The sequence below is a fragment of the Gemmatimonadota bacterium genome (assembly GCA_041390125.1).
Taxonomy (GTDB): Bacteria; Gemmatimonadota; Gemmatimonadetes; order Longimicrobiales; family Gaopeijiaceae; genus JAGQIF01.
In genome coordinates this window covers 1-40,607 of sequence record JAWKQN010000027.1, presented here as the reverse complement: position 1 = coordinate 40,607, position 40,607 = coordinate 1, and the positions used below count along the sequence as shown (strand labels likewise).

At 71.1% G+C, this 40,607-nt stretch carries 37 protein-coding genes; 20 read left to right on the top strand and 17 right to left on the bottom strand.

What is annotated here, in order from left to right; all coding sequences use genetic code 11:
• On the top strand, window positions 1-1,127 hold a 1,127-nt coding region (locus tag R3E98_20730), incomplete at its 5' end, for a DASS family sodium-coupled anion symporter (protein MEZ4425833.1).
• Between the two features lie 16 nt (window positions 1,128-1,143).
• Here the strand turns inward: R3E98_20730 and R3E98_20725 are convergent.
• Complete coding sequence (locus tag R3E98_20725; protein ID MEZ4425832.1) at window positions 1,144-1,749, bottom strand: inorganic pyrophosphatase; 606 nt, start codon at window positions 1,747-1,749, stop codon at window positions 1,144-1,146.
• Window positions 1,750-1,885: 136 nt separating this feature from the next.
• Here R3E98_20725 and R3E98_20720 point away from each other — a divergent pair, with 136 nt between their 5' ends.
• Both R3E98_20720 and R3E98_20715 read left to right on the top strand, forming a co-directional pair.
• Window positions 1,886-3,553 (top strand): sodium-dependent transporter, encoded by a 1,668-nt coding sequence (locus R3E98_20720; protein ID MEZ4425831.1) that lies wholly within the window; start codon window positions 1,886-1,888, stop codon window positions 3,551-3,553.
• Window positions 3,550-3,678 carry a hypothetical protein gene (locus R3E98_20715; protein MEZ4425830.1) on the top strand — a complete coding sequence of 43 codons (129 nt, stop codon included), beginning with the start codon at window positions 3,550-3,552 and terminating at the stop codon, window positions 3,676-3,678. Before R3E98_20720 ends, R3E98_20715 begins: the two co-directional genes overlap by 4 nt.
• A 71-nt stretch (window positions 3,679-3,749) precedes the next feature.
• Here the strand turns inward: R3E98_20715 and R3E98_20710 are convergent, their stop codons facing one another.
• Window positions 3,750-4,136, bottom strand: a complete 387-nt coding sequence (locus R3E98_20710; protein ID MEZ4425829.1) for a Rid family detoxifying hydrolase — start codon at window positions 4,134-4,136, stop codon at window positions 3,750-3,752.
• A gap of 120 nt (window positions 4,137-4,256) precedes the next feature.
• On the opposite strand from R3E98_20710, the gene R3E98_20705 reads away from it, so the two are divergent.
• The 4 genes from R3E98_20705 to R3E98_20690 all read left to right on the top strand — a co-directional run bounded on the left by R3E98_20705 (window position 4,257) and on the right by R3E98_20690 (window position 8,089).
• A complete protein-coding gene (locus R3E98_20705; GenBank protein ID MEZ4425828.1) occupies window positions 4,257-5,474 on the top strand; it encodes an endonuclease/exonuclease/phosphatase family protein in 1,218 nt (405 codons plus the stop codon).
• A gap of 352 nt (window positions 5,475-5,826) precedes the next feature.
• Window positions 5,827-6,306: a hypothetical protein gene (locus tag R3E98_20700; protein MEZ4425827.1), complete on the top strand. Its 480-nt coding sequence runs from the start codon at window positions 5,827-5,829 to the stop codon at window positions 6,304-6,306.
• 83 nt (window positions 6,307-6,389) lie between these two features.
• The gene (locus tag R3E98_20695) at window positions 6,390-7,157 is read left to right on the top strand and encodes a hypothetical protein (GenBank protein ID MEZ4425826.1); all 768 of its coding nucleotides are present in this window, start codon (window positions 6,390-6,392) and stop codon (window positions 7,155-7,157) included.
• A 458-nt stretch (window positions 7,158-7,615) separates the two neighbouring features.
• Window positions 7,616-8,089, top strand: coding sequence for a CBS domain-containing protein (locus R3E98_20690; protein MEZ4425825.1), 474 nt, complete (start codon window positions 7,616-7,618; stop codon window positions 8,087-8,089).
• A 76-nt stretch (window positions 8,090-8,165) separates the two neighbouring features.
• On the opposite strand, the gene R3E98_20685 is transcribed toward R3E98_20690, so the two are convergent.
• From R3E98_20685 to R3E98_20670, 4 genes are all read right to left on the bottom strand, one after another.
• Window positions 8,166-10,415, bottom strand: coding sequence for a transferrin receptor-like dimerization domain-containing protein (locus R3E98_20685; GenBank protein ID MEZ4425824.1), 2,250 nt, complete (start codon window positions 10,413-10,415; stop codon window positions 8,166-8,168).
• A gap of 88 nt (window positions 10,416-10,503) precedes the next feature.
• Window positions 10,504-10,980, bottom strand: a complete 477-nt coding sequence (locus R3E98_20680) for a MotA/TolQ/ExbB proton channel family protein (GenBank protein ID MEZ4425823.1) — start codon at window positions 10,978-10,980, stop codon at window positions 10,504-10,506.
• Window positions 10,977-11,768: a hypothetical protein gene (locus R3E98_20675; protein MEZ4425822.1), complete on the bottom strand. Its 792-nt coding sequence runs from the start codon at window positions 11,766-11,768 to the stop codon at window positions 10,977-10,979. The genes R3E98_20680 and R3E98_20675 overlap by 4 nt, the downstream gene beginning before the upstream one ends.
• A complete protein-coding gene (locus tag R3E98_20670; GenBank protein ID MEZ4425821.1) occupies window positions 11,755-12,108 on the bottom strand; it encodes a helix-turn-helix transcriptional regulator in 354 nt (117 codons plus the stop codon). The genes R3E98_20675 and R3E98_20670 overlap by 14 nt, the downstream gene beginning before the upstream one ends.
• 213 nt (window positions 12,109-12,321) lie before the next feature.
• Between R3E98_20670 and R3E98_20665 the strand changes: the two genes are divergently transcribed.
• Window positions 12,322-12,714 (top strand): VOC family protein, encoded by a 393-nt coding sequence (locus R3E98_20665; protein ID MEZ4425820.1) that lies wholly within the window; start codon window positions 12,322-12,324, stop codon window positions 12,712-12,714.
• A 45-nt stretch (window positions 12,715-12,759) separates the two neighbouring features.
• Here the strand turns inward: R3E98_20665 and R3E98_20660 are convergent, their stop codons facing one another.
• From R3E98_20660 to R3E98_20650, 3 genes are read right to left on the bottom strand one after another with little or no spacing between them, the layout of a single operon-like run.
• Entirely contained in the window at window positions 12,760-15,423 is a 2,664-nt protein-coding gene (locus tag R3E98_20660) for a TonB-dependent receptor (GenBank protein MEZ4425819.1), read from the bottom strand.
• Window positions 15,424-15,460: 37 nt separating this feature from the next.
• Window positions 15,461-16,423, bottom strand: coding sequence for a FecR domain-containing protein (locus R3E98_20655; protein ID MEZ4425818.1), 963 nt, complete (start codon window positions 16,421-16,423; stop codon window positions 15,461-15,463).
• On the bottom strand, window positions 16,416-16,985 hold the full coding sequence (locus R3E98_20650; protein ID MEZ4425817.1) for a sigma-70 family RNA polymerase sigma factor: 570 nt from the start codon (window positions 16,983-16,985) through the stop codon (window positions 16,416-16,418). The genes R3E98_20655 and R3E98_20650 overlap by 8 nt, the downstream gene beginning before the upstream one ends.
• A gap of 242 nt (window positions 16,986-17,227) precedes the next feature.
• Here R3E98_20650 and R3E98_20645 point away from each other — a divergent pair, with 242 nt between their 5' ends.
• Window positions 17,228-18,196: a TAXI family TRAP transporter solute-binding subunit gene (locus R3E98_20645; protein ID MEZ4425816.1), complete on the top strand. Its 969-nt coding sequence runs from the start codon at window positions 17,228-17,230 to the stop codon at window positions 18,194-18,196.
• Between the two features lie 10 nt (window positions 18,197-18,206).
• Here R3E98_20645 and R3E98_20640 read toward each other — a convergent pair whose 3' ends face one another.
• Window positions 18,207-19,406 carry a CoA transferase gene (locus tag R3E98_20640; GenBank protein ID MEZ4425815.1) on the bottom strand — a complete coding sequence of 400 codons (1,200 nt, stop codon included), beginning with the start codon at window positions 19,404-19,406 and terminating at the stop codon, window positions 18,207-18,209.
• A 194-nt stretch (window positions 19,407-19,600) separates the two neighbouring features.
• Between R3E98_20640 and R3E98_20635 the strand changes: the two genes are divergently transcribed.
• The 6 genes from R3E98_20635 (at window position 19,601) to R3E98_20610 (ending at window position 24,361) form a co-directional block, all read left to right on the top strand.
• Entirely contained in the window at window positions 19,601-20,236 is a 636-nt protein-coding gene (locus R3E98_20635) for a hypothetical protein (GenBank protein MEZ4425814.1), read from the top strand.
• Window positions 20,229-20,603: a transcriptional regulator gene (locus R3E98_20630; GenBank protein ID MEZ4425813.1), complete on the top strand. Its 375-nt coding sequence runs from the start codon at window positions 20,229-20,231 to the stop codon at window positions 20,601-20,603. Before R3E98_20635 ends, R3E98_20630 begins: the two co-directional genes overlap by 8 nt.
• A 37-nt stretch (window positions 20,604-20,640) precedes the next feature.
• The gene (locus R3E98_20625) at window positions 20,641-21,387 is read left to right on the top strand and encodes an undecaprenyl diphosphate synthase family protein (protein MEZ4425812.1); all 747 of its coding nucleotides are present in this window, start codon (window positions 20,641-20,643) and stop codon (window positions 21,385-21,387) included.
• Between the two features lie 49 nt (window positions 21,388-21,436).
• Entirely contained in the window at window positions 21,437-21,832 is a 396-nt protein-coding gene (locus R3E98_20620; protein MEZ4425811.1) for a VOC family protein, read from the top strand.
• A gap of 137 nt (window positions 21,833-21,969) precedes the next feature.
• On the top strand, window positions 21,970-23,214 hold the full coding sequence (locus R3E98_20615) for a dicarboxylate/amino acid:cation symporter (GenBank protein MEZ4425810.1): 1,245 nt from the start codon (window positions 21,970-21,972) through the stop codon (window positions 23,212-23,214).
• A gap of 391 nt (window positions 23,215-23,605) precedes the next feature.
• On the top strand, window positions 23,606-24,361 hold the full coding sequence (locus R3E98_20610; protein MEZ4425809.1) for a hypothetical protein: 756 nt from the start codon (window positions 23,606-23,608) through the stop codon (window positions 24,359-24,361).
• Window positions 24,362-24,399: 38 nt separating this feature from the next.
• On the opposite strand, the gene R3E98_20605 is transcribed toward R3E98_20610, so the two are convergent.
• A complete protein-coding gene (locus R3E98_20605; protein MEZ4425808.1) occupies window positions 24,400-27,006 on the bottom strand; it encodes a protein kinase in 2,607 nt (868 codons plus the stop codon).
• Window positions 27,003-27,629 carry a sigma-70 family RNA polymerase sigma factor gene (locus R3E98_20600; protein ID MEZ4425807.1) on the bottom strand — a complete coding sequence of 209 codons (627 nt, stop codon included), beginning with the start codon at window positions 27,627-27,629 and terminating at the stop codon, window positions 27,003-27,005. Before R3E98_20600 ends, R3E98_20605 begins: the two co-directional genes overlap by 4 nt.
• Before the next feature lie 376 nt (window positions 27,630-28,005).
• On the opposite strand from R3E98_20600, the gene typA reads away from it, so the two are divergent.
• From typA to serA, 4 genes are read left to right on the top strand one after another with little or no spacing between them, the layout of a single operon-like run.
• Window positions 28,006-29,844 (top strand): translational GTPase TypA, encoded by a 1,839-nt coding sequence (gene typA, locus R3E98_20595; GenBank protein ID MEZ4425806.1) that lies wholly within the window; start codon window positions 28,006-28,008, stop codon window positions 29,842-29,844.
• Window positions 29,845-29,887: 43 nt separating this feature from the next.
• Entirely contained in the window at window positions 29,888-30,412 is a 525-nt protein-coding gene (locus R3E98_20590) for a deaminase (protein MEZ4425805.1), read from the top strand.
• A complete protein-coding gene (locus R3E98_20585) occupies window positions 30,412-31,515 on the top strand; it encodes an alanine--glyoxylate aminotransferase family protein (GenBank protein ID MEZ4425804.1) in 1,104 nt (367 codons plus the stop codon). The genes R3E98_20590 and R3E98_20585 overlap by 1 nt, the downstream gene beginning before the upstream one ends.
• Complete coding sequence (serA, locus tag R3E98_20580; protein MEZ4425803.1) at window positions 31,512-33,122, top strand: phosphoglycerate dehydrogenase; 1,611 nt, start codon at window positions 31,512-31,514, stop codon at window positions 33,120-33,122. The genes R3E98_20585 and serA overlap by 4 nt, the downstream gene beginning before the upstream one ends.
• A 114-nt stretch (window positions 33,123-33,236) precedes the next feature.
• Here the strand turns inward: serA and R3E98_20575 are convergent, their stop codons facing one another.
• From R3E98_20575 to cyoE, 4 genes are all read right to left on the bottom strand, one after another.
• Complete coding sequence (locus R3E98_20575; GenBank protein ID MEZ4425802.1) at window positions 33,237-35,375, bottom strand: prolyl oligopeptidase family serine peptidase; 2,139 nt, start codon at window positions 35,373-35,375, stop codon at window positions 33,237-33,239.
• Between the two features lie 436 nt (window positions 35,376-35,811).
• Window positions 35,812-36,216 (bottom strand): hypothetical protein, encoded by a 405-nt coding sequence (locus R3E98_20570; protein ID MEZ4425801.1) that lies wholly within the window; start codon window positions 36,214-36,216, stop codon window positions 35,812-35,814.
• Window positions 36,217-36,312: 96 nt separating this feature from the next.
• Window positions 36,313-37,413: a P1 family peptidase gene (locus R3E98_20565; GenBank protein ID MEZ4425800.1), complete on the bottom strand. Its 1,101-nt coding sequence runs from the start codon at window positions 37,411-37,413 to the stop codon at window positions 36,313-36,315.
• Window positions 37,414-37,526: 113 nt separating this feature from the next.
• Window positions 37,527-38,447, bottom strand: coding sequence for a heme o synthase (gene cyoE / locus R3E98_20560; GenBank protein MEZ4425799.1), 921 nt, complete (start codon window positions 38,445-38,447; stop codon window positions 37,527-37,529).
• A gap of 49 nt (window positions 38,448-38,496) precedes the next feature.
• Here cyoE and R3E98_20555 point away from each other — a divergent pair, with 49 nt between their 5' ends.
• Window positions 38,497-39,165, top strand: a complete 669-nt coding sequence (locus R3E98_20555) for a hypothetical protein (GenBank protein ID MEZ4425798.1) — start codon at window positions 38,497-38,499, stop codon at window positions 39,163-39,165.
• A 39-nt stretch (window positions 39,166-39,204) separates the two neighbouring features.
• On the opposite strand, the gene R3E98_20550 is transcribed toward R3E98_20555, so the two are convergent.
• Window positions 39,205-40,607, bottom strand: a 1,403-nt coding sequence (locus R3E98_20550) for a D-aminoacylase (GenBank protein MEZ4425797.1), incomplete at its 5' end; no start/stop codon positions are given.

Sequence of the window (40,607 nt, the reverse complement as noted above, 5' to 3'; positions counted from 1 at the left end):
CGCGGGGGATGATCAAGACGGGCCTGGGTCGGCGGATCGCGTTCCTGTTCATCCGCGCGCTAGGTCGCCGTTCGCTCGGGCTAGGATTCGCGCTCGCCTTCACCGAGTTGGTGCTGGCCAGCTTCATCCCTTCGAACGGCGCCCGCTCCGGCGGGATCGTCTTTCCCATCGCGAAGAGCCTGGCGGAAGCCTACGACTCCCGCCCCGGTCCCACCGCCGGCAGGCTGGGCGCGTTCCTGATGATGTTCCTGTATCAATGCTGCTGCGTCACCTGCGCGATCTACCTGACGGGACAGGCGTCGAACGCGCTGATCGCGGCCTTCGCGGAGCAGACCGCGGGGATCGACCTCGGCTATGGGCGGTGGCTCCTGGGGGCGATCGTCCCGGGGTTGGTGGGGCTCGTCGCCGTCGGGTTGCTCGTCTATCGGATGGCACCCCCCGAGGTGACGCATACTCCGGCGGCCGCCGAGCTGGCGGAGGCGGAGCTCGCCGCCCTGGGCCCGATGGGCCGGCCCGAGCGCCTCATGCTGATGGTGTTCGGTCTCGTCGCATCGCTGTGGATGACGACGGCCTTCCACCACATCCACTACGCAGCGGTCGCCCTGCTCGGCATCGCCGTGCTCCTGTTGACGGGCGTCCTCGGATGGGACGATCTCCTGGGCGAGCGCGCGGGATGGGATGTCTTCATCTGGTACGGAGGACTTGTCCAGCTCGCGGCGGCGTTGTCGAACACGGGACTCACCGGACGCTTCGCGGAGGCGGCGGCCGCGCTGACCACCGGGTGGCCCTGGTGGGCGGCGTTCGGCTCGCTGCTGTTGATCTACTACTACTCCCACTACGGCTTCGCGAGCATCACGGCGCACGCGACGGCCATGTACGCGCCGTTCCTGGCCGTCATGCTGGTCGCGGGAGCTCCGCCGGCCGTGGCCGCGTTGTCCCTGGCCTATGGCTCGAACCTGATGGCGTCGGTGACCCACTACGGCACCACGCCTGGGCCGATCTACTTCGGGGCCGGCTACGTATCGCAGACGCAGTGGTGGCGGGTCGGCCTCGCGGCGTCGGTGGTGTCGCTCGCGGTCTGGCTGTCCCTGGGGATGGCGTGGTGGAGGCTGCTTGGCTGGTTCTGAGCGCCTCCCATCCGCGTCAGGTGCCGAACGCGGCCGCGTAGTCCGCGAGCGCCGCGCGGATCACCTGCTCGGCGTGCTTTCGCGGATACGGCTCCCCTACCCGTGCCGTGGCCTGCTCGCCCGGAAGGGTCTTGTACGTCGCAAAGTAGTGGCGGAGCCGTTCGATCATCGGCCGTGGAAGCTCGTCGAGCTCGCGGACGGAGGCCCACGCCGGATCGCCATCGAGAACGGCGACGATCTTGTCGTCCGCTTCGTCGCCGTCCAGCATCGGAATCCCCCCCACGACGCGCGCGGTTACGAGGATCTCCGCCCGCTCCACCGGGCGCTCGCTGATCACGCAGATGTCGAGCGGGTCCAGATCGCCGGCGCGCGCTCCGTCCATGCACGCGGCGACCCGTGCTCCTGCAAGCGTGCGGGGGATGAACCCGTACAGCGCCGGTGGCAGCGAGGACGTGCGTTGGGGACGGTCCACGCGGAGGTACCCCGACTGTTTATCGATCTCGTACTTCACGAGATCGAAGGGTGTGATCTCCACGAACGCCTGCACCCGCGCGGGAGGCCCCGGGCCCGCGCTGAGCCCGTGCCAGGGGTGTGGTCGGAAGCGTTGGATCTCGTCGCGCATCGGCTGACTCCGCCTTCTCGGTACGAGCGGAATGTGTCCGGCGGCTCCGCGACCCGCCAGTTCGCAATCCGTGTTCGCCAGATCGAGCGTCGATGCGGAGGCTGGCATCCAGACCAGCTCCCGACGCCGTGCATCCGTGTCCACTGAATCGGAGGGAGAGGCGGCCATGAACGGGTCGCAACGGTGGGGTACCCGAGTGGGGCTCGTGCTGGCCATGGCGGGCAATGCGGTAGGGCTGGGCAACTTCCTCCGCTTCCCGGCGCAAGCGGCGCAGAACGGTGGGGGAGCATTTCTCCTGCCCTATCTGATCGCGTTCGTGCTGATGGGCCTGCCGCTCCTGTGGGTGGAGTGGGCGATCGGGCGCCACGGCGGCGCGTTCGGGCACCACTCGGCGCCGGGAATGTTCGCCCGTCTCGGGCGCTCGCGCTGGCTGAAGTACATCGGTGTGTTCGGTCTCTTCACCAACCTGACCATCGCGGCGTACTACTGCTACATCGAGTCCTGGACCCTCGCCTATGTGGTCCACTCGCTGCGCGGAACCTTCGCCAGCGTCGACGCGGCGGAGTTCTTCCCGCGCTATCTCGGCGTGCACGAGCGGTCGCTCTTCGCCGTGCCGCTCGAAGCGTTGGGCTTCTTTGCCGCGACGTTGGTGCTGAACGTCTGGATCCTCTCGCGCGGTCTCGTGCGTGGAATCGAGACCGCGGCCAAGATCGGCATGCCGCTACTGCTCGGGTTCGCGGTCCTGCTGGCCATCCGCGGGCTGACCCTGCAGCCGGGAGCGGAGGGCGTGGTCCAGAGCCCGCTCGAGGGCCTCGACTTCGTCTGGGCGCCGGACGTCCAGGGCCTGACCAACTTCTCCACCTGGCTGGCTGCCGCCGGGCAGATCTTCTTCACCCTGTCGGTCGGGATGGGCTCGATCCACTGCTATGCGTCCTACCTGAAGGCCAAGGACGACATCGCCTTGAACGCCTCGGCCGCGGGGTGGATGAACGAGTTCGTCGAGGTCGTTCTGGGCGGCACCATCCTGATCCCGATCGCCACCGCCTATCTGGGCCTGCAGGCGGTGCAGGCCGCCACCGCCGGCGGGAGCGGCTTCGGCCTCGCCTTCCTCACCCTTCCCAGCCTCTTCAACCACTGGGGCGCTCTGGCCCCCGCGGCCGGAGCGATGTGGTTCGGTCTGCTCTTCTTCGCGGGGATCACCTCGTCCCTCGCGATGGGGCAGCCCATCCTGGCGTTCCTGGAGGACGAGCTTCGGTGTGGAGCGTCGGAAGGGTGCGCTGCTCTTCGGTGCCGCCACCGCGGGTTGGGCTTCCTCTGCGTGTGGCTCTACCCCGGCGGCACCTTCGATGAGTTCGACTTCTGGACGGGCACCTTCGCGCTCGTCGTGTTCGCCCTGCTGGAGGTGCTGGTCTTCGGCTGGGTGTTCGGGATCGATCGGGGCTGGGAGGAGATCACGCGCGGGGCGGACATCCACGTCCCGAGATTCTTCCGCTTCGTCATCCGCTACGTAACGCCGGCCTTCATCGGCGTGGTGTTCGTGGGCTCCCTTCTGCAGCCGGTCGGCAGCGACTGGCCGGCGGCCTGGGGATCGTTCGTGAGCGGGGGCGGTTGGCCGTTCGCGCCCGAGAGTGTCATCGGACGACTCGGCCACGTGGGAGACCCGAGCTGGGCGTGGCGGGACCCGGCCACGGGAGAACCCACTCGTGCGTTCGTGCAGGACGCGACCCGTGTCCTGCTGCTGCTCGTCTTCGTCGGCCTCGCCGCGTTGGTGCGGATGGCCTGGCGCCGCAAGGAGGCTGTATGACCCGCACGGCTCTGGTCATGCTCGTCGTCACCTGGACGCTGATCGCCGGATTCACCATCCGCTACTTCGCGCTGATCCTCCGGCGCCCGATGGACCGGGACGAGCAAACCGACCCGGACCGATAGGCCGGCGCACCTCGAGGGGTGGGCGTGCGCCCGTTGCGCCGGACACGGTTCCGGGACGGCGCCGGACGCGACTACCCGACCGCGCCGATCGCCTGGATCTCGATCGCGGCGCCGTAGTGCAGGGGGCTCACCGGAACGACGGCCCGGGCCGGCCGGTGATCCCCCAGCACCCGGGTGTAGACCTCGTTGACCGTACCCCAATCGTCGCCGTTCGAGATGTAGATCGTCATCTGCAGGACGCGGTCGAGCCCGCTGCCCGCGGCGTCCAGGATGGCCTGGACGTTCCGCAGCGCCTGCTCCGCCTGCTCGGCCACGGTACCCAGGGTCCGGGTGGCGTCGCCCGGCCGGAACGGGAGCTGGCCGGAGACGTAGACGACATCTCCGTGCACGATCCCCTGCGAGTAGTGGCCACCGGCGGCCGGAGCACGATCGGTAGTGACGGGTCGGATGGCGCTCACGAGGTATCCTCCGGATCGGGCTTGCCCCGCACGGGCGGGGCGTGGAAGCTCCATGGGGTCGCGGAACCGGAACCCCCGCTGTGGGACCGCGACCGGTGTTTCCAACCCTAGGACGAAGCCATGGCAACGGCCAGACGGCGCACCCTCCACGCCGCGGCAGCGGCGCTCCTCCTGGTGACCTGCGGAGGGGAGCCCGAGCCCGCCGGGGAGGCGGGCGGGGGTGGTGGAGCCCGCACGGTCCGGGTGGCGCTCTTCAACGTGCAGGAGATGTCGACCGCCAAGCTGATGGACGTCGACGACAAGGGGGAGGGGCAGGACCCCCAGCTGCGCGCGGCCGCGGCGATCCTCCAGCGCATCCGACCGGACGTGCTCGTCCTGGAGGAGATCGACCACGACTACGACGGAGCCGAGCACGGACTGGACCTGAACGCGCGACGCTTCGTGCAGGCCTATCTGACGCGGGGCGAAGCGCCCCTCGACTTCCGCTACACGTGGGCGGCGCCGAACAACACGGGGCTGCTCTCGGGGTTGGACCTGAACGGGGACGGGATCGTGGCCACGGAGAAGGACCTGCGCACGCGGGCCCACGGCGACGACAGCTTCGGCTACGGGGAGTACCCGGGACAGTATTCGATGGCGGTGCTGTCGCGCCTGCCGCTCCTTCCCGATCGGGCACGCACGTTCGCGCGCTTCCGTTGGCAGAGCCTTCCCGGGCACCACATGCCGGTCGGGTTCTACGCGGAGGCGGCGCGTGAGGCCCTGCGCCTGTCGAGCAAGTCGCACTGGGATCTGCCGGTGCAGGTGGCCGACACCGTGCTGCACCTCCTCGTGAGCCACCCCACGCCGCCGGTGTTCGACGGCGAGGAGGACCGGAACGGTCGGCGCAACTTCGACGAGATCCGCTTCTGGGCCCTGTACCTGGATGACGCGCCGGAGCTCGAGGACGATGCCGGCCGTCAGGGCGGGTACGATTCGGATGCCCCGTTCGTGGTCGTCGGCGACCTGAACGCACGGCCCAACGCAGACGAGTCGCTGTACGACGGACGGACGGCGATCTCCCAGCTGCTCGAGCACCCGCGGATCCAGGACACGGGGGATCTGCTGATCAGCGAAGGGGGACGCCGGGGGCGCCCGGCGGGTCCGCCGGACCACTGGGAGCGGGCCACCACGGGGTTCGGTGGCGGCTCCCGCATCGATTACCTCCTGCCGTCCATCGGGATCGAGGTGCTGGACGGTGGCGTCTTCTGGCCGGACGCCGCCAGCGACCCCGAAGGCGCCGCCTGGGCCGACGCGGCGTCCGATCACCGGCTGATCTGGTTGGACCTGCGCCTGCCCTGAGAAGGGTTTGCGAGGTGGAGCGGCTGCTCGCCTCGTCGCGACCGCCGCGCCCGATCGGTTCGGCCCCCGCTGTCCACCCGCCACGCTCGGACTTCGAGCCAGACCCTCCTCTCGACCGGGTCCACCCCCACCCGTCGACCGGGGGCGGCCCCGCCCTCGGGCGGGTCCCGCCGAAGCCTCCGCGCGCCTCCTACGTAGTCCCTCCTGGACGTCTACGTCGTTCCCGTACGACGCAGGTGTCCGCGGTCCGGCAGATTGAACGCCAGAACGGAACGGAGGTGTCGCACCGCGACGCTCCCGATCGTTCCACCGAAGACGACATCCTATCGCTGCGCCGAGCGCGGAACGCGCCATGAATACGACCGATCGAAAGACGCTGACCTTGAGGGACCGGACCCAGGTCGAGGACCTCGCCGACGATATCCCTTCCGTACGCCGCGACTATCGGCGCATCCGTCTGGGGCTGGAGACCCTCCCCGAGCACGCCCGTCGGGACTGGGAGCTGAGACTCAATCGCCAGCTCCGCACCCGGGGCACCGAGGTGGCTGCGCTCGGATACCTGACGGCGCTCGTCGTCTACGGGCTCTACGTCGGGCTGGTCCCCGCGGCGACCCAGGGTACGCTCGACGCCCTGTCCGTCGGGGTCACCCTGATGGTGGGCGGTGCGGCGGTCGGGAAGCTGATCGGGCTGATCATGGCCAACCGCGCGCTGCGGCGTAGTGCCATCCTGTTGGAGGCGCTTCTGCGGGCCTCGGGCGCATACGGTGCAGCCGCGGAGCCGGGGCGCGCGCCCGAGCCCTCGCCCGAGGACGGATGGGCCCGCGTGGCCTGACGCCGGCCTCGCGGTACTCCCCTTGCACGTCCCCTCAGCCGCTCCGGTCGCCAATCGACCGGGATCCACGGCTGGGGGGATTCGTGTTCAATCGACATAACATCAATCGACTCTTGATCTTGTGCGCCGCCGCCCCGGTGGGCGCCTGTGACGCCATCGCCGGACCCGAGGAGGCGTCGAACGTCTCGCTCTCGGTGGCGCTGGCCCAGAACAGTGCAGCCGCCGTCGCGGCCCGGGACGTCGTCCAGGAGGCGGAGGGGGACGAGCTGGTGCTGACACGGGTCGCGCTCGTCCTGCGCGACATCGAGCTCAAGCGGCGGTTCCGCGACCAGTGCCTGGACGGCATCAGCGGGGATGCCTGTGAGCGCTTCTCGCTCGGTCCGACACTGTTCGAGCTTCCGCTCGACGGTTCCGTGCAGCAGGTGCTCGAGGCGCAGATCGTTCCTGACACCTACGAGGAGCTGGAGTTCGAGATCCACACGCTGAGCGGTGACCGTCAGGAGGCCCAGGCCATCCTGGCCGCGCATCCCGAGCTGAACGGGGTGAGCATCCGGGTGGAGGGCACGTTCAACGGGGAGCCCTTCACGTTCAACGAGAACCTGTCCGAGGAGCAGGAGATCGAGTTCTCCGATCCCCTCGTCATCGACGAGGACTCCGGCTCGACCAACCTGACGCTCACCCTGGACGTGACGGGCTGGTTCAAGCGCGGCAACGGGGCCCTGATCGATCCCGCCACCGCCGGCCCGGACGGCGCCAACCGCAGCCTGGTCCGCGACAACATCCGGCGCTCCATCCGGGCCTTCGAGGACGAGGACCGGGACGGACGCGACCGGCCCGACAGCCAGGGCTGACGGTCCGCAGTCTCCGTCGGGACGAAAGGTCCCCCGGCCGAGCGGTACGCGACGGAGGCAAGGACGGCAGTCGAAGGGCCCCGGACCCGGGTGGTCCGGGGCCCTTTCGTCGTGGGGTGGGTCTCTGGACGCCTCCCGCATGAGCCGCTGGATCAGACGGTCCGTTCGGATCCTGTGGGTGAGCCCGCGGCCAGGTCGTCGGGAGTCTTCCGCCACCGCCTGAGAGACGGCGGACCCAGCCTCCCGGTGCCGTTCGGGCGTGGTACTGTTGAGATGCCCCCCGGGACACGCGGCCGCCCGCGTCACCCGACGCGATGCGACTGCCAACCCGATCGCAACCGAACCTCGGGACGAAGGAGGGAGGAATGACCACCACGACGAAGCGGACTCGACCTGCGACCGGCGCGGATGCAGGGACGTCCATGGCGTTGTATCCCGCCGCGACCGCCGGGAGGACGATGACCGAGCACGTGCAGACGGTGCACATCGATGCGTCTGCCAACGAGGCCGCGCAGCTCATGTGGTATGGAGATCTCGGCGCGCTGCCGGTGGTGGACCATGAAGGGAAGCTCAGAGGCATGGTCACGGACCGGGACCTGGCCATGGCCGCCCACCTCCAGGGCAAGCCCCTCCACGAGATCCCCGTGCGGACGGTGATGAGCCAGGGCGTCGTCGCCCTCACCTCCACAGACCTGCTGTCGGAGGCCGTGACGCTCATGCGGCGCCACAAGGTCCGCCGGCTCCCGGTGCTCGACGAGCGCGGGGGCGTGGGCGGGATGCTGTCGCTGTCCGACCTCGCCCGCGTCAGCGTCCGCGGTGAGGGTGACGGTCTGACCGAGCGCGACGTGGCCGACGCGCTGTGCACCATCTGCACGCCGCGCGCGGGGCTCGCGGCGGACGGCGCGGACGAGCTGCCGACGTTGCAGTCGTGACGGTCGCGGCCTCGCTCGCCCTTCGTGCCGACCGCCTTGCGGAGGCTCGGCGGAAGGAGCGGGCGAGGCCGCTTCCTCAGCGCCCTCCCAGCAGCCGGGTCGCCTGCTCGATGCCCTCCGCGGCCCGCTCGATGGCGGCCGCGGTGCGCTCCACCTGCTCGGGGACCTGGTCGAACTCCCGCTCCTCGATGGCCTCGCGCACACCGGGCAACGTCTTCACGCCGTACCCGGTGTAGAAGCCCGGCGCATAGATCCGATGCCGGAACCAGGGCCGGCGGGGCAGCCCCTGCGGATCCGTCATGCGCTGCTCGATGCCCTGCAGGATGTCGTTGACGCGCTGGAGCTGCGCGCTGGCCGGGGTCGAAGCCAGGAAGCCGGGAAGCGCCGCATCGTAGGCGGCGGCTGCGCGCTCGAGGCGGCCCACCGCGTTCTGGAGTGGTGCGAAGTTGAAGAACGGCACGGGCTCCTCCGCCTCCGGCGCCACCCAGGTCTCGGTGGGATCGGCTGCGAGCGCGTAGGCGTTCTCACGGATCAGCCGATTCTCGTGCTCGGTGGCCGCGCGCAGGTCGCTCGCGAGCTTCTCCACCTCGCCGAGGTACATCCGCACGTTGTCCGCGAGCCCGCCGAACTTCATCGGTAGCACATCCGCCATCGCGAAGCGCAGGGTCATGCGTCCCACCACCTCCGTCAGCGCCACGCCGTACTGGAAGCCGGGGTCGCCGAAGCGGGTGTAGTGGTCGAAGGAGTCGTAGACGGAGTGGTAGGAGCCGCCACCCCCTTCGCCGCCGAAGCCCACGTTGAGCGACTGGATGCCCAGGTGCTGCAGGAAGGGCGTGTAGTCGGAGCCCGAGCCCAGCGGGGAGATCCGGATGTCGGAGCGGGTCAGCGCCTCCCGGTCCCCACCGACCGCGGACGCCGCCCGCGTGCGCTGCCAGACGCTGCCGTCCGTCTGCGGATCGTCCACGGCCTTGGCCACCTGGTTCACGAACGCCTCGAGCGCGTGCGAGCCACCCGCCCCCAGGAAGCCGCGGCTGTTGCCGTCCGTGTTGATGTAGAGCACCGCCTTCTCCTTGAGCTCGGCGGCGTGCTGCTCGGCCCACTCGGTGGAGCCCAGCAAGCCGGGCTCTTCGGCGTCCCACCCGGTATAGACGATCGTCCGGCGCGGCCGCCAGCCGGTCTTCATCAGCTCACCCACCGCGCGGGCCTCCTCCAGCACCGCGACCATGCCGCTGATCGGGTCGGCCGCGCCGATGGCCCAGCCGTCGCGGTGGTTGCCGCGCACGATCCACTCGTCCGGGAACTCGCTGCCGCGCACCCGCGCGATCACGTCGTACGCGGGCTTCAAGCTCCAATCGAACTCGAGCTTCAGGTGCACGCGCGCCGGCCCAGGACCCATGTGGTAGGTGATGGGCAGCGCACCCCGCCACGACGCGGGGGCCACCGGACCTTCGAGCGCCGCCAGCAGCGGCTGCGCGTCCGCGTAGGAGATCGGCAGCACCGGGATCTTCATGACGGTGGGCGACTCCTCCACCGTGTAGCGCTCCGCGTCCGCGGTGGCGCCGCGGCCGGGCGTCAGCGGGTCGCCCGGATACTGGGGCATGTCCGAGACGGAGCCGCGCTGCACGCCGTGCTCCATCCGGTAGGCGCCCTTGGGGTAGACGTCTCCCTGGAAGTAGCCGTCGTCGCGGGGGTCCGAGTAGATGATGCAGCCGATCGCGCCGTGCTCGTACGCCACCTTGGGCTTGATGCCGCGCCAGGATCCTCCGTAGCGGGCGATGACGATCTTGCCGCGGACGTCGATGCCGCGGCGCGCGAGCTCCTCGTAGTCGGCCGGAATGCCGTAGTTGACGTAGACCAGCTCCCCGGTCACGTCCCCGTCGGCGGAATACGCGTTGTACGTGGGCAGCCGGTCCTGCCGCACGCGCGACGCCGCGTCCTCGCGCAGCTCCGGCTCTTCCAGACGCGCCCGGAACCGCGTCGGGGCCACCATCTCCAGCTGCCGCACCTTGGGCATCGGGAAGAGGACCTGGAATTCCTCCAGCTCCGCCTCGAAGCCCCACGAGCGCAACTGCTCCACCATCCACTCCGCCGTCTCCTTGTTGTGGGGCGAGCCGGTGTAGATGGGTTTGGAGACGATGTAGCGCATCCACTCTTCCAGATTGGACGCTTGCAGCATGGAGGCGTAGCGAGCCTCCAGCTCCATCTGGGCCTGGGCCCCCGCCGCCGTGAAGCCGAGCAGGTCGGGGTCGGCGGTCCGGGCGGGCGTGAAGGCCAGGAGCGCGGTCAGCGCCGCGCCGGCGGTCAGCGATCGGGTCGGTACGGCCATCGTTCGAGCCTCGCGTGGGTTGGATCGGGTCCCACGGAGGTTCGGGGGTCGGGGCGGGGTGGGGCAAGCCGTGCCGGCGCCCCCGCGGTCAGCTGGCCAGGACCGCCCGCCGGTGCCACCCCCGCAGCCCCACCCACACCAGCGCGGCGACCAGGAAGATCAGCAGACCGTACACCGTGGTGGACAGGGCCACCTTCACGCCTCCCCAGACGAGGCCGGTCTCCACCCGACCCACGGCCTCGACCGACTGTGCCGCCACCATGAAGCCGATGATGGTGGCGAGCACGCCCAGCGCCAGTGCATAGGCGCCCCAGAACAGGCTGCCGTCGATGGTGCTGCGGGCGAGACGCGCCTGTCCCGGCTCGCTCTGCTGGATCCGCCAGATGGAGCGCCCGGCCAGGATGAAGACCATCGCCGCGCAGAACGTGATCGGCCACCGCATCACGCCCATGTGGGCGAACGAGAGCAAGGGCGCGACCGCGGCTCCGCGGATCGTCTCGCCCGTCTGCGGATCCTGCAGGGCGTACTCCTGGAACAGCGCGATGGCGCGGTACACGGTGATCATGGGTGGCCTCCGGTGAGGGGAAGGGTGGGATCGAACGCCGCGTGCGCCGTGGCGCGGCGGACCGCCTGCGCGGAGCGGAGGTTCGCGACCTCCACCGCCGTGATCTTCCCGGTGAGGAGGATCCAGGCGAGCCCTCCGAGAAGTGCCGTGGTCAAGCCGGTGCCCACGAGGATGGACGCGTCCAGCAGCCAGGCGAGGAACCACTCGACCGCGCGGGCCGGTGTCTGCTCCAGACGAGCGGCGAGCAGGAGCGCCTGCACGGTCGCGCTTCCGAAGCCGAGCAGGATGGCGACCCCGGATCCGACCAACAGCGCGTTCATGCCCGCGTACAGGCGCGCCGGGTGGTGGTCACGGACCACGTACAGCTGGTACGCCTTGCGACCGGCGATCATGAGCACCGCGGCAGTCGCGCCGAGCACGAGAGCCAACCACGGAGACGGCGCGTCCAGCAGGTCCACACGCGCCAGGGCGCCGAGCGCCATCCCGAGCGCCACGACGGTGACGCCCACCAGCCCCAGCCACTCGGCCGCTCGGATGCCGGACGAGAAGCGGCGGACCAGCGTGGCGTGGAGGGGCTCGTGCACGCTGGCGAGCGCCGCGAGCGCGGAATCGCCCGGTGCGAGCAACCGCACGGCCTCGGCGCTGGCGGCGACCGGGTCCATGCCTCTGCGGATGAGCTCGGCGCGTAGCCCCTCCAGGTCCTCGGCGATCTCCTCGAGGATGCGCGCCCGCTCCGGCTGCGGGAGGGCCAGGCCGTCCAGGGCCGCGCTCAGGTCAGGGTGTGGCATGGCGCGGTCCCCGGACGAGTGCCAGCACGCTCTCGGCGAGCGTCTCGAAGCGGTCCGCCTCGCCGGTCAGGTAACGCCGACCCTCCGCGGTGATGCGATAGACCCGGCGACGCCGTCCGTCCTGCTTCTGCCAACGCCCGGAGATCCAGCCCTGCTTCTCCATGCGGTGCAGCACCGGATACAGCGTCCCATGGCGCAGCTCGAACAAGCCGGAGCTGACGTCGGCCACGTCGAGCGCGATCTGGTACCCGTGCTTCTCCTCGTCCTTGAGGACGCCGAGGATCAGGATGGTGTTGATGCTCCGGGACAGCGCCTGCAGGTCGGCGGACTCGTCACCCATGAGCGCTCCTCGATATATCGGTGGTCTATATATAGATCATAGATAGGTCGGCGTCCGGCTTGCCGCAAGGGGTGCCGAGGAGTCGATTGACCGGCGCCGGGCGGAACGCCACGCTGGACCCGGGCTCACCCTCGGCGCGACCGGCTACGACCGGTCCAGACCGTCGAGCGTCACACCCACCCGCGGATCCATCCCCGATCTCCGGAGAGGCACGTGTCGGATCTCCCCTGTCCCAGCGCCGTGGTATTCGTGCACGACCTGCACCACGTCACCCGGTTCTATCGGGCGCTGGCCTCGATGGACGTCGTGCACGAGGACGACGTCCACGTCGTGCTGGGGCTCGCGGGCTTCGAGCTCGTCGTCCACCTCCTGCGGAACGAGCCGCCCGTCGTCCTCGACGAGCGGGGTCTGCCGCCGGTGCGCGAGGATTGCTACCTGAAGGTGTGCCTGCCGGTCGCCAGCATCGCCGCGGCCCGTGACGTCGCCGTCGCGAACGGCGGTCGGATCCTGCCGCCCGAACGCGAGTGGGAGTCCCGCGGAGTGCGGGCCTGTGAGGGATGGGACCCCGAGGGGAACGTCCTCCAGGTGCGGCAGGCGTCGCAGTAGGCCCGTACCCGCGAATCGGCGCGCCACGTCGCCGGCCGCCAGCGCTCAGAAGACCCAGCGCACTCCCAGGGTGGGGAGCCGCGGCAACTGCTCTTCCCCGGAATCGCGCGCGGCGCGGAGCACGCCACCCTGTTCCTGCAGGAACCACTCGTAGCCCCGCAGGTTGATACGGTCGTAGACGTTGAACACGTCCAGGAACACCTCGAGCGTGCTGCGCTCGAAGCGGAACGCACGGGTCATGCGCAGGTCCAGACGGTGGTACGCCGGCAGACGTCCTTCGTTGATCGGACCGAAGCCGCGCTCGATCACGTCCACGAGCTGGCTGCCGTCCTCCGATTCCGCCACCACGACGTCCAGGATCTGCTCCGTGAACGGCCACCCGGTGTGATACTGCCAGGAGCCGCTGAGCTGCCATCCCGGCCGCAGGTCCCAGGCGAAGCGGGCATTGAGCACATGGGTCTGGTCGAGCACGCGCGGTGCCCAGCGCCCGTCGATCCGGTCTTCGGCGCGGGACCACGCATAGCTGAGCGACCACGCGAGCGCGCCCGCGCCGTCGCGTGTCACGATGGCCTCGAGCCCGCGCGCCCGGCCCCGGTCGGGCAGCAGCCGGGTGCGATCCGCCTCCACCTCCGCCACCGGATTGACCTCGCGGGAGAGGTTCACCCAGACCGGCCGCGGATCCTCCACGGCCTTGCGGTAGCCCTCGAGCCGCACCGTGTACCCGGCGGTGAAGCGGTGCTCGACGCCGAGCGCGACCTGGTCCACCCGCTCGGGTGCGTGGAAGCGCTCCTCGCCGTCCTGGATGGCCAGGTCCTGGATCCCCTGGCCCTGCAGGTAGCGGCCCACGCTCGCACGGACGTTGGTGGCGCGACCGAGATCCCAGCGCGCCAGCAGCCGGGGGCCCAGCCCGTCCGCATCCAGGTGTTGCCATCGCTCGTAGCGGAGCCCTGCCTCCGCGCTCAGGTGCGATCCCAGTCGGGCGCGCAGCGCGACGTACGCACCGAGCTCGGTGCCGTCCGGCTGCGCCGCCCAGGCGGCCGAGTCCGCCGCGACGAACAGACGCCGGTCGGTGCCCACGGCGAGACGCGCGGTTCGACGGGTGTAGTCGTACTCGCCGTCCCCCCACCGTAGATCCGCGCCGAGCTTGAGCAGCAGGTCGTCCGCCAGGTCGATCTGCCAGTCCTGCTTCAGCCCCGCGAAGCGGAAGTCCGCCACGTCGGAGACGCGAGCCGACAGCGGCGTGAACTCACCGCGATTGGGGTTCTCCACCACGCCCGTGCGGTCGCGGCTCAAGCCGCCGACCGAGGCCAGCGTCTCCACCCGCACCCGTCCACCGCGGTCGCGCTTCCATGTGAGCCAGCCGTAGGCGCTCGACCAGTCGCTGTCCACGCGCGATCCCGTTTCATCGTCGAACCATCCCATCTGATCGCCCGCGAGAAGCACCTCGGCGGAGACCAGGTCCCGTCCGCCGAAGAGGTACTGCACGCGACCCAGCACATCCCAGTAGCGTGGGTCGAGGTCGTCCTCCACATCCGCCGCGGCCAGGATGTACTCCAGGAAGCCGCGACGCAGCGACCCGAGCCACTGGCCGCGTCCGTCCCCGAAGTTGCCCTGGCTGCTGAGCGAGAGGGTGCTCAAGCTGAGCCCCGCGATGGTGCGCGTCCCCTCCGGCGGTGCGCTGCGCGTGCGCATGTCGAACACACCCGCGGACTTGTCCCCGAATTCGACCGGGAACCCGCCGGTGATCAGGTCGACCGAGCCCAGCGTCTGCACGTCCACGATGCCGAGCGCACCGTCGAGGTCGCGGAGGTGATAGGGTTCGTACAGCTCGAGTCCGTCGAGGCGCACGAGGAGATCTCGGTCCGTGCTGCCGCGCACGTTGAGCCGGGTGGAGATGTCGTCCGTCGATACGCCCGGCATGCGCTTGAGCGTGCGGAACACGTCGTCGCCGATCTGGGGCGTGGCCTCGATGTCCTCCCGCGTGACCGTGATCCCGGTTGCCGCGGGAGCGGCCTCCAGCACCCCGAAGCTGCCCGGTGCGATGACCATCTCCCGGAGCGGGATGGGCGCGAACGCCAGCTCGACGTCCACGCCCGCGGTCTGCCCCGCGGCGACCTCCACCATGCGCGTGCCTGTTTCGTAGCCCAGTGCGTTCACGTCCACGCGGAACGGGCCCGCGGGGAGCCCGTCCACCCGGAACCGGCCGTCGGCGTCGGACAGGGAGGTCCGCACGGTGGTGCGCGACGCCGCGTCGTTGATACCCGCAGCGCCGATGGCCACGATGTGCACCTCGGCGGCGGCGACGGGACGTGCGCCCCCGGCTTCACGGACGATCCCCGTCAGCGACCCGGTGGACGCCGAGGACCCCGATCGCCCGATCAGCACCTGGTTGCGCACCACGCGCACCTCCAGGTCCAGCCCCTCCAGGAGCCGACGCAACGCCTCGCCCACGGACAGGTCCTGGCAGGCGCAGGATACCGAGCGGCCCAGGGGCACCACGTCCGGACTGTAGGCGAGCGCCACGCCCGAGCTCCGGCGCAGGGCCTCGAGCGCATCGCCCAGGGAGCCCGCGCCGATGTCGAGACGAGCCGGGCGGTCGAGCGCTCCTCCCCCGCCCGAGGTCTGGGCCGCCGCGTCTCCGCCTCCGCCCATCCAGGTCAGCAGGGCCAGACCGGCTCCCCATCCGAGACGACGCATCCGCTTCCTCATCCCCATCCTCCTCCCCTCCATGCGTCCACCCCTCCGCTCAACGACCCACCACCACCGTATCCGCCACCGTGCAGCGCACGCCCGCGACGAGACACACCGCCTCCACCACCTCGGCCAGCGGCTCGTTGCCGAACCAGGCCGTGACGCGGAGCGGCGCGGCCGCAGAGGAGACCCGGACCGGCCGCCCGAACCTGCGCTCCAGCTGCGCACCCACGGCCGCGAGCGGTGTGGCCTGGAACACCAGCAAGCCGCCGGGCCAATCCAGGAGGCTCCACACGTCCTCCGTGGTCGACACGGCCGTGAGGCCGGAGCCGTCCACGCGCGCCACTTCGCCCGGCGCGATGCGCACCCGGCCTCGCGCGGTCTCCACGTCCACCACCCCCTCCACCACCACCACCCGCAGGCCGTCGCCGTCCGTGCGGACCTCGAACCGCGTGCCCCGCACCACCACCCGCCCGGCGTCCGTACGGACCTCGAAGGGCGTATCCGCATGGGCCACCGCGAAGAAGGCCCGCCCGTCCAGCACCACCTCCCGCCGACCGGGCGCGGACGGGAACTCCAACCGGGAGGATGCGCCCAGCCGCACGGTGCTGCCGTCCGAGAGGTCGAGGGTCGTCACCTCGTCCGCGCCCTCGGTGGAGCCGACCGCCGTGAGGGCCGGCCCGGCGGGCGGACTCCCGTGCCGCTCCAGCCCGAACGCGACGAGGGCCACCACCGCCGCCGCGGCCAGCGCCCAGGCCATGCGCGGGGAGCGCAGGAGCGCACGCCGCGAGGCCCGTGCGCCGCTGCGGCGCCGACGCGACTCCGCGTCCGCCACCAGCGACTCGGGAGTGGGCGCCGGCGGGGCGCCGTCGGCGTCGGGAGCGGTGAGTTCCCACACCGCCGCCCATTCGCGCCACTCCGCCTCGTGCGCCGCCGACTCCGCCCGCCAGCGCTCCACCTGCCGCTGCTCCAGCTCCGTCGCGGTGCCGTTGAGGACCCGCACCATGCGCTCATCCATCGTTCGATCTCGTCGTGCGATCCGGTGATTCCGCGCTCTCGTCCACGAGGTCGCGAAGGGCGCTCCGCAGGTCGCGGAGCGCGAGGCTCAGGTGGTTGGCCACCGTCTGGGGCGCGAGCTCGAGCGCCTCGGCCACCTCGGCATGCGTGAGCCCCGCGTCCCGGACCAGCTCGAAGACGGCGCGTCGGCGCTCGGGCAACGCGGAGATGGCGGCCCGGACCCGACGTTGGAGGCGGGTCCAGGCCAGGGCCTCGTCCGGCTGGACCGGGGGCGCGGGCGAGGCCAGGGGAGCCGTGGGGGAGAGCCGGGCCCGGGTGGCGCTCCTGCGCGCGCCGTCGAGAGCCACGTTGCGTGCGATCCGGTACAGGAGCGCGCGCGGCGAGTCCCCCTGCCAGCGTTCGCGGTGCTCCCAGAACCGCACCAATGCTTCCTGGGCCGCGTCCTGGGCCGCGTCGGCGGAGCCGGACACGCCTTCGAGATGCCGGACGAGGCCCGGCCACGTGTCGTCCACCAGCGCGCGAAAGGCGTCGGGGTCGCCGGCACGAAGGCGCTCGAACGTCATGCGGGGGATCTACCCATGGGTCCTGCCGCCTCCAGGGTCGGGGCCGGTCTACATGGGATCAACGCATCCGGCGCGGGATCCTACCAAGCCCGACCCGTCGGTTGTCGCGCCGCCGGCCCCCCGGTATTCTGCCCGTCCCCCTGCCCCTTGCCTCCTCCGGACGCCGTGCGTCCCCAAAGGAGAGGCGGGACCGGCCGGGGGGACGTGGCTTCCGACCGATCAACCCAGAGGCCTTGGCTTCCATGACACCACGCATCCGCTCGCTCGCGTTCATCCTCGCGCTGTTGTTCGTCTCCGCCTGCGAGGGCGGCGCCCGCCGGCAGTTCATGAGCATCGGCACCGCCGGCACCGGCGGGATCTACTACCCGATCGGCGGCGCCATCGCCAGCCGGCTCTCGGTGGCCGACTCCAGCCGCCAGTATACCGCCGAGGTGACCGGCGGATCGGTGGAGAACGTCAATCGCATGGTCAACGGCCAGATGGACCTGGCCTTCGCGTTGCCGGTGACCCTCTACGAGGCCTACAACGGCTCCGAGACGTTCCCGGAGCCGATCAAGAACCTGCGCATCCTCGCCCCGCTCTACGCCAACATGACCCACATCATGGTGGGGCCCGGCAGCCGCGTGCAGTCGATCTCGGAGCTCAAGGGCACGCGGGTCGCGGTGGGCCCGCCCGGCAGCGGCACGGAGCAGATCGCCAAGCAGGTGCTGGAGGCCCATGGTGTCACGTACGACGACATCGACGTGCGCTATCTGTCGTTCGCCGAGGCCGCCGCGGCGCTGAAGGACCGCGCGCTGGACGCGGCCATCATCTCCGTGGGGTATCCCGCCTCCGCCGTGTTGGACGCCACCACGACGGGCGACGCGCGCCTGATCGGTGTGGATTCGGTGTCGGCGGCCGCGCTGATCGAGCGCCATCCCTACTACTCGTGGGACGTCATCCCGGCCGGCGCCTATCCCGGCCAGGAGGAGGAGCTGCTCACGCTGTCGCAGATGAACTGGATCGTCTCGCTCGACACCCTGCCGGACGACGTGGTCGATGCGCTGCTGACCATCGTCACCGCGGATCGTCCCGAGCTGGCGCGCGTGCACCCGATGGCCGGTCTCATCGATCTGCGGCGGCTGCAGGACACCCCCATCCCGGTCCACGCCGAGGTGGAGCGCTGGTTGGCTGCGCATCCGGACGCCGTGCAGGCACCGGTCACGCCGTAGCGGAGCGCCCTCAGCCCTCCTCCGACCCCCGCACCACGCCCGCGCGCAGCAACGCCGCCACGGCGTCGGCATCGTAGCCCAGCTCGGCCAGGATCTCGGCGCTGGAGCCGCCCCGGGACGGGGGCGGCTCGGTGGCGGCGGGCCGCTCGCCATCGAAACGCACCGGGAACGACACGTCCCGGTAGTCGTCGATGTCGGGATGGGGAAGCGCACGCACCATGCCGGTGGCCGCCACCTGGGCGTCCTCGGCCACCTGCGCGATGTCGTGGATCGGCGCGAAGGGCACGGCGTGGGCGCCCAGACGCTGCATCAGCTCCGCGGAGGAGAGGGTGCGCGTCCGCGCCGACACCGCGGCGACGAGGGGCTCGCGCTGGGCCACCCGCGAGGGGTTGGTGCGGTAGCGTTCGTCCTCCGCCAGCTCGGGCAGGTCGAGCGCGGTGCACAGGCGCTGGAAGATGCCGTCGTTGGCCGCGGCGATCATGACGCTGCCGTCGAGGGTCGGGAAGGCCTCGTACGGTGCGATCGACCCGAAAGCGGAGCCCATGGGGCCGGGCACGCGACCTTCGGCCAGGTAGCCCGTCAGCTTGTAGGAGACGAGCGCGAGCGCAGAGTCGAGGAGCGACACGACCACGTGACGGCCCCGGCCGGTCTGGTCGCGCTCGCGCAGCGCAGCCAACACGCCGAGCGCGGCCCACATCCCCGTGGTGGTGTCGATGACGGAGGCACCCACGCGGGCCGGTGGCGCGTCGGGATGGCCCGTCATGGACATGAGGCCCGAGTAGGCCTGCATGAGCGGATCGTAGCCGGGGTCGTCCTTGCGGGGGCCCTCGGTGCCGAACGCCGAGACCGTCACGTAGATCAGCCCGGGGTGGCGCTCACGCAGGGCCTCGTCGCCGAGGCCCAGCCGCTCCACGACCCCGCTCCGGAAGGCCTGGATGAACACGTCCGCCTCCGCGGCCAACGCGGCCACGATCTCCTGGCCCTCGGGGGTCTTCAGATCCACCGCCAGCGAGCGCTTGCCCCGGTTCGCGGTCAGGAAGAGCGCGGCGTCGTTTCCCCAGAACGGCGGTCCCCACGCCCGGGCCGGATCGCCGGTGGGGGGCTCGACCTTGATGACCTCGGCTCCGAGGTCGGCCAGGATCTGCCCGCAGGTGGGCCCGGCGAGGTTCTGGGACAGGTCGACGACACGGAGGCCCTGGAGTGGCTGCATGGGTGTGGGCGGCGGGGCCTGGGAGAGGGTTCGGGTCCGGGGGTGGTGCGACGGGCCGGCGGGCCCGCGGCGGCGGGGATGTCCGACCGCCGCAGAACGCCGCGCCGAAGATGGTGGCAAGCGCGGCGGCAGGCGACCTTCTCTGTACTGCAAAGTACTTGACACACGTCCCCACGACCCCCCATCGTCACCTCATGAGGCGAGCCGGCGATGCCACGGCCCGGATCCGGGTCCAGCCCGAGGGAGAGCGTCCCCCGATCGCGCTGCACGAACGGGCGCTCGACGACCTGGCGTTCATCCGCCAGGCCATGGAGAGCAGCGCCCGGTTCACGGCCGTCCCGGGGCGGGGGGGCCTGGTCATGGGCACCCTCGCGCTGGTGGCGGCAGGCGTGGCGTCCCGGATGCAGGACCCGCGGCTGTGGCTGACCACCTGGGTGGTGGCGGCCGTGCTGGCCTTCGGGACCGCGGTCCTGGCCACGGTACGCAAGGCGCGGGCGGCCGACCTGCCCGTCTGGTCCGGCCCGGGCCGCAAGTTCGGGTTGAGCCTGGCCCCGTCCCTCCTGGTCGGCGCGGTGCTCACCGGGCCGCTCTTCACGGCCGGACAGGCCCACCTGCTCCCCGCCGTCTGGCTGCTGCTCTACGGCACTGCGGTCCTGGCCGCCGGCGTCTTCTCCATCCGGATCGTGCCGGCGATGGGGGCCTGTTTCCTCGTGCTGGGCGCGGCGGCGGCCTTCGCGCCGCCGGGCACGGGCGACCTCTTCATGGCCGCCGGCTTCGGCGGTCTCAATCTCGTCTTCGGCTGGATCATCGCACGGAGGTACGGTGGCTAGGAGCGCAGCATCCCCGAAGAGCGGCGCGGACAGCGAGCGCGAGCGGGTCCGGGCGGAGCCGGGACGCGCCACCACGGCGCTCGATCCGCTGATCCATCAGCGCACACGGCTGGCCATCGTCAGCGCGCTCGCCACGGGCGAGGAGCTGAGCTTCAACGACCTGAAGCGGCTCACACGCGCCACCGACGGCAACCTCAGCGTGCACGCGCGCAAGCTGGAAGACGCCGGCTATGTGGTCTGCACCAAGTCCTTCCAGGACCGGACGCCGCTGACGGAGTACCGGCTCAGCGCCGCGGGCCGGAAGGCGCTGGAGCGCTATCTCGATCACATGGAGGCGCTGATCGCCGTCACGCGCGACGCGCGATGATCCGGCGGACGGTCGGGTGCGGAACGGTGTACCGCCCATGATCCCGCATCGTCTCGCGCCGCTGCGTCGCGGAGGGCACGTGGCCCTCGGCATCGGAGGGATCGAAGCGTGGGCCTCCCTCCATCGCGAGAGCGCGGGAGCCGCGCACGCGTCGTCGGTGCTCAACGTGCGCCGCATCGCGGCGGCCAGCCGCGAGCTCGGCATCCACACCCTCACGCTCTATGCGCTGCCCCCGCGTCTGTGGGACCACTCGCCCGCGCGCCTGACCGAGGCGCTGGCGGCGTGGACGGCCTGGTTGCGCGCCGAGGCCACGGCTCTGCGCGCATGCGGAACGCGCCTGACGGTCATCGGTCGGCGGGACCGTTTGCCGTCCCGCCTGCACGCGACCATCCGGCGCGCGGAGGTGCTCACCGCACCCGGCCGGCGCGCCCGCCTGCGTCTGGCCATCGACTACAGCGCGCGGCGGGCGTTCGAGCGGGCGCGCAGCCTGCTCGAGCGCGGCGGGCCGGGGTGCACGTTCGACGAGGCGCTGGCGCAGGCGATCCACGACGTCGAGCCCACCCGCCCGGTGGACCTGGTGGTCCTCACCGGGGGCGAAGAGGAGCCCGACGACGCGCTGTTCTGGGAGTTCGCGTACGCCCCGGTCGTCCGCACGGGCACCCTCTGGCCGGACTTCGACCCCGCCACGCTGCGCGCCATCCTGGGGCGGACGCTCGCCTCCGACACCCCTTCGGTGCGCGGGCGGGACCCGGCGCCGCTTGCCATGGGCGCGCCGGCCCCCTAGCTCGGAAGCGTTCCCCGCGGCTCGGCCCACCCGTCCCCCAGGAGGGGCGTTGATCCGATTCACCGGTCTGACGCCCTCCCTGCGGGTGCGCGACCTCGACCGCTCCATCGAGTTCTACACCGAGGTGCTGGGGTTCGAGCTGCAGGCCCTGTGGCCCGAACCCATCCCCACGCTGGCCTTCGTGGACCAGGGCGAGGTGCACCTCATGCTGTACACCGAACCCGTCGACGGCCACGACGGGCGCCCGGTCTTCACCGGCGATCTGCGGTTCGACGTGGAGGACGTGCGTGGGCTGCACGAGCACGTGGAGCCGCTGGCCCTGCCGGAATGGGGGCCCGAGGTCTATCCCTACGGTCGGCGCGAGTTCGCGGTGCGGGACCCGGACGGCTACCTGCTGATCTTCTCCGAGCCCACCTCCGACCCTCCCACCTGTCTGGATTCGTAGGCGCAGCGCGCCGCCCCGGGGGTAGGGCGCGTCCCGGAGGACCGAGGGCGCGTTGCGCGGGAGTCCGGCGGCGGGCTGAACCGCCTCGCGCCGCCGCCGCGTGACCCCGGGCCCGCCACCCCCTACCTTGGCCCGCCATGTTGCTCCGCTACGGGATGTTGGTCGGTCTGGTGGCCGGCCTCGCGTTCGGGCTGCTGGCCGGTGTCACGGGCAGCCCGCTGCTGCTGGCCATCGCGGTCGGGTCGGCGCCGCTCGGGACGGCCTTCGTCAACGGCATCCAGATGGTGGTCATCCCGCTCGTGATGACCGTGGTGTTCGTGGGCGTCGCCCGTCTCGGCGATCTGAGCAAGGTGGGGCGGGCCGGCGGCGTGGCCATGGCGTTCTACTGGGGCACCACGCTGCTCGCCATCCTCATCGGGATGGTGCTCATGCGGGTGGTGCTCCTGGTCTCCCCGGACATCCCGGCGCCCACGCTGGCCGAAGCCACCGCGCCCGAGCTGCCCGGCCTCGTCGATTTCCTCCTGGGGCTGATCCCGCGCAACCCCTTCCAGGCCGCCGCCAACGGCACGCTGCTGCCTCTGATCGTCTTCACCGTCCTCTTCGCGGCCGCGGCCGGCACGCTCGATCCCGTGCGGCGTCAGCGTCTGGTGGACGTGGCCGACGCGGCCGCCGCCGCGCTCATCCAGCTCGTGCACTGGGTGCTGCTCACCGGCATCGTGGGCGTCTTCGGGTTGGCGGCACCGATCGCGGCCACGACCGGATTCGAGCTGCTGCGCGGTCTGGCGATCTTCATCCTCACCGTGCTGGCCGGCCTCGCGATCTTCGTCCTGCTGGTCTATGTGCCCCTGGTGTCGCTGATCGCGCGCATCGGGCCTATCCGTTTCCTGCGCGGCACGACCGGTACCCAGGTGGTGGGGCTGGCCACCGGCAGCTCCGTGGCCGCCCTGCCCGTGATGATCCAGGAGGCGGAGGAGAACCTGCACCTGTCTCCCTCCGTCACCAGGCTCGTGCTCCCGCTCGGGGCCTCCCTGAACCGGGCCGGCAGTGCCCTCTATCAGGGCGCGGCCGTGATGTTCGTGGCCTTCCTCTACGACGTGCCGGTCCCGTGGGTGGCGATGGGGGGGGCGCTCCTGGCCACGTTCTTCGCGTCCGCCACCGTGGCCCCCGTGCCCTCCGCCAGCGTCATGACGCTGGCGCCCGCCCTGGATTCGGTGGGGGCGCCCCTGGCCGGTCTGGGCGTCCTCCTGGGGGTGGACCGCATCCCCGACATGTTCCGCACCTGGGTCAACGTCACCGGTCACATCGCGGGCGCCTCGGTGACCGAGGCCCTGGTGCCCGAGCCACCCCCGGCACCGCCCCCACCCCCGTCGGAAAGCCCGTAGATCCGCCACATCCGCCCTCCGTGTCCGGTCGCGGCCCGTTTTTACGCTACGACTCAAAGAGAGGGTTGTGTGAAGGCGACTGCGCGGGTCCCCTGGGGGCTTCGCGCGTTCTGGTTCTGCCTGCCAGGACGCGGTTCCATGCGTCCGGAGACGCGCGGGTGGTGGCCCCCGACGGCTGCCCCCGCGTCCCCTGGCCCTCGCCCGTAGGATCGCCGGTGACCGTTCTTCGGATCCGGTGGGTGGGGGTACCAGCCCCGGGACTCCCCACCCCGTTTCGCGGGCGAGGGCAACCTCACCTTCGTCGGGAGCGTTGCCCGCGTGCAGCGCCGCTGGTACCAATGACCTTGAGGTCGCGCGCCGCGCGACTCCCCCAGGCAAAGGGTGTGCGTTCATGAAGAGCCTGCTTCGGACCTCCTCCGTTCTCCTCGGCCTCGCGGCGCTTCAGCCCATGGGTGCGCTCGAGGCCCAGGAACGGCGTCCGTTCATCGATTTCAGCCGTCCCGAGCTCACCGTCTCCGCGGGTCTGACGTTCTACGAGGAGAGCCCGGCCTACGACCCCGGCCTGGGCGGCGGAGCCTATCTGCAGTCCGCATTCGCCTGCCTCAATACCGGTGGAGTGGACATGCTGGACGTGGACTTCATGGGCGGCGGAGCGGGGATCGCGGGCGGGTACTCCCGCGCGGGCGGGTGGCCCTGGGAGGGACCCGGAGGGTTCGGCGGCGGCGCGGAGGGCGGTGGCGCGGCCCAGCAGGCCAGCCTGGGGCTGACGCACGGTACGGCCTGGTACGCGCAGCTCCTGGTGCGACCCACCTGGCTCTGGCCGGGCCTGCAGGGGGAACGCTTCGTCTGGAACGTGGTCGGCGGGGTCGGCGTGCACTCGCAGTCGGATGGTGAGCCGGCCGCGAACATCAACGGCATCCCGGCTTGGGGCATCCAGGGCCAGACCAACCTGTTCCTCAACGTGGCCGTCACGACCGAGGTCCGCCTCACGCCACGCGTGGGGGTCCGGGGCCGGGCTCGTCTGAACTGGCTGCAGCGGGACGATCCGGTCTTCCTGCAGCCCGGCGGCACCACCGTGACCGGTGAGGGCGAGCCCCTGACCTGGGGTGGCTTCTCGCTGGGCCTGACGCTGCGCCCGCGCGGTTGACCCGGGGGATCGCGCGGCCGAACGAAGGCCGCGCGATCCTACCCGTCCTCCGGCATTCCCGGAGACGGTAGGGAGGCGAGCTGGGCGCGGTATCCAGCCGCCGCGTCGCTGCGGCCCCGGCGCTCCTCCAGCTCGGCGAGCTGCTCGAGCGCCTCGCGGCGGGAGGCGTCGTCCACCTGCGTCGAGTCCACGACGGCGCGGAGCACGGCCGCCGCCTCGTCCAGCTCGCCCCGCCGCGCCAGGATCCGCGCCAGTTGCGTGCGGGCGGCGTTCTCCGTGCCGCGCAGACGCGCGATCATCGGGATGTAGTGGATCGCGTCCCGCAGGAACGGCTCGGCTTCACCGTCGCGTCGTTGCTCGAACAGGCTGGTCCCGAGAGCCAGCGCCGCCATCCCCAGCGTGCGCACCTCCGTACGCTCCTCAGGGGACGACTGGTCGATCGCCTGGCGTAGGTACGATTCGCCGTCGGCAACGCGTCCCGTGCGGACGAGCTGCAGGCCGGTGCGGTACAGCGCGTTGCCCAGCAGAGGGTGCCGTTCCCCGTACGCATGCGCGAAGATCTCGGCCGAGCGCTGCAGCGCGAAGACGGCGCTGTCGGGCTGACCGGTCCATCGGTATCCCACACCCAGGCCCAGCCACGCGCGTCCCAGCTCGGGGTGGTTCTCGGGGAGGACATGGAGCCGCAGGTCGCGGCTCTGCCGATAGAGCTCGCGCGCGGCGACGTAGTCGTCCCGCGTGAACTCGAGGTCGCCCTGGTACTCCAGGCGGCGGGCCTCGAGACGTTCGTCCAGGCCCATCGCGTGCGCGCGGTCGAGCAGATCCTGTGACTCGGCGTACTCTTCGGGGCCGGCTGAGTCCGGCACGGTCAACGCGAAGGCGAGTTCGAGAAGATCGGCGGCCAGGAGACGATCGGAGTGTGCGGGATCCGACTCGCGCAACGCGACCGCCTGCCGTAGCAACTCGATGGCGTCCGGCTCCTCGCGTTCGTTCGCGAGGCGGCCCTGCCAACTGAGCGTCGTTGCGAGCAGCGGCACGTCCAGGGTGTCGCGCCGGAGGATCTGCTCGCTCATGGCAAAGATGGAGTCCGCGAGATGCCTCTCGCCGAGGTTGAAGGCCACCTGACCGAGTGCGTTCAAGCTGCCCGCCTTGAGGAGCGGTTGACCGCTCAGCGTGTCCAGCTCGGCCATGGCTCGGGTGATGAGCGAGCGCGAGCTCAGCACCTGCCCGTCCGTCTCGTTGGGATCGAACGTCTCGAGCACCGATACCATGAAATCCTGCGTCCGCTGCGCGCGCTGGGCCTGGTCCTCGGCGAGGCGCCGCGCGCGTTGGGCTTCCAGACCGAACGCGGTGGCGACGCCCGCGCCGATCACGAGCGCAGCCGCGGCCGCGCTGCCCAACCCTACCACCAGTCGGTTGCGGCGGATGAACTTGCCCATCCGGTACAGTCCGGTCTGCGCGTGCGCGTCGACGGGACGTCCTTCCAGGTAGTTCAGCAGATCCTGGCGTAGCTCGGCAGCCGTCCCGTAGCGGCGTGCCGGCTCCTTCTCCATCGCCTTCAGGACGATCGAGTCCAGGTCGCCGGACAGGCCCTGGCGCAGCGTGGACGGATTGGACGTCCGCAGCCAACTGGTGCGCGGCAGTCCGCCGGTGTCGGCGCTCTCGTGGTCGTCACGGAACGCAACCCGCGCGCTCGGCGGGCGAGGGTCCGTATTGCAGACGAGGTCTTCGATCTCCTGGAGCGACCCCGTCGCGAACGTGTACGGCCGCTGCCCGCTCAGCAGCTCGTAGAGGACCACCCCGAGCGCGTAGACGTCCGTGGCCGTGGTGGTGGCGGCCTGCATCACCTGCTCGGGGGCGGCGTACTCGGGCGTGAGGCGCACCCCGAGCCCGCGGGTGCGGTCGTCCGTTCCGTGGCTGGGGTCGAGCACCTTCGCGATGCCGAAGTCGAGCAGCTTCACCTCGCCCGTCTCGGTCACGATGATGTTGCCGGGCTTCAGGTCCCGGTGCACCACCAGGTTGCGGTGGGCGTGCTGCACGGCGTCGCAGACCACCGCGAACAGCTCCACCCGCTTCCGGAGCGGCAGGCGCAGACGGTCGCACCACACGTCGATGGGCTCGCCGACGGCCAGCTCCATCGCGAAGAAGGGCCGCCCGTCCGCGGTGATGCCGCCGTCCAGCAGTCCGGCGATGTTGGGGTGCTCGAGCCCGGCCAGGATCTGCCGTTCCGCGCGGAAGCGCTCGAGGATCTCGTCCGAGTCCATGCCGCGCTTGACGACCTTGAGCGCCACCTGACGCTCGAACTCCCCGTCTGCGCGCTCCGCCAGGTAGACGGCTCCCATGCCCCCGCGTCCGAGCAGGTCCACGATGCGGTAGGCGCCGACCAGGTCGCCCGGGCCGAGCTGACCGCGTGCCTCGTTGCCGACGGACTGCTCGATCATGCCCTTCACCGACAGGGCCGGCGGGCGGTCCATCAGATGCTCGGCCCGGGCGCAGGCGTCGAGCATCAGCTCGACCTCGCGGCGCAGGTCCTCGTCCGAGCCGCAGCGCTCGTCCAGGAAGGGAACGACGGCGTCGGGCTCGAGTTCGAGGGCCTCGTCGAGGATCGCCGAGACCTGCTCCCAGCGTTCCGGGCTCAGGCCGCTCATGTCGGGGTGGGGTCGGACCCGTCGTCGGGGGGCGCCGTCGCCGAGAGCTGCGTGTAGAGCCAGCCCTTGGCCTTGACCAGGTCGCGGCGCACGGTCCGCGTGGAGATCTCCAGCATCTGGGCGGTCTCTTCCTCGGAGAGGTCCCCGAAATAGCGGAGCTCGACCACCTGGTAGAGGCGGTCGTCCATCTCCCTCAAGCGTGCAAGCGCCTGATCGAGGGCCACGAGGTCCTCCGCGCCGTCGTCGGTCTGGATCTGGATCCGGTCGATCGTGACCCGGGCCGCCCCGGATCCCCGCTTCTGGGCGCGGTGCCGGCGGGCATGGTCGATCAGGATCCGTCGGCAGGCCCGGGCCGCCACGCCGTAGAAGTGGGCACGGTCGCGCCAGTTGATCCGGTCCTGGTCCACGAGCTTGAGCCAGAGCTCCCCGATCAGGTCCGCGGGCGACAGGGTGTGGCCCACCCGCTCATGGCTCATCAGCCGGGAAGCCAACCGGTAGAGCTCATCGTAGGTGAGGCGCCAGAGCCGGTCCTGCGCCTCCGCGTCGCCCTCCGAGACCTGGTGGAGGGCGTGGGTGATGGCGTGGCCGGTGGTCGGGGCCTCGGACGGGGGTCGGTCCGTCATGGACGGGGCTCGGGGCCGGAGGATCTGTCGGGAATGGCTTCCAAGTTGCCGCGGGGCTCGCGGTGGGGCAACGCGCCGCGCTGCGGCTGCGGGTCGGGCGCGCTGACGGGGGCCGGGGAGAGCCGGGACCCGTGGAGGGGCAACGCGCCAGGGGGCGACGGCGGGTCGGCCCGGGATCCGAGCGCGTCCAGGGCCGCACACCCCCCTCGGGCCGGACGCTGGCACCGACGGCCCCGGGTCGCTGCCGGGCCCCTGGAGCGGAGCAGCACCCAGCGGCGGAGCGGGCGTCGGCCGGGCGGTCGACCCCACGGGCAGCCCCGCCGGCGTTATCTTCTCCCCTGCTTCCCACACCCGCCCGGCCGCGCCGGCGCCTGTCATGGACATTCGCAACATCGCCATCATCGCCCACGTCGACCACGGGAAGACCACCCTCGTCGACCAGATGCTCCGCCAGGCGGGCGTCTTCCGGGACAATCAACAGGTCGAAGAACGGGTCATGGACTCGAACCCGCTGGAGCGGGAGCGAGGCATCACGATCCTGTCCAAGAACACGTCCGTGCGCTGGAAGGACGTGAAGATCAACGTCGTCGACACCCCCGGGCACGCCGACTTCGGCGGCGAGGTGGAGCGTATCCTGCGCATGGTCGACGGCGTGCTGATCCTGGTCGACGCGGCGGAGGGGCCCATGCCCCAGACCCGTTTCGTCACCCGCAAGGCCCTGGAGCTGGGGCTGCAGCCCGTGGTGCTGATCAACAAGGTCGACCGCGCGGACGCGCGGCCGGCGGCCGTGCACGACGAGGTGCTCGAGCTGTTCTTCGACCTCGAGGCCAACGACGCCCAGTTGGACGCGCCGTTCCTCTACGCCTCCGGGCGCGAGGGCTGGGTGGCCTTGAAGCCCGGCGAGGTGGGCGAAGACCTCGCCCCGCTGTTCGAGACCATCATCGCGGCCGTACCGGCCCCGGTCGTGGACGAAGAGGGACCGTTCCAGATGCTCATCTCCACGCTGGACTACTCGTCCTACGTGGGCCAGGTGGCCATCGGCCGGATCGAGCGGGGACGCGTGCACCTGGGCGATCCGATCGTGCTCCTGGACTACGGGGAGCCGGGCCCGGTCGAGGACGAGTCGATGCAGCGGGCGAAGGTCATGCGCCTCTACGGCTTCGACGGCTTGCGCCGCGTCGAGATCGAGGAGGCGGGCGCGGGCGACATCGTGGCGCTGGCGGGGTTGGAGGACATCGAGATCGGCCGCACGCTCTGCGAGCCCGACCACCCGGAGCGTCTGCGCGGGATCCAGGTGGAGGAGCCCACCCTCTCCGTGGACTTCACCGTCAACGATTCCCCGTTCTCGGGACGCGCGGGAAAGTTCGTCACCACCCGCCAGGTGCGTGAGCGCCTGATGCGCGAGCTGGAGAAGAACGTGGCGCTGCGCGTGGAGGACACGGATCAGACGGACACCTTCACCGTGTCCGGCCGCGGCGAGTTGCACCTGACCATCCTCATGGAGACCATGCGCCGCGAAGGCTACGAGTTCCAGGTCTCGCGCCCGCGCGTGGTGGTCAAGGTGGACGACAACGGCCAGCGGCTCGAGCCGTACGAGGAGGTCGTGGTCGAGGTGCCGAGCGACAGCGTGGGCGTGGTCATCGAGAAGCTGGGCCAGCGCCGGGCCGAGATGACCGACATGCGCACCATGGACTCGGGTGCCACCCGGCTGCGCTTCCGTCTGGCTTCGCGCGGGCTCTTCGGCTACCGCTCCGAGTTCATGACGGACACGCGGGGCGAAGGCATCCTGCACCACAACTTCCTGGAATACGGGCCCTGGGGCGGCATCATCCCGGGGCGTAAGCGCGGCGTCCTGGTCGCGGACCGGGAAGGGGAGGCCGTCGGGTACGCGCTCTACAACCTGCAGGAGCGCGCGACCATGTTCGTGGAGCCCGGCGATCCGGTCTACACGGGGATGATCGTGGGTGAGCACGTCCGCCCGGGCGACCTGGACGTCAACGTCTGCAAGGGCAAGAAGCTCACGAACATCCGGGCGGCCTCCGCAGACGAGAACATCCGGTTGGAGCCGCCGCGGCGCCTCACGCTGGAACTCGCGCTCGAGTTCATCGAGGAGGACGAGCTGATCGAGGTGACGCCGGACGCGCTCCGACTCCGCAAGCGCGTCTTGGATGCCAACCAGCGGAAGAAGAGCGCGAAGAAGCTGGCGCTCACCTGATCGGATCGCAGCGAATGTCCCCCGCGCCCTGGTAGCGTCCGCCGTGTCGGATCGTCCCCTCCACAGGGATCTGGTCGACGAGAACGACCATCCGCTCAACCTGGTGCACGGGTTGGGCCCCGAGGAGCGGGCCGCCTGGACGGTGGACCGGCCGCCCTTGTTCGAGGTCTACATGCGCATGGCCGAGGAGCTGGCCAAGCGCAGCACCTGCGCCCGCCTGCAGGTGGGGACCGTCCTCACGGACGCCGCGCTCGAGAACGTGGTGGCCATCGGCTACAACGGGAACGTGCGCGGCTTTCCCAACGCCTGCGACACCGAGATCCCCGGTGCCTGCGGCTGCATCCACTCCGAGATGAACGCCCTGGTCAAGGCGCCCGGCGCGCTGCCGAACAAGGTGGCGTTCGTCACGGCCAGCCCCTGCGCGATGTGCGCCAAGCTGATCGCGCAGGCCAACGTCTCCCACCTGTTCTACCGCGAAGCGTACCGGAAGCGGGACGGTCTCGACATCCTGGAATGTGCGGGAGTGCGGACCGTCCACTACACCCGGTGGCGAGGATACCAGTGGTGATGTCCCTCCTGGATGAAGGTTCGTTCTTCCTGCCCGGACCGACCGAGGTCCACCCCGATGTGCTGGCGGCGCAGACCCGTCCGATGATCGGGCATCGCGGCGCCGCCATCCGCACGCTCATGGAGCGGTTGCAGGACGGCCTCAAAGAGGTCTTCCGCACGGAGCGACCCGTGATCGTGAGCAGCTCCTCCGCGACCGGCCTGATGGAGGCGGCCGTGCGCAACGGCGCGCACCGCAAGGTGCTCTCGCTGGTCAACGGAGCCTTCTCGGAGCGCTTCGCCGAGATCGCCCGTGCCTGCGGCCTGGAGGTGGACGTGCTGGAGGTCCCCTGGGGCGAGGCCCACGATCCCGCGGCCGTGCGGGAGCGCCTGGCGGGCGGAGACTACGAGGCCGTGACGGTCGTGCACTCCGAGACGTCCACCGGCGTGTTGAACCCGGTCGGGGAGATCGCAGCGGTCGTGCGCGAGCATCCGGACGTGCTGGTCCTGGTGGACGGGGTGACCAGCGTGGGTGGCGCGCCCGTCCGCACGGACGATTGGGGGCTCGATTTCGTGCTGACCGGCTCCCAGAAGGCCCTCGCGGTGCCGCCGGGCCTCGCATTCGGGGTGGCCTCCGAGCGCATGATGGAGCGCTCCGCCGTCGCCACCCGCAAGGGCGTCTACTTCGATCTGCACGAATTCATGAAGAAGCTCAAGACGTTCGAGACGCCCAACACACCGGCCGTCTCGCTCTTCTACGCGCTGGACGTCCAGCTGCAGCGCATCGCGTCCGAGACCCTGGAGGCGCGCTGGGCCCGCCATGCGGCGCTCCGCGACCGCACCCTGGCCTGGGTGGAGGCGCAGGCGGCGGACGGCGTGGGCATCGGCGTGCTGGCACCGGAGGGCGTGCGCTCGCCCACCGTGACCTGCGTCACGCTTCCGGACGGGATGGACGGCCCGGCCGTCGTGGCGGGCATGAAGGCGAAGGGGTGGGTGATCGGCGGCGGCTACGGGAAGCTGAAGCCCACGTCGGTGCGGATCGGCCACATGGGCGATCACACGCTGGAGGCGCTCGAGCGGCTGCTCGGGGATCTCGGCACCGTGCTGGAGGGGCTGGCTCGATGAACGCCGCCACGCCGCACACCGCCGCCACGCCCTTCCGGATCCTCGTCGCGGACGGCATCTCCGCCTCCGGCCTGGAGCCGCTGACCCGCGACGAGCGCTTCCAGGTCGTCCGCGTCTCCACACCCGACCAGCTCCTGTCCGAGCTGCCCACCGCACACGGTCTGCTCGTCCGCTCCAAGACCCGGGTGGATGCGGAGCTCCTGCAGCACGCGCTCGTCCTGGAGGTGATCGGCCGCGCGGGCGTGGGCGTCGACAACATCGATCTCGAGGCCGCCACCGCGCGCGGAATCCCCGTGCTCAACGCGCCCGCGGGCAACACCATCTCCGCCGCCGAGCTGACCATGGCGCTCATGCTGGGGCTGGCGCGCGGCGTTCCTGCCGCGGACCAGGCGCTGCGCAGCGGTACGTGGTCCAAGACCCAGGGGGTCGAGCTGCGGGGCAAGACGCTCGGTCTGGTCGGCGCGGGACGCATCGGGGGCGAGGTGGCGCGCCGCTGTCTCGCGTTCGGGATGCGCGTCCTGGCGTACGACCCGTACCTGAGCGCGCAGCGCGCCGAGGAGCTCAACCTCGAGGCGGCGGATCTCGACACCGTGCTCGGCGAAGCCGACGTGATCTCGCTGCACGTGCCGCTCACGGAGTCCACGCGCGGCCTGATCGACGCCGCGCGCCTGAAGGCGCTCAAGCCCGGCGTGCTGCTCATCAACGTGGCCCGCGGCGGTGTCGTGGACGAGGACGCGCTCGCCGAGGCGCTGCACGCGGGTACCATCGCAGGCGCCGCGCTGGACGTCTACGAGCACGAGCCGCTCCAGGAGGGCAGCCCGCTGCGGGGCGCGCCCAACCTCGTGTTGACGCCCCACCTGGGCGCCTCCACGGCCGAGGCGCAGGAGCTGGTGGCGCTCGAGATCGCCGACGCGGTGCGCCTGGCCCTGCTGGAGGGCGATCTGACGCGGGCCGTGAATGCGCCGGCCGTCGGTGGCGAGACGCTGCGCCGCCTGCGCCCGCTGCTGGAGCTGGGACAGCGCCTGGGCCGCGTCGCGTGCGCGCTCGCGGACGGCGCCATGCGCCGCGTGGAGGTGCGCTATGCCGGCGCGTCCACCGAAGCGCTGCGTCCCCTCTCCCAGGCCGTCCTGGCGGGTGTGCTCCAGAACGTGCTCGGACGCGATCAGGTGAACTTCGTCAACGCCGGCCATCTCGCCTCCGGTCGCGGAATCGACGTGAGTCGCTCCCGCACTGCGGCGCGCTCCGACTACGCCGAGTTCCTCGAGGTGGTGCTCGAGACGGCCAGCGAGGAGCTGCGCATCGGCGGCACGGTGCTGGGGGAGGGCCATTCCCGGATCGTCCGCATCGGTCCCTACCGGGTGGATGTGCGCCCGACCGGCACGTTGCTGATCCTCAAGAACCAGGACGTGCCGGGTGTCATCGGGAAGGTGGGCACGCTGCTCGGCACGCTCGGCGTGAACATCGCCGAGTACCACCAGGCGCGTCTGGCGCAGGGGGGCGACGCGCTGGCGGCGGTGTCGGTGGACGGCAGCGTCGGCCGCGACACCCTGCAGCGCCTGCTGGAGATGCCCGAGATCACCGAGGCGCGGATGGTGGTGCTGGACTGAGGAGGCTGCCGATCCGGGGTGCGTGGGGTGGGCGGCGCAGCGGCGCCCGTGCAGCCGCCCCCCGATCGGGCATCCTGAGGGCGCCTGCTCCTCGCCCCGGGACGCACCCTCGGGTCACGGGCGTGCCGCGAGCTCCTTCCGGATCAGGGCCCGCTCGAAGAAGTCCTCCGTGGCCGTGAAAGCCTGGATCCAGCGGTGGTACAGCAGCGAGTCGTGCACGTCGTCCGGGAAGACGATCAGCTCGTGCGGGACACCGTGGGCGCGGAGGAGCTGCACCAGGCCCACCGTCTGGGAGAAGTCCACGTTGCGGTCGTCGTCGCCGTGCATGAGCAACACGGGTGAGCGCCAGTTCTCGATCTCGGAGACGGACGACGCCTGCCAGGCCACGCTCTCGGGATCCAGCGACCCGTAGTAGTGCACGCCGGCCATGTCCACGCCGGCCTTGAAGATGTCGGAGTTCCGGGCGAGCGCCTGCGCGGTGAGGATGCCGCCGTAGGAGAGACCCCACACGCCGATGCGCTCCACGTCCACGTCCGGCCGCTGCTGCAGCCAGCGGCCGACGGCCTCGATGTCGCGGTATTCGTAGTTGCCTTCGTTCCGGCGTCCCGGTGCGTTGCGGAAGGCGCGGCCGTAGCCGATGCCGCTCCGGTAGTTCACCGAGACCACCACATAGCCCTTGTTCGCGAAGTACTGGTTCATCGCGTAGGCCATGTGGTAGAAGTGCATGTAGTGGTAGCCGAGCAGCATCTGCCGGCGCGAGCCGCCGTGGATGAACAGGAGCGCCGGGCGCTTCTCCCCCGGCTTCAGGTCCGGTGGCAGGAAGACCTGGTTGTGGAACTCGAAGCCGTCGGCGGCCTCGAGCGTCACGTTCTCGGGCTCCACGTGCCGCGTCAGCGGAAAGCGGTCCGGGAGCGTCGTCACGAACCGGGGCTCGCCGCCGCTCGCCGGCACCAGCGCCACCGACAGCGGCCGCTGCGGTCCACCCGCGAGCACCGCCACCTGCCGGCCGGACGCCAGCACGGCCGGATACGTCTCCACGCTCGACCCGCGGGTGAGCTGTTCGGCGCGCCCGCCCGCCGTCGGCACCTTCCACAGGTGCCGCCGGTGCAGGTCGTCCACGTTGGTGGCGTAGAACAGCGTGCGCCCGTCCGCCGACAGCCCGATCTGCTCGGCGATGCCGTCGCCCGGCGTGAGCAGCCGTGCCTCGCTGGAGACGCGGTCCGCGGGCACCGACCAGTAGTGACGCCACCCGTCGGGCTCGGCCTGGAAGAGGATGTGGTCGCCGGCCCAGAGGATCTCGCGCACCTCGGAGAGCAGCGAGTCGCCGGGCGCGTTGTGGAAGATCTCCCGACCTTCGCCGGTGGCCACGTCGGCGACCCACAGGGACCAGTCGTACCCACCGGCGAAGCGGGACTCAAGCAGGCCGTCCGGAAGCTGCGCGGCCCGCGCGTCGGAGACGTCCTGGCCGGCGCCGAAGGGGAGACCGGGCCTGCGGATGAAGGCGATCCGGCTGCCGTCGGGGGACCAGACCGGGCTCGTGTCGCGATCGACGCCGGGCGCGAGGTACGTGATGCGCGGCGCGTCCACGTCGTAGACGCCGATATAGCTGTGATCGCCGCGCTCGCTGACGAAGGCGATCCGCTTCGAGTCCGGGGACCAGACCGGATCCTCCTGCGTGCCGAACACCCGGAACAGCGGTGGCTCCTCGTCCCGGAGCTGAGGGCTGCCCAGCCCGGGATTGACCGGCGCGCGATAGACGGCGCCGTCCTTCGCATACGCGACCCAACGGCCATCGGGCGACAGCGCCAGGTTCCAGCCCTCCACCACGCGCCAGGCGCGCGTGCCGCCGGATGTGGAGACCGCCCAGATGGCGCGCTCGGCGCCCAGCGGATCGCTGGCCGGATTCGCGATCCAACCCTCGCGGTTGGGCGTATGTCCGCGGATGAACGTCACGACGGTGCCGTCGTCCGAGATGCGCAGCGTGGTGAGGTCGTGCCCGTCGTCGTCCGGGTAGTCCGTGAGCCGCATCGGTGTGAAATCGGGAGCGGCGGCCGTGAAGACGTTGCGCAGGCCGCGCTCGTACTCGATCCACGCGATGCGGTCGGCGGCCTTCGCGGACACCAGCTCCACCGGGAAGGGCGGGCTCAGGATATCGTCGACGGAGAAGCCCTGGGCGCGGAGGGGTGAGGGCGCGAGGAGCGCGAGCAGCGCGAGGGACAGCAGAGCGGGTGTGGCGGTGCGCCGGACGGACATGCGGGCCTCCGGAGGCGGTCGGGCGGTGGACGCCCGTACAGCATAGGGAGCGGACCGGCACCCCGCGACCGGGCGCCCACGGGAGCATGCGACCGCCCGGACGTTTCAGCGGAAACGCGGGGCGGGCCTCAGACGCTTGGCCCACTCGGCCGGCCTGCCCGGATCCAGATGCGAGCGCGCGGACGTTTCAGCGGAAACGCGGGGGCGGGCCTCACACGCTTGGCCCGGTGGTCCACCAGCTGCGACCCACATCCAACCGCCCGGACGTCCCCGCGGGAACGCCGGGGCGGAGTGGGGAGCCCGGCGCGTCCAGACTGGGTGCGCGCTTCAGCCCGGAGGGTGTCGTCCGTTCGACAGGCTCCAGACGTAGGCTGTGGCGTCGGTGAGGTCCGGGTCGTTGCGCCCCCCGGATGTGGCCTACCACGCCGGGCCCGAGCTAGTCCCCCATGACGCCGCGTGGGTCCAACGAGCCAAGCGGGCCGGAGGGGTCGGCGGCCACCATCCGTCCAACGTACGCATAGATCTCGGCGTTCTCTCGCAGCTGCCGGTCTATGGCAGGCTGCGCGCTGGCCAGCGTGCGAAAGAACGTGGCCGCATCCTCCAGCAGTTTGCCAGCGAGTGCACCATGCGTGCGTCCCTCGCTCTGGCCCAGCGGCTCAGCCTGGAGGAGTCTGCCCATCTGGCGGAAGACCGAGGCGTTCTCGCCGAGCTCGCTACGCAAGGGTTCATTCTTCTCGGCCAGCGTGCTGAAGAATCCGGCCGCCTCTTCCAAGAGACGGGCAGCCACCTCGGCGTTAGTACCCATCGGGATGGCCGGGGCATCGTGGGCACGGCTCGACATGGGTTCGATCTCTTGAGATCAGCATCGCCGTTTTCGAGCAGGATCGAAGGGCTCACACTGCGGTGTTCTACGTAGCAACGTCCCCGGTCGTCACAGCTAGCGGATCACCCCGTAGCGCCGCAGCACCTCGACGGTCTCGTCGATCGGGAGCGCATCCGCCACGCTGCCCTGGCCCTCCACGGTGGTGGCCTTGAGCAGCGAGTTGTAGATGGCTTCCTCGGTGGCCTCCACCACGCCCTCGAACAGCGCCGACATGGGCTCGTTGGCCAGATCCTCGACGGTCTGCACGGACTCCCGCGGATCGCGCCGCACGGATCCGGCCGTGGAGAAGGCGATGACGTAGTCGCCCGACCCGTTCCCGGCGAAGGACCCCGTGCGCGCCAGGCCCATCAGCGCGCGCCGGGCCAGCCGCTCCAGGTTGCGGGCGGAGAGCGGCGCGTCGGTGGCCACCACCATCATGATGGAACCGTCCCCCGCGTCGTCGGGCGAGGGCCCACGGCCCTCCACGGCGTTCTGGAAGGAGTAGCGCCCCAGCGCCTGCCCGACCGGCGCGCCCGCCATGGTGAGGATGCCGCCGAAGTTGGATTGCACCAGCACGCCGACGGTCCATCCGCCCAGCGCGTCCGGCAGCACCCGGCTGCTGGTGCCGATCCCGCCCTTCCACCCGAACGCGCGGGTGCCTCGCCCGGCGCCCACGGACCCTTCCTCCACCGGACCGGACGTGGCGCCCTCCAGGGCGTCCACCACGTGCCGGGGCTCGATCGGGCGGGCGCGGATGTCGTTCAGGCCGCCGTCGTTGGTCTCGCCCACGACCGCGTTGAGCGAGCGCACGTTCTCCATGCCGGGCAGGGCCAAGGCCCATTCCACCATGGCGTCGGCCGCCTTCCAGACGCACAGCGTGCACGTCAGCAGGATCGGCGTCTCCAGCTCGCCCAGCTCCCGCACCTGGGTCACCCCGATCAGCTTGCCGTACCCGTTGCCCACGACCATCGCGGCCGGCACGCGGTCGAAGTACACGTTGCCCGGATGGGGCCGGATGGCCGTCACGCCGGTGTTGACCCGGCTGCCGTCCGTGACGGTGGTCTGCCCCACCAGGACGCCCTGGACGTCCGTGATGGCGTTGGCGGCCCCGGTGGGGAAGATGCCGACCGTGATGCCGAGGTCGCGCGCCCGGGGGCGCTCGGACGTCTGGGCCATGAGCGAGCCGGGAAGGAGGGGAGCCACGACCAATGCGAGCAGCGCTGCCCGGACCCGGAGCCTCAGGGCGGCGGCGGAGCCGAGGCCCGCCCGCGAGGATCGGACGCCGGGCCTCACCGCCCCAGCGCCGCCACGTCCAGGAGCATCAGACCGAGCAGCAGGGGCTGATAGAGCAGAGAGCCCAGGAAGACCGAGCGGGCCCGCGCGGTGCTCATGCCCCGCCAGGCGCGCACGCAGAGCCAGATGAGCCAGATCCCCAGGCCCAGGGCGCCCACCGCGTAGAGGGAGCCGGTCAGCCCGAACAGGGAGGGCAGCAGGCTCACGGGCAGCAGGATGGCCGCATGGGCCACCATGTGGAGCCCGATGACCTTGCCGCCGGGATCGGCGGGGGGCGTCAGCAGGAAGCCCGCGGCCCGGTAGTCCTCCCGGAGCACCCAGGCCAGGCCGAGGACGTGGGGCATCTGCCAGAAGTAGGCGATGCCGAACAGCACCCAGGCGCCGGGCGACAGCGAGCCGGTGGCGGCGCTCCAGCCCACCAGGGCCGGCACGGCGCCCGGGAAGGCGCCCACCAGGGTGGCGACATAGGTGCGGGGCTTGAGCGGCGTGTAGACGAAGTTGTAGGCGGTCCCGGCGGTCAGGGTCAGCACGGCCGGCAGCCAGCCCAGCCCCACCCACAGGACGGCCGTGCCGGTGGCGATCAGCAGCAGCGCGAAGGCGAGCGCCGCCCCGGGGGCCACCCGGCCCGATGGCAGCGGGCGCGACCGCGTTCGGCGCATCAGCGCGTCCGGAGCGCGCTCCAGGTACTGGTTGAGGGCGAGCACGCCGCCGGTGGCGACCAGCAGGCCCGCGGCCAGGACGGCCAACGGCCCCAACGAAAGGCCCGCACTGCCCTGGGCCAGGTACCAGGCCGCCGCGGCCACGATGACCACGTACAGGGCGATCGTGGGCTTGGTCAGCTCGTAGTACGCATGTGCGCGTCCCCCCTGCCGCGGGGCGGCAGCGGGCGCCCGGGGGCGCTCGGGGGGTCGGGCCACGGTGGTCAAACGGCGAAACCTCTTCGGAGGGGCCTCAGTACTACCGGGTATGAGGTCCACGAACTCGTCCAGCGTCAAGGATCGGCGCCGCGATCAGGACAAGGTCTGGCGACGGGCGCTCTACGCGTCCCTCGTCTTCCACGCCCTGATCTTCCTGTTCTGGCGTCATACCCCGATCCCGACGTCTCCATTCGCGGCGGCCGGCCCTCGGGCCGGTGACAACCGGGCCGCCGCCGGAGGCATGCAGGCGCTGAACGTCCAGGCGCCGCCCACGGTGCCCATCACCCCGCCCCCGGTGCCGCTCCCCACCCTCGAGGACGTCGAGCCGATCGAGATCGACACCGAGGTCCGGGTGGACGCGGGCGCCGCCCTGGGCAACGCCCCCGGCGACCTCCAGGGCCCCGGCCTGGAGAACGGCCAGGGCAAGGGCGATGGCGGCACGGACGAGGAGGGCACCTTCCGGCTGGTGCCGCCCTCCCCCCGGGGCATGATCCTACCGCCCTCGAGCCGCGACTTGAAGGGCCGGCAGGTGGAGGTCTGGGTCTTCGTGGGCGTGGACGGCCGCGTGGTGGCGGACTCCACGCGCCTCAATCCGCCCACCCCGTCGCGCTCCTTCAACGAGCGCCTGATCCGCGAAGCCGCCGAATGGGTGTTCCGGCCTGCCACCAAGGGCGGGGAGGCGGTGGCGGCGTGGTTCCCGTACACGATCAGCATGTAGGGAAGCACGCAACGCCGTTCGCCAGGACCCCTGCGCCGCTCAGCTGACCGGCTTCCGCGCAGGCCCTTCCAGCCACCGCCCCGGCTTCTCCCCGGTCAGGGCGCCACCCCGGATCACGGGAACCCCGTTGACCAGAAGGTGCTCGATGCCGGATGAGTACTGGTGGGGGTCGGCGTACGTGGCCCGGTCTCGGATGGTCTCGGGATCGAACACCGCCACGTCCGCAAGCATGCCGGGAGCGAGCCGGCCCCGGTCCGTCTGCCCCAACCAGTCGGCGGGCATGGACGTCATCTTCCGGACCGCTTCCTCGAGCGAGATCACGCCCAGCTCGCGCACGTAGCGCGCGAGCACGCGGGGAAATGCGCCATAGCTGCGCGGATGGGGAAAGCCTTCCCCGTACCCGACGTTGTCGCCGTCCGTCTCGATCATGGCCAGCGGGTGTTGCAGGATGCGGATGACGTCCTGCTCGTCCATGGCGTGATAGATGGCGCTGAAGCCGCCGGCCAGCTGCAGCTCGATCGCCAGATCGATCCCGGCCTCCAGGTCCATGCGATCGTGGCCACGATCCTCCGCGTAGTCGGCCAGCGTCCTGCCGTCGTAGGAGGGATCGGATGGCAGCGTGCGAAACTGCACGCGGGCCAGGTCGGCTCCTCCGCGGTCCTTCATCCAGATCTCGCGCATGTCGGCCTCCATGCGATCGCGGGTCGCGGGATCGGCGACCCGCTCGGCGAAGGCGGCGGCGCCTCCGGCCAGAGCCCACTGCGGGAAGAGGATGGAGGAGCCCGTGCTGCTGGCCGCGTAGGGATAGAGGTCGTGCGTGACCTTCAGCCCCGCCGCGTTCGCGGAGTCGATGAGCGCCAGGGAGCGTTCGCTCCACCCCCACTGTGCGGCGCCCGTGGCCTTGTGGTGGTTGATCTGGGCGGGGATGTCGGCCTCGTCGGCGATGCGGATCAGCTCACGGACGGAATCCAGCAGGCCGGAGCCCTCGTTGCGCATGTGGCTCACGTAGATGCCGCCGTACTGCGAGGCCACCTTGGCCAGCTCGATGACCTCCTCCGTCCTGGCGTAGTTGGCGGGAACGTAGAGAAGTCCCGTGGACAGCCCCATTGCGCCCTGTCGCATCGATTCGGCCACCAGCTCCCGCATCTCGTCCAGCTCGTCGGGAGTGGGGTCGCGGTTGTCGAGTCCCATGACCTGACGACGCACCCAGGAGTGGCCGGCCCAGAACGCGAGGTTGGGGGCGGTCTCCAGGCCGGACGCAAACGTGTCCAACGGCCAGGGTTGATCGCCCGAATGCAGTGAGGCCGACAGCGTCGTGATTCCCTGACGGAGGAAGTTCTCCGACAGCGGGTGGTCGGCGATGGAAAGCTGCACGTGCGAGTGGTTGTCGATGAATCCCGGGGTGACGACGCTGCCCGACGCGTCGATGACCCTGCGTGCCT

Excerpts from the sequence above, each read along its gene's own strand:
- R3E98_20685 (MEZ4425824.1), bottom strand. The coding sequence starts at position 10,415 with ATGGCCGTACCGACCCGATCGCTGACCGCCGGCGCGGCGCTGACCGCG.
- R3E98_20565 (MEZ4425800.1), bottom strand. The coding sequence starts at position 37,413 with ATGGCCCAGACGTCCGAGCGCCCCCGGGCGCGCGACCTCGGCATCACG.
- serA (MEZ4425803.1), top strand. The coding sequence starts at position 31,512 with ATGAACGCCGCCACGCCGCACACCGCCGCCACGCCCTTCCGGATCCTC.
- typA (MEZ4425806.1), top strand. The coding sequence starts at position 28,006 with ATGGACATTCGCAACATCGCCATCATCGCCCACGTCGACCACGGGAAG.
- R3E98_20680 (MEZ4425823.1), bottom strand. The coding sequence starts at position 10,980 with ATGATCACCGTGTACCGCGCCATCGCGCTGTTCCAGGAGTACGCCCTG.
- R3E98_20690 (MEZ4425825.1), top strand. The coding sequence starts at position 7,616 with ATGACCGAGCACGTGCAGACGGTGCACATCGATGCGTCTGCCAACGAG.
- R3E98_20635 (MEZ4425814.1), top strand. The coding sequence starts at position 19,601 with ATGAGGCGAGCCGGCGATGCCACGGCCCGGATCCGGGTCCAGCCCGAG.
- R3E98_20675 (MEZ4425822.1), bottom strand. The coding sequence starts at position 11,768 with ATGCCACACCCTGACCTGAGCGCGGCCCTGGACGGCCTGGCCCTCCCG.
- R3E98_20610 (MEZ4425809.1), top strand. The coding sequence starts at position 23,606 with ATGAAGAGCCTGCTTCGGACCTCCTCCGTTCTCCTCGGCCTCGCGGCG.
- R3E98_20640 (MEZ4425815.1), bottom strand. The coding sequence starts at position 19,406 with ATGCAGCCACTCCAGGGCCTCCGTGTCGTCGACCTGTCCCAGAACCTC.
- R3E98_20725 (MEZ4425832.1), bottom strand. The coding sequence starts at position 1,749 with ATGCGCGACGAGATCCAACGCTTCCGACCACACCCCTGGCACGGGCTC.
- R3E98_20700 (MEZ4425827.1), top strand. The coding sequence starts at position 5,827 with ATGAATACGACCGATCGAAAGACGCTGACCTTGAGGGACCGGACCCAG.
- R3E98_20625 (MEZ4425812.1), top strand. The coding sequence starts at position 20,641 with ATGATCCCGCATCGTCTCGCGCCGCTGCGTCGCGGAGGGCACGTGGCC.
- R3E98_20705 (MEZ4425828.1), top strand. The coding sequence starts at position 4,257 with ATGGCAACGGCCAGACGGCGCACCCTCCACGCCGCGGCAGCGGCGCTC.
- R3E98_20715 (MEZ4425830.1), top strand. The coding sequence starts at position 3,550 with ATGACCCGCACGGCTCTGGTCATGCTCGTCGTCACCTGGACGCTGATC.
- R3E98_20655 (MEZ4425818.1), bottom strand. The coding sequence starts at position 16,423 with ATGGATGAGCGCATGGTGCGGGTCCTCAACGGCACCGCGACGGAGCTG.
- R3E98_20670 (MEZ4425821.1), bottom strand. The coding sequence starts at position 12,108 with ATGGGTGACGAGTCCGCCGACCTGCAGGCGCTGTCCCGGAGCATCAAC.
- R3E98_20600 (MEZ4425807.1), bottom strand. The coding sequence starts at position 27,629 with ATGACGGACCGACCCCCGTCCGAGGCCCCGACCACCGGCCACGCCATC.
- R3E98_20650 (MEZ4425817.1), bottom strand. The coding sequence starts at position 16,985 with ATGACGTTCGAGCGCCTTCGTGCCGGCGACCCCGACGCCTTTCGCGCG.
- R3E98_20645 (MEZ4425816.1), top strand. The coding sequence starts at position 17,228 with ATGACACCACGCATCCGCTCGCTCGCGTTCATCCTCGCGCTGTTGTTC.
- R3E98_20660 (MEZ4425819.1), bottom strand. The coding sequence starts at position 15,423 with ATGAGGAAGCGGATGCGTCGTCTCGGATGGGGAGCCGGTCTGGCCCTG.
- R3E98_20605 (MEZ4425808.1), bottom strand. The coding sequence starts at position 27,006 with ATGAGCGGCCTGAGCCCGGAACGCTGGGAGCAGGTCTCGGCGATCCTC.
- R3E98_20585 (MEZ4425804.1), top strand. The coding sequence starts at position 30,412 with ATGTCCCTCCTGGATGAAGGTTCGTTCTTCCTGCCCGGACCGACCGAG.
- R3E98_20555 (MEZ4425798.1), top strand. The coding sequence starts at position 38,497 with ATGAGGTCCACGAACTCGTCCAGCGTCAAGGATCGGCGCCGCGATCAG.
- R3E98_20615 (MEZ4425810.1), top strand. The coding sequence starts at position 21,970 with ATGTTGCTCCGCTACGGGATGTTGGTCGGTCTGGTGGCCGGCCTCGCG.
- R3E98_20575 (MEZ4425802.1), bottom strand. The coding sequence starts at position 35,375 with ATGTCCGTCCGGCGCACCGCCACACCCGCTCTGCTGTCCCTCGCGCTG.
- R3E98_20570 (MEZ4425801.1), bottom strand. The coding sequence starts at position 36,216 with ATGTCGAGCCGTGCCCACGATGCCCCGGCCATCCCGATGGGTACTAAC.